Source organism: Saccharopolyspora ipomoeae, assembly GCF_029952525.1.
GTDB classification, from domain to species: Bacteria; Actinomycetota; Actinomycetes; order Mycobacteriales; family Pseudonocardiaceae; genus Saccharopolyspora; species Saccharopolyspora ipomoeae.
In genome coordinates this window covers 113,475-170,354 of record NZ_JASAOF010000004.1, presented here as the reverse complement: position 1 = coordinate 170,354, position 56,880 = coordinate 113,475, and the positions used below count along the sequence as shown (strand labels likewise).

Annotated in this window: 55 protein-coding genes (1 of these 55 cut by a window edge); 31 read left to right on the top strand and 24 right to left on the bottom strand. The window is 70.4% G+C overall.

Annotated elements, in window-relative coordinates; translation table 11 throughout:
* From alr to QFW96_RS10185, 4 genes are all read left to right on the top strand, one after another.
* Positions 1-216, top strand: partial view of an alanine racemase gene (gene alr / locus QFW96_RS10200; RefSeq protein WP_281455338.1) — the end only. The gene continues 936 nt to the left of window position 1, outside the view; 216 of the gene's 1,152 nt are visible here — the last part of the coding sequence; its start codon lies off the left edge, out of view; the stop codon is at positions 214-216.
* A gap of 127 nt (positions 217-343) precedes the next feature.
* Positions 344-1,438, top strand: a complete 1,095-nt coding sequence (locus QFW96_RS10195; RefSeq protein ID WP_281455337.1) for an alpha/beta fold hydrolase — start codon at positions 344-346, stop codon at positions 1,436-1,438.
* Entirely contained in the window at positions 1,435-1,908 is a 474-nt protein-coding gene (tsaE, locus tag QFW96_RS10190; protein WP_281455336.1) for a tRNA (adenosine(37)-N6)-threonylcarbamoyltransferase complex ATPase subunit type 1 TsaE, read from the top strand. Before QFW96_RS10195 ends, tsaE begins: the two co-directional genes overlap by 4 nt.
* The gene (locus QFW96_RS10185; protein ID WP_281455335.1) at positions 1,905-2,546 is read left to right on the top strand and encodes a DedA family protein; all 642 of its coding nucleotides are present in this window, start codon (positions 1,905-1,907) and stop codon (positions 2,544-2,546) included. The genes tsaE and QFW96_RS10185 overlap by 4 nt, the downstream gene beginning before the upstream one ends.
* A gap of 63 nt (positions 2,547-2,609) precedes the next feature.
* On the opposite strand, the gene QFW96_RS10180 is transcribed toward QFW96_RS10185, so the two are convergent.
* On the bottom strand, positions 2,610-3,383 hold the full coding sequence (locus QFW96_RS10180; protein WP_281455334.1) for an IclR family transcriptional regulator: 774 nt from the start codon (positions 3,381-3,383) through the stop codon (positions 2,610-2,612).
* A 227-nt stretch (positions 3,384-3,610) separates the two neighbouring features.
* On the opposite strand from QFW96_RS10180, the gene aceB reads away from it, so the two are divergent.
* From aceB to QFW96_RS10165, 3 genes are all read left to right on the top strand, one after another.
* On the top strand, positions 3,611-5,197 hold the full coding sequence (gene aceB / locus QFW96_RS10175; protein ID WP_281455333.1) for a malate synthase A: 1,587 nt from the start codon (positions 3,611-3,613) through the stop codon (positions 5,195-5,197).
* Positions 5,198-5,259: 62 nt separating this feature from the next.
* Positions 5,260-6,504, top strand: a complete 1,245-nt coding sequence (locus QFW96_RS10170; RefSeq protein WP_281455332.1) for a DUF6986 family protein — start codon at positions 5,260-5,262, stop codon at positions 6,502-6,504.
* Between the two features lie 291 nt (positions 6,505-6,795).
* A complete protein-coding gene (locus QFW96_RS10165; RefSeq protein ID WP_281455331.1) occupies positions 6,796-7,497 on the top strand; it encodes a protein phosphatase 2C domain-containing protein in 702 nt (233 codons plus the stop codon).
* A gap of 4 nt (positions 7,498-7,501) precedes the next feature.
* On the opposite strand, the gene QFW96_RS10160 is transcribed toward QFW96_RS10165, so the two are convergent.
* Positions 7,502-8,161: a DUF742 domain-containing protein gene (locus QFW96_RS10160; protein WP_281455330.1), complete on the bottom strand. Its 660-nt coding sequence runs from the start codon at positions 8,159-8,161 to the stop codon at positions 7,502-7,504.
* Between the two features lie 203 nt (positions 8,162-8,364).
* On the opposite strand from QFW96_RS10160, the gene QFW96_RS10155 reads away from it, so the two are divergent.
* Positions 8,365-8,679: a hypothetical protein gene (locus QFW96_RS10155; RefSeq protein WP_281455329.1), complete on the top strand. Its 315-nt coding sequence runs from the start codon at positions 8,365-8,367 to the stop codon at positions 8,677-8,679.
* Here QFW96_RS10155 and QFW96_RS10150 read toward each other — a convergent pair.
* The 9 genes from QFW96_RS10150 to QFW96_RS10110 all read right to left on the bottom strand — a co-directional run bounded on the left by QFW96_RS10150 (position 8,676) and on the right by QFW96_RS10110 (position 15,496).
* On the bottom strand, positions 8,676-9,590 hold the full coding sequence (locus QFW96_RS10150) for a serine/threonine-protein kinase (protein WP_281455328.1): 915 nt from the start codon (positions 9,588-9,590) through the stop codon (positions 8,676-8,678). The two genes, QFW96_RS10155 and QFW96_RS10150, sit on opposite strands and share 4 nt — an antisense overlap.
* An 8-nt stretch (positions 9,591-9,598) precedes the next feature.
* A complete protein-coding gene (locus QFW96_RS10145; protein ID WP_281455327.1) occupies positions 9,599-9,817 on the bottom strand; it encodes a hypothetical protein in 219 nt (72 codons plus the stop codon).
* A gap of 187 nt (positions 9,818-10,004) precedes the next feature.
* The gene (locus tag QFW96_RS10140; protein ID WP_281455326.1) at positions 10,005-11,060 is read right to left on the bottom strand and encodes a S8 family serine peptidase; all 1,056 of its coding nucleotides are present in this window, start codon (positions 11,058-11,060) and stop codon (positions 10,005-10,007) included.
* 181 nt (positions 11,061-11,241) lie between these two features.
* Positions 11,242-12,582, bottom strand: a complete 1,341-nt coding sequence (locus QFW96_RS10135) for a nucleobase:cation symporter-2 family protein (RefSeq protein WP_281455325.1) — start codon at positions 12,580-12,582, stop codon at positions 11,242-11,244.
* 384 nt (positions 12,583-12,966) lie between these two features.
* Positions 12,967-13,857 (bottom strand): factor-independent urate hydroxylase, encoded by an 891-nt coding sequence (gene pucL / locus QFW96_RS10130; RefSeq protein WP_281455324.1) that lies wholly within the window; start codon positions 13,855-13,857, stop codon positions 12,967-12,969.
* Positions 13,858-13,860: 3 nt separating this feature from the next.
* Complete coding sequence (gene uraH / locus QFW96_RS10125) at positions 13,861-14,205, bottom strand: hydroxyisourate hydrolase (protein WP_281455323.1); 345 nt, start codon at positions 14,203-14,205, stop codon at positions 13,861-13,863.
* On the bottom strand, positions 14,202-14,702 hold the full coding sequence (uraD, locus tag QFW96_RS10120) for a 2-oxo-4-hydroxy-4-carboxy-5-ureidoimidazoline decarboxylase (protein WP_281455322.1): 501 nt from the start codon (positions 14,700-14,702) through the stop codon (positions 14,202-14,204). The genes uraH and uraD overlap by 4 nt, the downstream gene beginning before the upstream one ends.
* A 172-nt stretch (positions 14,703-14,874) precedes the next feature.
* A complete protein-coding gene (locus QFW96_RS10115; RefSeq protein WP_281455321.1) occupies positions 14,875-15,237 on the bottom strand; it encodes a helix-turn-helix domain-containing protein in 363 nt (120 codons plus the stop codon).
* 10 nt (positions 15,238-15,247) lie between these two features.
* The gene (locus QFW96_RS10110) at positions 15,248-15,496 is read right to left on the bottom strand and encodes a hypothetical protein (RefSeq protein WP_281455320.1); all 249 of its coding nucleotides are present in this window, start codon (positions 15,494-15,496) and stop codon (positions 15,248-15,250) included.
* 61 nt (positions 15,497-15,557) lie between these two features.
* On the opposite strand from QFW96_RS10110, the gene QFW96_RS10105 reads away from it, so the two are divergent.
* Positions 15,558-16,358 carry a hydroxypyruvate isomerase family protein gene (locus tag QFW96_RS10105; protein ID WP_281455319.1) on the top strand — a complete coding sequence of 267 codons (801 nt, stop codon included), beginning with the start codon at positions 15,558-15,560 and terminating at the stop codon, positions 16,356-16,358.
* Positions 16,359-16,374: 16 nt separating this feature from the next.
* Complete coding sequence (locus QFW96_RS10100) at positions 16,375-17,496, top strand: glycerate kinase (RefSeq protein ID WP_281455318.1); 1,122 nt, start codon at positions 16,375-16,377, stop codon at positions 17,494-17,496.
* A gap of 55 nt (positions 17,497-17,551) precedes the next feature.
* Here the strand turns inward: QFW96_RS10100 and QFW96_RS10095 are convergent, their stop codons facing one another.
* The 4 genes from QFW96_RS10095 to QFW96_RS10080 all read right to left on the bottom strand — a co-directional run bounded on the left by QFW96_RS10095 (position 17,552) and on the right by QFW96_RS10080 (position 21,509).
* Positions 17,552-18,055, bottom strand: a complete 504-nt coding sequence (locus tag QFW96_RS10095) for a copper resistance CopC family protein (protein WP_281455317.1) — start codon at positions 18,053-18,055, stop codon at positions 17,552-17,554.
* A complete protein-coding gene (locus QFW96_RS10090; RefSeq protein WP_281455316.1) occupies positions 18,040-18,609 on the bottom strand; it encodes a superoxide dismutase family protein in 570 nt (189 codons plus the stop codon). The genes QFW96_RS10095 and QFW96_RS10090 overlap by 16 nt, the downstream gene beginning before the upstream one ends.
* Positions 18,610-18,792: 183 nt before the next feature.
* A complete protein-coding gene (locus tag QFW96_RS10085; protein WP_281453595.1) occupies positions 18,793-19,251 on the bottom strand; it encodes a (2Fe-2S)-binding protein in 459 nt (152 codons plus the stop codon).
* 35 nt (positions 19,252-19,286) lie between these two features.
* Positions 19,287-21,509 carry a xanthine dehydrogenase family protein molybdopterin-binding subunit gene (locus QFW96_RS10080; protein WP_281455315.1) on the bottom strand — a complete coding sequence of 741 codons (2,223 nt, stop codon included), beginning with the start codon at positions 21,507-21,509 and terminating at the stop codon, positions 19,287-19,289.
* A gap of 841 nt (positions 21,510-22,350) precedes the next feature.
* Here QFW96_RS10080 and QFW96_RS10075 point away from each other — a divergent pair.
* From QFW96_RS10075 to tsaD, 8 genes are all read left to right on the top strand, one after another.
* On the top strand, positions 22,351-25,059 hold the full coding sequence (locus QFW96_RS10075; RefSeq protein WP_281455314.1) for a sensor histidine kinase: 2,709 nt from the start codon (positions 22,351-22,353) through the stop codon (positions 25,057-25,059).
* Positions 25,056-25,472, top strand: coding sequence for a roadblock/LC7 domain-containing protein (locus QFW96_RS10070; RefSeq protein WP_281455313.1), 417 nt, complete (start codon positions 25,056-25,058; stop codon positions 25,470-25,472). Before QFW96_RS10075 ends, QFW96_RS10070 begins: the two co-directional genes overlap by 4 nt.
* Positions 25,473-25,477: 5 nt before the next feature.
* Complete coding sequence (locus QFW96_RS10065; RefSeq protein WP_281455470.1) at positions 25,478-25,849, top strand: DUF742 domain-containing protein; 372 nt, start codon at positions 25,478-25,480, stop codon at positions 25,847-25,849.
* The gene (locus QFW96_RS10060; RefSeq protein ID WP_281455312.1) at positions 25,830-26,429 is read left to right on the top strand and encodes a GTP-binding protein; all 600 of its coding nucleotides are present in this window, start codon (positions 25,830-25,832) and stop codon (positions 26,427-26,429) included. The genes QFW96_RS10065 and QFW96_RS10060 overlap by 20 nt, the downstream gene beginning before the upstream one ends.
* A 293-nt stretch (positions 26,430-26,722) precedes the next feature.
* Entirely contained in the window at positions 26,723-28,045 is a 1,323-nt protein-coding gene (allB, locus tag QFW96_RS10055) for an allantoinase AllB (RefSeq protein ID WP_425524743.1), read from the top strand.
* Positions 28,046-28,081: 36 nt separating this feature from the next.
* A complete protein-coding gene (gene tsaB / locus QFW96_RS10050) occupies positions 28,082-28,720 on the top strand; it encodes a tRNA (adenosine(37)-N6)-threonylcarbamoyltransferase complex dimerization subunit type 1 TsaB (protein ID WP_281455310.1) in 639 nt (212 codons plus the stop codon).
* Positions 28,717-29,184, top strand: a complete 468-nt coding sequence (gene rimI, locus QFW96_RS10045) for a ribosomal protein S18-alanine N-acetyltransferase (RefSeq protein WP_281455309.1) — start codon at positions 28,717-28,719, stop codon at positions 29,182-29,184. Before tsaB ends, rimI begins: the two co-directional genes overlap by 4 nt.
* Positions 29,181-30,233, top strand: a complete 1,053-nt coding sequence (tsaD, locus tag QFW96_RS10040; RefSeq protein WP_281455308.1) for a tRNA (adenosine(37)-N6)-threonylcarbamoyltransferase complex transferase subunit TsaD — start codon at positions 29,181-29,183, stop codon at positions 30,231-30,233. The genes rimI and tsaD overlap by 4 nt, the downstream gene beginning before the upstream one ends.
* A 1-nt stretch (position 30,234) precedes the next feature.
* Here tsaD and QFW96_RS10035 read toward each other — a convergent pair whose 3' ends face one another.
* Entirely contained in the window at positions 30,235-30,807 is a 573-nt protein-coding gene (locus tag QFW96_RS10035) for a SanA/YdcF family protein (protein ID WP_281455307.1), read from the bottom strand.
* A gap of 698 nt (positions 30,808-31,505) precedes the next feature.
* Between QFW96_RS10035 and groES the strand changes: the two genes are divergently transcribed.
* Together groES and groL are read left to right on the top strand one after the other, a co-directional pair.
* Positions 31,506-31,796 (top strand): co-chaperone GroES, encoded by a 291-nt coding sequence (groES, locus tag QFW96_RS10030; protein WP_093414065.1) that lies wholly within the window; start codon positions 31,506-31,508, stop codon positions 31,794-31,796.
* Between the two features lie 120 nt (positions 31,797-31,916).
* Positions 31,917-33,539, top strand: coding sequence for a chaperonin GroEL (gene groL, locus QFW96_RS10025; RefSeq protein WP_281455306.1), 1,623 nt, complete (start codon positions 31,917-31,919; stop codon positions 33,537-33,539).
* A 152-nt stretch (positions 33,540-33,691) separates the two neighbouring features.
* Here groL and QFW96_RS10020 read toward each other — a convergent pair whose 3' ends face one another.
* A complete protein-coding gene (locus QFW96_RS10020; RefSeq protein ID WP_281455305.1) occupies positions 33,692-33,997 on the bottom strand; it encodes a WhiB family transcriptional regulator in 306 nt (101 codons plus the stop codon).
* A gap of 208 nt (positions 33,998-34,205) precedes the next feature.
* Here QFW96_RS10020 and QFW96_RS10015 point away from each other — a divergent pair, with 208 nt between their 5' ends.
* From QFW96_RS10015 to QFW96_RS10000, 4 genes are all read left to right on the top strand, one after another.
* The gene (locus QFW96_RS10015; protein ID WP_343231368.1) at positions 34,206-35,318 is read left to right on the top strand and encodes a MerR family transcriptional regulator; all 1,113 of its coding nucleotides are present in this window, start codon (positions 34,206-34,208) and stop codon (positions 35,316-35,318) included.
* 297 nt (positions 35,319-35,615) lie between these two features.
* The gene (locus QFW96_RS10010) at positions 35,616-36,212 is read left to right on the top strand and encodes a response regulator transcription factor (RefSeq protein ID WP_029536209.1); all 597 of its coding nucleotides are present in this window, start codon (positions 35,616-35,618) and stop codon (positions 36,210-36,212) included.
* A gap of 500 nt (positions 36,213-36,712) precedes the next feature.
* Entirely contained in the window at positions 36,713-37,285 is a 573-nt protein-coding gene (locus QFW96_RS10005) for a sigma-70 family RNA polymerase sigma factor (RefSeq protein WP_093414059.1), read from the top strand.
* Positions 37,286-38,353 (top strand): anti-sigma-D factor RsdA, encoded by a 1,068-nt coding sequence (locus tag QFW96_RS10000; protein ID WP_281455303.1) that lies wholly within the window; start codon positions 37,286-37,288, stop codon positions 38,351-38,353. It abuts the gene before it with no gap.
* A 219-nt stretch (positions 38,354-38,572) separates the two neighbouring features.
* Here the strand turns inward: QFW96_RS10000 and QFW96_RS09995 are convergent, their stop codons facing one another.
* Positions 38,573-38,944, bottom strand: a complete 372-nt coding sequence (locus tag QFW96_RS09995) for a DUF5319 domain-containing protein (RefSeq protein WP_093414677.1) — start codon at positions 38,942-38,944, stop codon at positions 38,573-38,575.
* A gap of 287 nt (positions 38,945-39,231) precedes the next feature.
* On the opposite strand from QFW96_RS09995, the gene guaB reads away from it, so the two are divergent.
* The 4 genes from guaB (at position 39,232) to guaA (ending at position 45,782) form a co-directional block, all read left to right on the top strand.
* Positions 39,232-40,743 carry an IMP dehydrogenase gene (gene guaB / locus QFW96_RS09990; RefSeq protein ID WP_281455302.1) on the top strand — a complete coding sequence of 504 codons (1,512 nt, stop codon included), beginning with the start codon at positions 39,232-39,234 and terminating at the stop codon, positions 40,741-40,743.
* Between the two features lie 165 nt (positions 40,744-40,908).
* On the top strand, positions 40,909-42,039 hold the full coding sequence (locus QFW96_RS09985) for a GuaB3 family IMP dehydrogenase-related protein (protein ID WP_281455301.1): 1,131 nt from the start codon (positions 40,909-40,911) through the stop codon (positions 42,037-42,039).
* 258 nt (positions 42,040-42,297) lie between these two features.
* The gene (locus QFW96_RS09980; RefSeq protein WP_281455300.1) at positions 42,298-43,998 is read left to right on the top strand and encodes a GMC family oxidoreductase N-terminal domain-containing protein; all 1,701 of its coding nucleotides are present in this window, start codon (positions 42,298-42,300) and stop codon (positions 43,996-43,998) included.
* Positions 43,999-44,171: 173 nt separating this feature from the next.
* Complete coding sequence (gene guaA, locus QFW96_RS09975; protein WP_281455299.1) at positions 44,172-45,782, top strand: glutamine-hydrolyzing GMP synthase; 1,611 nt, start codon at positions 44,172-44,174, stop codon at positions 45,780-45,782.
* 250 nt (positions 45,783-46,032) lie between these two features.
* Here the strand turns inward: guaA and QFW96_RS09970 are convergent, their stop codons facing one another.
* From QFW96_RS09970 to QFW96_RS09960, 3 genes are all read right to left on the bottom strand, one after another.
* Entirely contained in the window at positions 46,033-46,953 is a 921-nt protein-coding gene (locus QFW96_RS09970) for a glycoside hydrolase family 16 protein (RefSeq protein ID WP_281455298.1), read from the bottom strand.
* 195 nt (positions 46,954-47,148) lie between these two features.
* Positions 47,149-47,337, bottom strand: a complete 189-nt coding sequence (locus QFW96_RS09965) for a hypothetical protein (protein WP_281455297.1) — start codon at positions 47,335-47,337, stop codon at positions 47,149-47,151.
* The gene (locus tag QFW96_RS09960) at positions 47,330-48,520 is read right to left on the bottom strand and encodes a PspC domain-containing protein (protein ID WP_281455296.1); all 1,191 of its coding nucleotides are present in this window, start codon (positions 48,518-48,520) and stop codon (positions 47,330-47,332) included. Before QFW96_RS09960 ends, QFW96_RS09965 begins: the two co-directional genes overlap by 8 nt.
* 458 nt (positions 48,521-48,978) lie before the next feature.
* Between QFW96_RS09960 and QFW96_RS09955 the strand changes: the two genes are divergently transcribed.
* A complete protein-coding gene (locus tag QFW96_RS09955) occupies positions 48,979-50,241 on the top strand; it encodes an ATP-binding protein (protein WP_425524742.1) in 1,263 nt (420 codons plus the stop codon).
* A gap of 41 nt (positions 50,242-50,282) precedes the next feature.
* Positions 50,283-50,969 carry a response regulator gene (locus QFW96_RS09950; RefSeq protein WP_281455294.1) on the top strand — a complete coding sequence of 229 codons (687 nt, stop codon included), beginning with the start codon at positions 50,283-50,285 and terminating at the stop codon, positions 50,967-50,969.
* 14 nt (positions 50,970-50,983) lie between these two features.
* On the opposite strand, the gene QFW96_RS09945 is transcribed toward QFW96_RS09950, so the two are convergent.
* A complete protein-coding gene (locus QFW96_RS09945; RefSeq protein WP_281455293.1) occupies positions 50,984-51,943 on the bottom strand; it encodes a DMT family transporter in 960 nt (319 codons plus the stop codon).
* Between the two features lie 125 nt (positions 51,944-52,068).
* Here QFW96_RS09945 and QFW96_RS09940 point away from each other — a divergent pair, with 125 nt between their 5' ends.
* On the top strand, positions 52,069-52,965 hold the full coding sequence (locus tag QFW96_RS09940) for a LysR family transcriptional regulator (RefSeq protein WP_281455292.1): 897 nt from the start codon (positions 52,069-52,071) through the stop codon (positions 52,963-52,965).
* 272 nt (positions 52,966-53,237) lie between these two features.
* Here the strand turns inward: QFW96_RS09940 and QFW96_RS09935 are convergent, their stop codons facing one another.
* Together QFW96_RS09935 and QFW96_RS09930 are read right to left on the bottom strand one after the other, a co-directional pair.
* Positions 53,238-54,797, bottom strand: a complete 1,560-nt coding sequence (locus QFW96_RS09935; RefSeq protein ID WP_281455291.1) for a serine/threonine-protein kinase — start codon at positions 54,795-54,797, stop codon at positions 53,238-53,240.
* A gap of 247 nt (positions 54,798-55,044) precedes the next feature.
* Positions 55,045-56,442 (bottom strand): serine/threonine-protein kinase, encoded by a 1,398-nt coding sequence (locus QFW96_RS09930; RefSeq protein ID WP_281455290.1) that lies wholly within the window; start codon positions 56,440-56,442, stop codon positions 55,045-55,047.
* Positions 56,443-56,880: the final 438 nt, after the last annotated feature.

Genomic DNA, 56,880 nt, shown 5'->3' with positions numbered 1-56,880 from the left:
GGCCGGGTGTGCATGGACCAGCTGGTCGTGGACTGCGGCGACGACGAGGTCCGCGAAGGCGACGAGGTGATCGTCTTCGGTCCCGGGGACCGGGGCGAGCCGACCGCCGCCGAGTGGGCCGACGAGCTCGGCACCATCCACTACGAGATCGTCACCGGCATGTTCCGGCCGCGCGTGACGCGGACGGTCGTGAACTCCGAAGCGGAGGGGACATGACCGGAAAGCGTCATTTCGCCCAGGATTCGGTGACGGTGGTGGGGCGCACCGCACACAGAGCTGGGCAATCGGCACCGCGCTCTGTAACGATCTTCACGTTCCGCCGCTGGAGCCGACTGGAGGCGACGTGAAACCGGTGTGGCAGGCGTTGGCCTGGACGAGCGGGGTGATCGGAGCCGCGGTCACCGGCGCCGCCGTCGGTGCGGCCGCGCACAGCACGCGCGCCGCCGTGCAGCGCAAGGGCGACGAGGCGTTCGTCGAGGAACCCCTCGGCAGGCTGCGCCCGGACCGGCAGTCCACCGTCGCCGCCGACGACGGCGTCCCGCTGTCGGTGCAGGAGATCGGCCCGGCCTCCGGTGGCGAGCCCGCGCTGACCGTCGTGCTCGTGCACGGTTTCGCGCTGGACTCCCGGTGCTGGCACTTCCAGCGCCGCGACCTGCCCGGACTGCTCGGCCCCAAGGTGCGGCTGGTGCAGTACGACCAGCGCAGCCACGGGCGCTCCGGCCACTCCAGCAAGAAGAACAGCACCATCGACCAGCTCGGCCGCGACCTCGACGCCGTCCTGCGCGCCGCCGCCCCGCGCGGCCCGATCGCGCTGGTCGGGCACTCGATGGGCGGCATGACGATCATGGCGCTGGCCGAGCAGAACCCGAAGCTGTTCGCCGACCGGGTCCGCGCGGTGGCCCTCATCGGCACCTCCGCCGGTCAGCTCGGCGAAGCCGGGCTGCCGCGCACCTGGCTGTCCCGCGCCAACCCCGTCCCGCGCGGCCTCGCGCTGCTGTCCGAGCTCAACCCGGGCCTGGTCGAGCGCACCCGCAAGATGGGCGACCGGCTGGCGTGGAGCATCATCCGCGCGCTGTCGTTCGGGGACCGCAAGGTGTCCCCGGCGGTGGTGGACCTGATGGCCGAGATGATCGGCGCCACCTCCGTCGAGGTCGTCACCGACTTCCTGGAGACGATCAGCCTGCACGATCGCAAGAAGGCCCTGGCCGCGCTCAACACCTGCGAGGTGCTGGTGCTCAGCGGCGACGTCGACAAGCTCACGCCGTTCTCCCCGCACGCCGAGGTGCTGGCCGGTGAGCTGCCGGACGCGACGCTGGTGAAGGTCGAGGGCGCCGGGCACCCGGTGATGCTGGAACGCCCCGAGCTGGTCACCAACGAGATCGTGGCTATGCTGCGGCGCGCCACCGGGATGAAGTTCAAGAAGGGGACCGGGAGTTGAGCGCCGCGCTGAAGACCGTGGAACTGCCGCAGGAAACCGACACCCTGGAGTTCGGCCGACGGCTGGGCGCCGCGCTGCGCGCCGGCGACCTGCTGCTGCTCGACGGACCGCTGGGTGCCGGGAAGACCGTGCTGACCCGCGGCATCGCGGCGGGCATGGGTGTGACCGGCCGGATCACCTCGCCTACGTTCGTGATCGCCCGGGTGCACCACCCGGAGACCGACGGGCCGTCGCTGGTGCACGTCGACGCCTACCGGCTCGGCGGGCTGGAGGAGATCGACGACCTCGACCTGGACACCGACCTCACCGACGCCGTCGTGGTGGTGGAGTGGGGCGAGGGCCTGGCCGACCAGCTCTCCGACACGCACCTGATGCTGCGGCTGCGCCGCAGGCAGGACGACGTCCGCGAGCTCACCCTGGAGCCGCACGGCGAGGGCTGGCCGGAACGGCTCGGCGAGCTCAGCGGGTGACGGAGTTCCTGGCCGGGTTCCCCGGTCTGCTCGCGCTGGCGGTCGCGGCGGCGGTGCTGTTCGCCGAGTCCGGGCTGCTCATCGGGGTCTTCCTGCCCGGGTCGGGCACGGTCCTGGCGCTGGGCTGGCTGGCCGGGCACGGCGCCCTGCCGGTGTGGGCGGCGGCGCTCGGCGCCTCGGCGGCCACGGTCCTCGGCTGCCAGCACGGCTTCTACCGGGGCTCCCACCCCGGCGCGCTGAACCGGCGCCTGGTCGAGCGGGTGGGCGAGGCCCGCGTGAAGCGCGTCGAATCCGCCCTGGACGGGCGGGCCGGGCGCACCGCCGCGATCTCCCAGTGCTTCGCCGTCGTGCGCACCCTCGTCCCGCGCCTGGCGGCCCGCTCGGGCATGTCCCACGTGCGCTTCACGGCCTGCAACACCCCGGTCGGCCTCCTCTGGGGAACGGGCCTGACCCTCCTCGGCGCCTACTCGGGCGACGCCTACGACCACGTCCGCACCACTGTCGGCCTCCTCGGCCTCCCGGTCCTGGCCCTGGCCGCGGTCGTCGTCGCGCTGCTCTGGTGGTCCCGCCGTCGCCGCGATTTCAACGGAAGTCGGGTCTCCGATCTCAATGGGAATCAGGAACCCGACTTCCATTGAAATCGGGAGCAACCCGTCGGCGAGGTGGCTTCGCGGTCGGCGGGTGCGGGAGGGGGCCGCTGGTCAGGCGGTGGCGCTGAGCTCCGTGGAGAGGGATCGGGCGAGGCGTTGCATGACGGGGATGATCTCGTCGGTGGCGATGCGGGTCATGCGGCCTTCCGGGCCCGAGATGGAGATGCCCGCGCCGGCCGGGGCGCCGGGGACCGCGACCGCGTAGCAGCGGACGCCGACCTCCTGCTCGCCGTCGTCGACGGCGTAGCCCTGCTCTCGGATGCGACCCAGCTCCTCGTGCATCGCCTCGACGTCGGTGATGGTCCGCTCGGTCTGCGGGTTCATCGCCGTGCGCGAGAGCAGCTGGGTGACTTCGTCGGCGGGCATGGTGGCCATGACGGCCTTGCCGACGGCGGTGGCGTGGGCGTCGACCCGGCGGCCGACCTCGGTGAACATCCGCATCGAGTGCGGTGAGGGGACCTGGGCGACGTAGACGATCTGCGTGCCGTCGAGGACGGCCATGTTCGCCGACTCGCCGGTGACCTCCGTCAGCTCCGCCAGGTACGGCCGCGCCCAGGAGCCCAGCGCGCGGCTGGCGGTCTCGCCGAGCCGGATCAGCCGCGGGCCCAGCGCGTACCGCCGCGAAGGCTGCTGACGGGCATACCCGCTGTTCACCAAGGTCCTGATGATGCGGTGGATGGTCGGCAGCGGCAGTCCGGACTTGTCGGCCAGCTCGGACAGGGCGACCTCGCCGCCGGCATCGGCCATCAGCTCCAGGAGCTCGAAGGTGCGCTCGACCGACTGCACCCCTCCGCCCTGGTTCGCCCGCCGTGGGCCAGTGGTCATCGCAGAACTCCCTCTTGTGGATCCAGCCGAAGTCTAGTTCGTGGCGCGTGCGCAAGCTCATGTTGCTTTTGACGCTATGTGGAAACTAACATCCACGATGCAGAATTTCATGTGGATGTTCTCCGCTTGTGACGGCCCTGCTCGCGGGTGCGCGCCGGCTCGTCACGCGGCAAGGTGAGCCCTCAGCCACCGTCTGAAATCCGGCAGCAGAAAGAGGTGGACGATTCATGTCCGAAACGGCAGGGGTGAAGGTCCTCGGCGGCGCCGTCGAGCGCGGCGACGAGATCCTCACCGCCGAGGCGCTGCAGTTCGTGGCCGGTCTGCAGCGCGCCTTCGGTGCTCGGCGCGATGAGCTGCTCGAACGCCGCAAGCAGCGTCGCGCGGAAGCCGCCGAGAAGGGTCGCCTCGACTTCCTCGAGGAGACCAAGCACATCCGCGAGGGTGACTGGCAGGTCGCCGCGCCGCCGGCCGACATCGCCGACCGCCGCGTGGAGATCACCGGCCCGACCGACCGCAAGATGGCCATCAACGCGCTGAACTCCGGCGCGAAGGTCTGGCTGGCCGACCTCGAAGACGCCAACACCCCGCACTGGGACAACGTCGTCTCCGGTCAGGTCAACCTCTTCGACCTGGTCCGCAAGCAGATCGAGCTGCACGTCCCGGGCGGCAAGTCCTACACCCTGCGCGACGACGTCACCCACGCCGTCCCGCTGGTGCGCCCGCGCGGCTGGCACTTCGACGAGAAGCACATCGAGGTCGACGGCAAGCCGGTCGTGGCCGCGCTGGTCGACTTCGGCCTGCACTTCTTCCACAACGCCCAGGAGCTCATCAACCGCGGCAGCGGCCCGTACTTCTACCTGCCGAAGATGGAGAGCCACCTCGAGGCGCGGCTGTGGAACGACGTGTTCACCCACGCGCAGAAGGAGCTGGGCATCCCGCACGGCTCGGTGCGCGCCACGGTGCTGATCGAGACCTACCCGGCCGCGTTCGAGATGGAGGAGATCCTCTACGAGCTGCGCGACCACTCCGCGGGCCTCAACGCCGGTCGCTGGGACTACCTGTTCAGCGTCATCAAGACCTTCCGCGACTCCGACAAGTACATCCTGCCGGACCGCAACGCGGTGACCATGACCGCGCCGTTCATGCGCGCCTACACCGAGCTGCTGGTGAGCACCTGCCACAAGCGCGGTGCGTTCGCCATCGGCGGCATGGCCGCGTTCATCCCGACCAAGGACGACTCCAACGCCGCGGCGATGGAGAAGGTCCACGCCGACAAGAAGCGCGAGGCCGGCGACGGCTTCGACGGTTCCTGGGTGGCGCACCCGGGCCTGGTGCCGATCTGCTTCGAGGAGTTCGACGCGGTCCTGGGCGACAAGCCGAACCAGATCGACCGCAAGCGCGACGACGTCACCGTCACCGCCGACCAGCTGCTCGCGGTGTCGGAGACCCCCGGTGAGAAGACCATCGAGGGCGTGCGCGGCGCGGTGGACGTCGGTGTCCGCTACATCGTGTCCTGGCTGGGCGGCAACGGCGCCGCGGCGATCCACAACCTGATGGAGGACGCCGCGACCGCCGAGATCTCGCGTTCGCAGCTCTGGCAGTGGCTGCACAACAGCGTGAAGCTGGCCGACGGTCAGACCGTGACGCTGGAGCTGGTCCGGCAGACGCTGGCGGACGCGGAGAAGGCGCTGCGCGCGGAGCCCGGGTTCCCGACGGAGAACCTCTCCCGCGCCGTGGAGCTGTTCGAGCAGGTGGCGGTGGCCGACGAGTTCGTCGACTTCCTGACGCTGCCCGCGTACGAGCAGATCGACTGAGTTGTCATCGCGGGGGTACCGGGCGCACCGGTGCCCCCGCTTTGTCTCTAGGGAGGGTGCAAGTGGCTGAAACCTCGTTGGATTCCGCGGAAGTCGCCCGGCGGCTCGCTCGTTTATCCACTGTGGACGAGCACATGGCGCGGACCTACCCGGGTGCTCGTTCCGACCGGCAACCCGTGCACACCTGCTACGTCCCCGCCGACAAGGTCGGGGCGACCGTGCTGCGGGACTGGGCCGATCAGGCGCTGGCGGTGCTCGACGAGCACGCCGCCACACCCTCGAGACTGGCCGAGATCCTCGGCCTGACCTCGGCGATCGCCGAAGCCGTGCACCCCAGGATCCGCGCGAAGCTGGCCGGTTCCCCGGTGCAGGACCTGCGGATCGACTTCGAGGACGGGTACCTCGCCGACGCCGAGGACGACGACGCCGTGCGCACCGCCGCGGTCGTGGCCGACTGGCTGCGAGACGGCGTGGCACCGGCGAACTTCGGGCTCCGCGTGAAGTCCTACGACACGCCCGAGCTGCGCGAGCGCTCGGTGCGGACGCTGGACCTGTTCCTGACCGCGCTGCTGGCGCGCACCGGCGGCGTGCCCGACGGGTTCGTGCTGACCTTCCCGAAGGTCGTCGACGTCGCGCAGGTCGAGGTGTTCGTGGAGATCCTCGGGTTGCTGGAGCAGCGGTTCGAGCTCGACGAGGGCGCGCTGCGCTTCGAGATCCAGGTCGAGACCACGCAGTCCATCGTGGACTCCGAGGGTCGCTTCGCGCTGCCGCGCTTCCTGCGCGCCGGGGCCGGGCGGGTGACCGGCCTGCACTTCGGGACCTACGACTACACCGCGTCCTGCGGGCTCACCGCCGCGCACCAGCACCTCGCGCACCGCGCCTGCGACTACGCGCGGCACGCCATGCAGGTGGCAGCGGCCGGCACCGGCGTGTTCCTGTCCGACGGCTCGACCAACGTGCTTCCCGTCGGCGACCGGGTCGTCCACGGCTGGCAGACCCACTACGGGCTGGTGCGGCGTTCCCTGGAGCACGGGTTCTACCAGGGCTGGGACCTGCACCCGGCCCAGCTCGTGACCCGCTACGCGGCGGTGTTCGCGGCGTTCCGCGACTCGGCTCCGGCCGAGGCGGCCCGCCTCGCGGCCTACACCGGCACCGGGTCCGCCGAGGTCCTCGACGAACCCGCCACGGCCCGCGCCCTGGCGGCCTCCTTCGTCCGCGCCCTCGACAACGGCGCCACCGACGCCGACGAGGTCAAGGCCCTCACCGGCCTCCCGGAACCGGACCTCCGCGCCCTCGGCCGCCTCTGACCCCACTCCCGACACCCCGGACCACCCCGGACCAGGTCGAGAACCATCGGATTCGTCGCGCGAAAACCGCTGTTTTCGCGCGACGAAAACCGGGGTTTTCGATCGGGTGAACGCCGGGTTTTTGTCTCGGGTTGGGTGCGGGGGCGTGTGGGGTTGGGATTTCGCGGGGGTGCGGGTCCATGCTCTTGGGCTGTACGAGCTGTTGGGCATCCGGGAGTGGTCGTGGCGGGCGTTGGTCTCGCGACGGTGCGGTGTTCCTGGGCCGCAGCACCGCCTAGGAAGGGATATGCCGTGACCAGCACAGTTCTGGCGGGGAGCAGCACGCGCGTCGGTGGCCGGGAGACGAACCAGGACTCCTCGCTCGTGGCCGAGGGGCTGTTCGCCGTGGCGGACGGGATCGGGGGCTACTCCCAGGGCGACGTCGCGAGCCGGCTCGCGCTGGACGCGCTGGAGCAGGCCTTCGCCGAGGACCGCACGACCTCCGGACTGCTGGAGGCGGTGCGGCGGGCCAACGAGGTGGTGTGGGAGCGCGCGAACAGAGACGGCACGTCGATGGGGACCACCGTCGTCGCGCTGGCCATGACCGAGGACGCCGGAGCGGTGGCGCTCAACGTCGGCGACTCCCGGCTCTACCGGCTGCGCGACGGGAACTTGGAGCAGCTCACCGATGACCACACGGTCCCGGCCGAGCTGCTGCGCGCGCACCGGGTCACCGACGACGAGGCCCGCAACCACCAGTACCGGCACGTGCTGACCAGGGCCATCGGCGTCGGGCCCGAGGTGGAGGTCGACCACGCCGAGGTGCCGGTCGAGCCCGGCGACCGCGTCCTGCTGTGCACCGACGGGCTCTACAACGCCCAAACCCCCGAGGAACTCGCCGCGCTGCTGGGCACCGACGCCGAACCGCAGCAGATCTGCGACGCGCTCGTCGAAGCCGCCCTCGACCACGACGCCGACGACAACGTCACCGCCGTGGTCGTCGACATCCGCTAGGTCGTCACAGCCGCCGCAGTCCTTCGAGGACGCGCTGCATCAGCGCGTGGTCCGGCACCGGGCCGCCGCCTCCGGCGGTGTCGTGGGCGGTGACCGCGTCCGAGTCGGCCATGTCGGAGATGAGCACGCGCGCGACGCCCACCGGGATCGACAGCGTCGCCGAGATCTCGGCCACCGACCGGGGCGCCGCGCACAACCCGGCGATCGTCCGCCACTCCGGCGGGCGGTCGTCGAGCGGGCAGCGGCCGGTCGCGGAGATCAGCGCCTCCAGCGGCAGCGACCGGCGCGCCCGGGTGCGACCGGCGGTGTGCGCGTACGGGCGGATCAGCGAGGCGGGCGGTTCGTCCCACTCGGTCTCCGGGAGGGGCCGGAGCGGGACGGGCCTGGCCTCGATCAGCTCGGTGGGTTCGGACCCCGGTTCCGGTGGTGGCGGAACCGGTTGCAGCGCTTCGGTTTCCACGGGCTCGCGGGCTCGCTCGGCCTCGCGCTTCCAGCGTCTGCGCAGCGACGGGGAGCCGAACCGGGCACCCGAGAGCTCGGTGATCGAGTCGTCCTCGTCGGGCGGGAGCAGGTCCTCCTCCGACTCGGCCCCCTCCCACGTCTCGCGCATCGCGGCCGAGCCGAACCGCGCGCCCGTCCGGCCGACCACGCGCTTCCTGCTCATCGCATGCTCCCCAGAACGCCCGAGCTCCCCAGAACGCGGAGGGTGTTCACGTCATTCCTCCTCGTGATCGCGAAATCCGACAGCCCTCGAAAATACGGACGTCGAGGCCGGGGGTCGTGACGCACGCGTTCCGGTCATGTGCACAGCGTGTTACGCGGCGAGCCGGGCACACTGCTCGCAGACGTCACGCGAAGGGATCGGACATGGAGAAGGACGTGCTCGACAGGCTCAAGGGCCACCTCGGCGACCACCAGATCTTCGGGGAGCCCGTGCGGCAGGGCGACACCACGCTCGTCCCCGTCGGCGAGGTGCAGCTCGCCGGGGGTTGGGGTGGCCGCGACGACGAGTCGGGAGGTGGCGGAGCGGTGCGCGGCCGGGCGCTGGGCGCGTTCTCCATCAGGGCCGACGGGACGGTCTCCTGGCACCCGGCCGTGAGCGTCAACAAGATCGTCTGGGGTGGCCAGCTCGCTCTCGCGACCGCCGTCGTGGCGAGCGCGATCGCCTTCCGCCGCCGCTAGGTCCCCACGGATCGGGGGTCCACGCCGGAGAACTCGACGAGCCGGGCGGAGACCTCGGCGATGCTCGGGCGCGACTTCGGGTCCGGCGTCAGGCAGGCGTCGACGGTGCGCGAGAGGATCGCGGGGAGCCTCCGGTGGGTGCGCAGCGGGGCCGCCTGCTCGTCGCGCTGCGGGTAGTGCCTGCTGCCGCCCGCGGTGCGTTCCCGGTGCGAGGCCGACGCCCACGGCGTGGTGCCCGACAACGCCTCGTAGAGCGTCACTCCCAGCCCCCACACGTCGGCGGCGGGTGACATCCGCTCGCCCCGGGCCTGCTCCGGGGAGAGGTAGTCGAAAGTGCCCGCCGAGCTCTTCTCGCCGATCCGGCACACCAGGCTCAGGTCCAGCAGCACCGCGCGGCCGCCGATCTCCACCACGTTCGACGGTTTCACGTCCAGGTGCGCCCAGCCGTGCCCGTGCAGGTAGCCGAGCACCGAGCACAGCTGGATGCCCAGCACCGCCGCGTCGGCGGGCCGGAGCTTGCCCAGCGCGCTGATCAGGTAGCTCAGCGTGTGCCCGGGCAACGTCTCGGTGATCACCACCGGACGCTCGGGTTCGTTGCTGCGCACGATCTCGTAGCCGCGCACCAGGTGCGGGTGGGTGAGCTGGGTGAGCAGCACGCCCTCGTTGCGCAGCCACGCGATCGCGCGCTCATCGCCGGCGCGCTCGGGGCGGATCGTCTTGGCGATGCAGCGGCAGGACCGCTGCTCGCTCCAGACGTCGTAGACGTCGAGGCGGCTGCCGCGCCGCAGGTGGTCGACGACGTGGTAGCCGGAGGCCAGGGAATCGCCGGGCGCCAGCGGCGCTCCGGGCGTTCCCCAGTCCTGCTCCGGTTCTCCGTAGTAGTAGGACGAGGTCACCGAATCGATCAGCACAGCGGAGATCAGCTGTGGCTGCGGTGGCGACGGCGGTGGTCGCTGCTGTCCCGGCGACGCCGGTGGTCGTCGCTGCTGTCCCGTCGGTAGCGGCGGTGGTCGCTGCTGTCGCGACGACGGCGGTGGTCGTCGCTGCTGTCGTGGCGCCGTCGGCGGTGGTCGCTGCTGCCGCGCGAATGATGCTGCTTCGCGGGGGACACCATGTTGAACAGCTTGGAAAGGTCCACTGCACGCTCCCGGGGGATTTCATGATCATTCGGGCCACTCGGGGGCAACCCATCGGACCATTCTTCCGTAGATCGAGTGGCTCATGCGACCGATTTCGAATGAAAAGCGCTTCGCGCAGCGAATGAAAAGCCGCGGCTGGTAATAGCGAGAGCTACTACCAGCCGCGGCTTCCGGGGGGAGCGGAGGTCAGCCCTGGTAGGCGACCGCGGCCGCGGCGTCGACGACGCCGTAGCCGTAGACGGGGTTGTAGACCCCGCGCAGACCGACGACCGGGGTCCGCGCCGTGTGGATCAGCGCGTCCTCGACGTCGGCGGCGTCCCGTCCCTGCGCACCGAGCAGCGCCGCGACACCGGCGACCTGCGGGGCGGCCATCGACGTGCCCGCGAGCGCGTCGTAGTCGGCCTGCCCGCACTCCGGCCTGCCCGCCCCGCGCGGGACGGTGGACCAGACGTCGGCGTCGCAGTCGCCGAGCGAGGACCCGCCCGGGGCCGAGACGGCCCGCAGGTTGAGCTTGACGCCGAGGTTGGAGTAGACGGCGTGCATCTCGTCGGCGTCGGTGGCCGCCACGCACAGCGCGCCCTGCTCCCAGGACGGGGTGTCGCACAGCGGCGAGGTCTCGTTGCCGGCCGAGGCCACCACGACCGCGCCCTTGTCGCGGGCGTAGGCGATGGCGTCCTTGGTGGCCGACTGCAGGCCGAGCAGGGTCAGCACCTGGATGCCCGGCTGGGCGCCCAGGCTCAGGTTGATCACGTTCGCCCCGTGGTCGGCGGCGTAGCGCACGCCCGCCCCGATCTCCTCGAACGTGCCCGTACCGTTCTCCAGCGCCTTGATCGGCATGATCTCGGCGTCCGGGGCGACACCCGCGCCGCCGACTCCGTTGCCCGCGGCCGCAGCCGCGATGCCCGCGACGTGCGTGCCGTGGACGTCGGTCTCCTGGCCGACGCCGTCGGTGCCGGTCCAGTCGCCGTTGCCGCAGGGTGCCGGGGCTCCGCCGCAGGAGAAGGTGGCGCCCGGGACGAGCTTCCCGGCGAACTCGGGGTGCCCGAGGTCCACGCCGGTGTCGACCACCGCGATGGTCTGGCCGGATCCCGTGCTCGTCGCCCATGCCTCGGGGGCGTGCAGCTGCTGCAGGCCCCACTGCTTGTCGATCATCGGGTCACCGGCGGCGGCGCCGGCGCTCGCTGGGGTGGCCACCAGTGATAAGCCGACCAGGCTCGTGGTGATCAGGCTCCGCATCCGCATACGAGTTCCTTGGGGTTGGCGCGGCATTTGGAGGATCAACGAGCCCGGTCGGCGATGGTTTCCCGCGCAACTGTGAATGGCTCCGTTCACGAGCCGATATTCATGCGCGTGGAGCAATGCGGACTGTGAACATCTCAGTTAAGTGACGGCAAAAACCGTGCGGCACCCGGCATTTCCGGCGCTAGGCCAACTCGGTCTTCTTCTGTCGTTGGGAGAACAGCAGGTTCAGCAGCAGGGCGGCGATGCAGCCGGTGCTGATGCCGGAGTCGAGGACGGTCTGCAGCGCTGCGGGGAAGTGCTCGTAGAAGGACGGCGCCACGACCGGGATCAGGCCGAGCCCGAGGGCTCCGGCGACGATGAGCCCGTTGCGCGGGTCGTCGAGACCGGCCGTGCTCAGGGTGCGGATGCCGCTGGTGGCGACCGATCCGAACAGCACCAGCGCGGCGCCGCCGAGCACCGGCTGCGGCACCAGCGAGACGACCGCGCCCGCCACCGGGAACAGCCCCAGCAGCACCAGCACGCCGCCGCCGGTGGCGACCACGAAGCGGCTGCGCACGCCGGTCAGCGCGACCAGGCCGATGTTCTGCGCGAAGGCGCTGCAGGTGAAACCGCCGAACAGGGCGGAGATCGCGCTGCCCGCGCCGTCGGCGCGCAGGCCCGCGGCGATGGTCTTCTCGTCGGCGGGCCGGTCCACGATCTCGCCGAGCGCGATCATGTCGGCGGTGCTCTCCATCATCGCCACGAGCATCACGATGCAGATGGACAGCGTCGCGGTGAGGCTGAAGGCGGGGGCGCCGAGCTCGAACGGCATCGGCAGGTTGAACAGCGGGGCGGATTCGAAGGTGCTGGTGTCGATCAGACCCATCGGCCAGGCGATCAGGGTGCCCGCGAGCAGGCCGATGAGCAGTGCGATCCGGTTGAGGAACCCGGTGAGGAAGCGGTTGAACAGCAGCACCAGCACGAACGTGATGGCGCCGAGCAGGATCTTCTGGGGTGCGGCGTAGTCGGGGGCGTCGCTGTCCTGACCGGCGATCCACTTGATCGCCACCGGCATCAGCGAGAGCCCGATGAGGGTGATCACGGTGCCGTTGACCACCGGCGGGAAGAACCGCACGAGCCGGGAGAAGAACGGTGCCGCCACGAAGGCGAGCACACCGGCGATGAGCACCGATCCGTAGACCACCGACAGCGGGTTGGCCGACCCGCTCTGCTGGGCGACGATCGCGAGGATCGGCGCCACGGACCCGAACGTCACACCGTTGACGAACGGCATCCGGGCGCCGATCTTCCACACGCCCAGGGCTTGCAGCGCCGTGGCGATGCCCGCGGTGAACAGGCTGGCGCCGATGAGCAACGTCATCTGCAACGGGGGGAGGCCGATGGCCTCGCCGACGATCAGCGGTGGTGCCACCACTCCCGCGTACATCGCCGCGACGTGCTGCACGCCGAAGGCGATGAGTCGTGTCGGTGGTAGTACCTCGTCGACCGGGTGCACTGCGCTTCCGGTGTCGGTTCTGGCCATGCTCTAGCTCCCAAGCCCGCCGGTTCTTGAATTCACGTCACTATCGGCACTAGCTGTTCTTTCCGGGTTTTCGTTGTGTTGCAACGCAATTACGATCCACAGTGGACTTTTGGGCACGGCGGACCGGGCGTCCCATTCGGAACGCCTTGGTTACCAAGGTGTTTCATGGCTCGTGAGCGTGGTGCGAGCGCAAGCGGCGGAGCCGCGAGGTGCAGATCCCACCCTCGCAACTTGCACCGCCGCGGGTTCTCAGACGTTGTCTGGCGAGTACGCCGCGACGCCGTGCATTGGCATGCATCAGGAGTGGCGCACGGAGTCCAGACGGCGTCTGAGGTTCCGCTACCTGCACCGCTGCGCAAGACGAGCCGGTCCAGTGGAGGAGTCTCAGAACTCCGCGAGGGAGTACCAGGCCATCGGGGCGTCTTCGACGTCGTCGCGGCGGACGGTGCCCTCGATGAGGCCGTAAGGGCGGTCCGCGGCGAAGAAGACCTCGTTGTCGTTCTCCAGGCCGAAGGGGGAGAGGTCGACGAGGAAGTGGTGCTTGTTGGGCAGCGAGAGCCGGACCTCGGCCAGCTCGGGGTGCTTCTCCAGCGCGGCCTTGCCCATCTCGTAGAGGCTCTGCTGCAGCGCGAGGCTGTGCGTGGTGGCGAAGGCCTCCAGCATCGTCGCGCGGATCGACTCGAAGCTCTTGCCCCAGTCGACGTCGGTGCTCAGGTAGCGCCAGCGAGCGGTGACAGCGGTGGCCAGGATGCGGTCGTTGGTCTCGGCCAGCGTCGTGTACTGGTCCTTCGGGTAGCCCCAGAACTCCGATCCGGTGGACTTGAGCACCACCAGGTCCTTCATGCCCGAGACCACGTGCGCCCGGTCGCCGTCGATGGTGACCGCGGTGGTGCGCTTCTCGTCGTTGGCGCGGGAGAAGGAGTGGTCGTGGCCGGTGCCCTCGACCGGGATCCGCTGCCAGTTGTACTCGTCGATGAGGATGCGGGCGCCGGTGATGCCGTCGGCGGTGGACACGAAGTGCTTGCCCAGCCGCAGCGCGAAGTCCTCGATCTCGCCGATCGGCTCCTGCTTGGCGAAGGCGTAGACGGTGTTCTTCTGGGTGTCGGTCGGCAGGCAGTTCCCGTTGTCGCCGGTCAGGTGCACCGCGTCGAGGTCACCGCGCAGCGCGCTGCTGACGTTGAGGTCCTTGATGGAGTGCCGCGGCGTCGAGCGGTCCACGGTGACGATGCGGACCTCGGCCTTGCCGTACTGGTTCGGGCCCATGGAGATGCCCATGATTCAGCTCCCTCGGTAGGTGGAGTAGGCGAACGGGCTCAGCAGCAGTGGAACGTGGTGGTGCTGCTCGGGATCGGTGATCCGGAAGGTGATCGCCACCTCCGGGTAGAAGGTCGCGGTACCCCGCTGGTCGAAGTACTCGCCGGTGTTGAAGGTCAGCCGGTAGTCGCCCGCGTCGAGGCGGTCGGGGCCGAGGTCGCGGCAGCGGCCGTCGGCGTCGGTCCGGCCGGTGGCCGCCGGAGTCCCGTCGGGCAGGGGTTTCCCGTCGGCGGTCTCCAGCCGGACGGCGACGCCGGTCGCCGGCTTGCCCTGGGCGGCGTCGAGGACGTGGGTGGTCACAGCGCTCATGCTTCGATCTCTTTCGCCAGCCGCAGCGCGGCGATCTTGCGGAGTTCGGAGTCGACGATGCGCAGCTCGTCGGCCGGGGTGTTGTCGAGTCTGGAGCGCAGGATCTCCAGGAGCTCCTCCCCGCTGCGGCCGCTGGCGCACACCAGGTAGACGTGGCCGAAGCGCTCCTCGTACTCCAGGTTGGCGGCCCGCAGCTCCTCGGCGAGGTCGTCGCCGACCGCGGCCTGCTCGCTGCGGGAGAACTCGGCGCTGCGGCCGGTGTCCTTCGGGCGCTCCCCGATCCGGGGGTGCGCGGCCAGGGCCTGGTGGATCTCGGAGTCGGTGAGTCCGGGGGCGGCGACGTCGGCGGCCTTGAGCACGGCTTCGGCGTCGGCGAAGGGGCGCGCGTCGGCGACGTCGGCCGCCCATCGGGTGATGTCCAGGCAGCTCAGCAGCCTGTCGATGAGATCGGCTCGGGACGAGTCGTTGAGCCGTTGCACACCGGTGGTCGTAGCCATGCGCTTCTCCGCTGAAGTGGTTCACATGCCGGCTGGATGGTCCCGGGCGAACCCGGTGACCGCAGTGCCGGTCCGGTGCGCAAAAAGCTACGACTGGCCTGACGGGGTGTCAACAGTTTGTTGAAAAACCCAGGTTAACGATGATGCGGAAGTGAACTCCAGGTGCGCGAGGTCAGCCCTCGGACTGCTCCCGGTTCAAGTAGTTGTAGACCGTGAAGCGGCTGACGCCGAGCGCCTTGGCGACCGATTCGACGGACTTGCGCATGTTGAACGCGCCGCGCTCCTCCAGCAGCCGGACCGCCTTCTGCTTCTCCGGGCGGGGCAGGTCCGGCAGCTTGGCGCCGAGCTCGGTCTCCACCGCGCGGATCATCCGGTCCAGGGCGCTGGTGAGCTCCTGCCCGGGCACCCGCACGGCCACGGCCGGGGAACCTTCCCAGTGGAGCACGATGTCGCCGGGTTCCCGCTGGTCGACGGGTACGGCGGTGCCGCCGATCTGTTCCAGCAGCGGGGCGATCGCGTGAGCCAGCGGATGCATCGCGACCAGCCTAGACCTGGTCGCCGTCGGCGGTGACCTGCAGGGTGATCCGGCTCGCCCCCGCCGCCAGCGCCTTGTCCAGCACCTCCGCCAGCGCGGGCAGCAACCGCTCGCGGTCCGCGGTGATCGCCGTGCCCAGCGGACCGAAGTCCGGATCCAGGCCCGCGGCGAGCAGGCAGTCGCGGGCGGCCAGCGCGTGCGCCGGCGGCTCGCCTTCCCCCTCGAACGGTTCCGTGGTGAACTCTGCGCGCAGCATCATGACCGACCTCCCTGTCGAGACGGTAGCGTCCGGTCGCCGACACGACCCACACGGGAAGCCGATGAGAACGGACCGATTCGACGTCAACCTGTCGATCCTGTTCACCGAGTTCGATCTGCTCGAACGCCCCGCCGCCGCCAAGGCCGCGGGGTTCGAGGAGGTCGAGTTCTGGTGGCCCTTCGACACGCCCGTGCCCGCCGAGTCCGAGGTCGAGGAGTTCATCCGCGCCATCGACGACGCGGGCGTGTCGCTGGTAGGACTGAACTTCTTCGGCGGCGACCTGGCCGCCGGTGAGCGCGGAGTGCTGTCCGATCCCGACCGGGCCGGGCAGTTCGCGGCCAACATCGACGTGCTCTGCGAGATCGGCGAGCGGCTCGGCTGCCGCGCCTTCAACGCGCTCTACGGGAACCGGATCGACGGGGTGGATCCGCGCGCCCAGGACGAGATCGCGACCGAGAGCCTGGTGCGCGCCGCGCGCAGCGTCGCCCGGATCGGCGGTACCGTGCTCATCGAGCCGGTCAGCGGGATCCCGGCGCATCCGCTGCGGACCGCCGCCGACGGGCTCGCCGTCGTCGACCGGGTGCGCGAGGCCGGCGGGGTGGACGACGTCCACCTGCTGTTCGACCTGTACCACCTGGTCACCAACGGGGACGATCCGGACGCGGTGCTCGACGAGCGCCCGGAGGCGATCGGGCACGTGCAGATCGCCGACTCGCCGGGACGCGGCGAACCCGGCACCGGATCGATCGATTTCGACCACTACTTCACCAGGCTCGACGAGGTCGGCTACACCGGCCACATCGGACTCGAGTACCGACCCAGCGGCGCCAGCACCGAATCCTTCGGCTGGATCTCGCGCTGAACCAAGGAGGACGCAGTTGCCCGGTCCCGTTCTCATCGCACCGGACAAGTTCAAGGGAACGCTCACCGCGCCGGAGGTCGCCGAGGCCGTCGCGGCCGGGCTGCGCGCCGAGCGCCCGGACGTGGAGGTCCGGCTCGCGCCCGTCGCCGACGGCGGCGACGGCACCGTGGAAGCCGCGCTGGCGGCCGGGTACTCCCGGATGACGGTGCCGGTGAGCGGCCCGACCGGGTACCCGGTCGACACCGAGATCGCCTACGACGGCGAGACGGCCGTGGTCGAGCTCGCCTCCGCTTCCGGCCTGGCGCTGCTGGACCCCGACGACCTCGACGCGCTCGGCGCCTCCAGCGACGGCACCGGGGAGGCGCTGCTGGCCGCGCTCAGCACCGGCGCCCGGCGCATCGTGCTCGGCGTCGGCGGCAGCGCCTGCACCGACGGCGGGGCCGGTCTGCTCACCGTGCTCGGCGCGAGAATCCTGGACACCAACGGGAACCCGGTCGCGCCCGGCGGCGGGCCGCTGGCCAACGTCGGCGAGATCGACCTGTCCGGGCTCGACCCGCGGCTGGGCGAGGTGGAGCTGATCCTCGCGTCCGATGTGAACAACCCGCTCACCGGCCCGAACGGCGCGGCCCACGTCTACGGCCCGCAGAAGGGCGCCAACCCCGAGCAGGTCGAGCTGCTGGACGCGGCGCTGGGCAAGTACGCGCAGGTCATGAAGGCCGCAGGCGGCCGGGACGTCGCCGATCAGCCGGGCGCGGGCGCCGCCGGGGGCGTGGGCTACGCCGCGCTGGCGGCGCTGGGCGCGACGATGCGGCCGGGCGTGGACGTGGTGCTGGACCTGGTGGACTTCGACCGCCACCTCGACGGGGCGGGACTGGTCATCACCGGTGAGGGCGCGCTCGACGAGCAGACCCTGCACGGCAAGGCCCCGGCCGGTGTCGCGGCCCGCGCGATCGCGGCCGGCATCCCGGTCGTGGCCATCGCGGGTCGCTGCGACCTCACCCCGGAACGCCTCGCGGAGGCGGGCATCGACGCCGCCCACGCCCTCCTCGACGTCGAACCGGACCCGCAGCGCTGCATGGCCGACCCGGCCCCCATCCTCACCACCCTCGCCGCGAAGCTCGCGAAGGCCCACCTGTAGAGACGACGAACGTCCCCCTTCCCGAATCTTTCGGGAAGGGGGACGTTCTCCGAGATCAGTCCTCGTCCTGGGCGCCCCGGGGTATCAGGGCTACCACGACGAGGAGCAGGATCACGATCACCGTGCCGCCGCCGACGGCCAGCCAGAAGGTGTAGCCGTTGCCGTCGGACTGGCCCGGCGGGGCCGGGGCCACGTTGAGGTAGTAGCCGCCCTCGGTGGTGTGCCCGTCGTCGAAGGTGGTCGTGTACTTCACCGTGTGCAGGCCCGGTTTCAACGCCTCCATGCGGACGGTCACGTGGTTGCCGTCCACCTCCGCCTCACCCGAGACGAGGTTCGACCCGGAGGGGTTCTTCACCTCGACATGAGGCGGCTTCGACGCGTCCAGCGCGCCCGCGAAGTCCATCTCGATCCGATCCACCCCGGCCTGGGCGGTCTCGCCCGGGCCGGGCTGGGCCGAGTTGAGCCCGCTGTGCGCGAGCGCGGTGCCCGCGCTCAGGTTCAGCAGGGCCAGCAGCGCGGTCAGGACCGCGCCGAGGGCGGGTCTCAGAAGTCGGCGCATGCGATGCGGTTGTCGGAGAACTCGGCCGGGTGCACCACGAGCGACTTCGCGGCGTCGGCCCGCTTGTCGTTCTCGGCGGTCATGAAGCCCTTGCCGCTCGCGTCGGCGGTGAAGGCCAGGTGGATCTCGTTCGGCGGCGTCTCGGGACCGGCGGGGTCGAACTTGAGGTGACCGCCGCCGTTCTCCTCCGCGCACGGCTTGGCGTGCACGTGGGCCATGTACTCGCCGTTGGGCTGCAGACCGGTCATCTCCAGCGTCACGGTCGTGCCGCCCTGGTGCAGCGCCAGCCACGCGGTGCCCTGGGCCTGGTCGAGCCCCGGCGGGCGGGTGGGCAGCAGCTGGAACGGGTTGCTGCGCAGCTGCGCTCCCGCCACGTCCTTGGCCGGGGTGGCGTTGGGGTCACCCATGTTCATCTGCATGCCGCCACCGGCCTGCTCTCCACCGGAGTGCTGCATGTGCGCGCTGTGGTCCTCGGCGGGAGCCCCGCCGCTGCACGCCGACAGCGCGGCGCAGGCGACGACCAGTCCGGCGGCGTAAGACTTGCGAAGTGTCAATGCCCTCATCAACTTCTCTGTGGACTCGTTCGGGAAGCCGTGACGGTGCCAACGATCGTTGGCAGTGGACGGTTTTAGCCATAATTGTCCGGACGAAACGGACATTGATCATGGGTGATTATGGCTAAAACCGTCCGCGGTCTCCCCGGTCCCACCGCGAGCCCGGGGAGACCCCGGCACGGCTCACATGTTCTCGGCAGCCTGCTTGATGGCCTGGCGGATCCGGCCGTAGGTGCCGCAGCGGCAGACGTTCTCGATCTTGTCGATGTCCGCGTCGGTGACGTCGTCGCCCTTCTCGTTGAGCAGCGCGACGGCGGTCATGATCTGACCCGGCTGGCAGAAGCCGCACTGGGCGACGTCGCGATCCAGCCACGCCTGCTGCACCGGGTGCAGCTCATCTCCGTCGGCCAGGCCCTCGATCGTGGTGATCTCGGTGCCGTCGGCGTCTTCGGCCTTGACCATGCAGGTCTGGACCTCTTCGTCGTCCTGCAGGCAGGTGCAGGCCCTGCAGACGCCGACGCCGCAGCCGTACTTGGGGCCGGTGATGCGCAGCTGATCGCGCAGCACCCACAGCAGGGGCATCTCCGCCGGGACGTCGACCTCGACGTCCTTGCCGTTGACGGTGAACTCGTACTTGGGCATGTCGCTCGGGAACTCCTCGAAGGATCAGGCCGGAATCAGAAGTTGATCGGGAAGCTGCGCGGCTGAGTGCCGGTCGCACGCGCGTAGGCGCAGGCGATCGCGCCACCGCACACCGGAACGCCCAGCTCGCCCACGCCGCCCGGTTCGTCGGTGGTGGCGGGCATGACGTGGATCTGCAGCTCCGGCGGGGTGTTGCCCTGGCGAGCCCAGTAGAAGTCGCCGTAGCTGCCCTCGCGCACCGCGCCGTTGTCGATGTGGATGCCGGCCTGCAGGATCGTCGAGATCGCGTCGGTCAGGCCGCCCATCATCTGGGCCTCGATGCCCTTCGGGTTCAGCGGCTGGCCGGCGTCGACGACGATCACGGCCTTGGTGACCCGCGGTTTCTTCGGGTCGGCGGCGTTGATCTCGACCAGGCAGGCCGCGACCGACTTGAACTCCTCGTGCATCGAGATGCCCTGGGCGTGGCCCTTGGGCATCCGGCGACCCCAGTTGCCCTCCTCCATGACCTTCTGGAGCACGGCCTTGGCGCGGTCGGTCTTGGCGTTGTCCAGCCGGAAGTTCGCCGGGTCGGAACCGGCCTTCTCCGCGATCTGGTCGACGACCAGGTCCTCGGCGACGCGGAAGGTGCCGGAGTGCACCGAGCGCCAGCTGCCGGTGTTGACGCCGTCGAGGTCGAGGTCGTGCAGCGAGATCGTGGTCGCGCCGAACTCGTAGGGCACCGACTGGGTCAGGTTGAAGTACAGCTGCGCGGCCGGGAGCTTGCCGATCCCGGACTCCACGGCGGTCGAGGTGATCAGGTCACCGAGGCCGTGGGTGAAGTCCGTTGCGACGCTGGCCATCTTGTGCGACCAGGAGCGGACCTTGCCCGCGCGGAAGGAGGCCTTCACGCGGTGGTGCGAGGCGGGACGCATCCGGCCGTGCCGGGTGTCGTCGTTGCGGGTCCACATCAGCTTGACGGGCTTGCCGATGGCCTTGGAGACCTCGGCGGCCTCGACCGCGGCGTCGTGGAACAGGTGGCGGCCGAAGGAACCTCCGGCTCGGGTGACGTGCACCTTCACGTCGAGGACGCCGATCTTCGCGGCGATGTCCTTCTGCGCGTCCTGCGGGGACTGGGCCGGGACCCAGACCTCGGCGCGGCCGTCCTTGACGTCGGCCACCGCGTAGTTGACCTCCATCGGCGCGTGGCTGACGAACGCGAAGTCGAAGCCCTCGTCGATCTCGTCGCCGTCGTCGTCGTTGACGGAGTCGTCGAGGCTGCCCGCCATGTCGGCGAGCTTGGCCTGGATGTCGGCCGAGGACATGTCGGTGATCGGGCCGGACTTCCAGGTGACCTGGAGCTTCTTGGCCAGCTCCATGGCCTGCCAGGTGTACTCGGCGCAGACCGCGACACCGCTGGAGATCTCGGCGGTGCCCTTGAAGCCGGAGACGTTGCGGATCGCCGAGTCGTCGAAGGACTCGACCTCGCCGCCCAGCGTCGGCGGGCGGACCACGACGGCCACCACCGAGTTCGGCAGCTTCATGTCGGAGACGTAGTGCGCCTTGCCGGTGACGATGGCCCGTCCGTCGGAACGGGTCATGCCCTTGCCGAGGACCTTGAACTCGGAGGCCTTCTTCGGCGTGGCCGGGACCGACGGGACGACGACCTTGGCCGCGTCCTTGGCCAGCTCGGCGAAGGTGGCCTTGCGGCCGCCCGGGCCGACGATGCCGCTGCCCTGGGCGGTCAGCGAGTTCGCCGACACGCTCCACTTCTTGGCGGCGGCGGTCATCAGCCGGGCGCGGGCCGTGGCGGCCATCTGGCGCAGCGGCTTCCAGAAGGTCCGCACCGACGACGAGGCCGCGGTGAACTGGTTGAACAGCAGCTCGGGGCGGGCGTCGGAGAGCTCGACGACGACGTCGGAGGTCCGGGCGCCGAGCTCCTCGGCCAGCAGCATCACGACGGCGGTGTTGAGGCCCTGGCCGACCTCGAGGCGCGGGAGTTCGAAGCGGACCTTGTTGTCCGCGGTGAACTCCAGCTTCATCAGCTCCATCGTCGGAGCGGTGGCGATCTCCATGATGTCGCCGAAGTCCATCAGCCCGGAGACCGGCGGGAGCGGGAGTTGCCCCGCGACCGGCCCGGCCGCGGCGGCGGCTTCGCCCTCGAGGACGAACTTGCCGGCGATCGTCAGCATCGGCGCCGCCGCGACGTAGGTGAGGAAGCGCCGGCGCCGCGTGCCGGAGGCCGGGGCGGCTTCCTCGTGATCGGTGGCGGGGTGAACCATCCAAACTCCTCTCGCGCGCCGGCACTCAATGGCCCGACCGGGGACCATTCACCGAGCGGAAAGGCGTGCCGACGTACTCAGAACAGACCAAGGCAGGACTTGTCCGACTGCAGGGCCGTCATAACCCCGCGCGATGCCGTGAGGGAGCATCGCGTTATCGAAAATTCATTTCCGGTAGCCAGGAGTAGTCACGTTGCGGCATTTGGCCGTGAATGTCACTTCCCGTGACCGGAACCTATTCGAAGATGACTTTCCGGGGTTGTGTTGACTTCCTCTGGGGTCGGGGGAAATGGTGCTTGAAAAGTCGGTGCGGCCGGCTTTTAGCCAGCCAACGTCGCGAGAGCCTACCTGACGGTAGAGAAGCCCCTGAATCGCCCTTTGGGCAGCGTTTCCGCTAGGCCGAATGGAGCAATTGCGCGTAGTTCCAGTCTATTTTGGTCGGGTGGCCAGCCAGCCGGAATCGGTGCAGAACGGGCGTCTGGTACCCGGGGAGTTCGGGATCAGTTCGGTCTCGATGGGATAAGTGGCAATGCAATTCAGCATTGCCGGGCGCGTCTGCTAATCTTCCCGCGCATCCTGCCCGACCAGCGTATATAACAATTGCGTCGATAGGTTCCACAAGCGCGTTGACCACGTATGACAGCGGTCCTAGGCTGCGTCGTCATCTGATGCGCCGATGGGTCCGAAATTTTTCGGCGCTCCCGCCGGGCCCGGCCGTTTCGAGGAGCCCGGGTCAGCGCGAGTTCTTCTTGCTGCGGCCAACCAACGGAGAAGGTTTGAGACGAGGTCCATGTCAACGCTGAAACGCCTCTTCGCCTCCGGCACGATCCAGGCGCGTCTGTTGGCCATCGCACTCGTTCCGAGTGTCGCGGCCCTGCTCGTCGGCGTCGGCTTGTCGGGGTACCTGATTTTCCAGGGCCTGAGCGTGCAGAACTACGTCGGCAGACTCGCCGACGCCAAGGACCCCTCAGCCCGTTTCGTCGCCAACCTGCAGGACGAGCGCCAGCTCAGCCTCGTCTACCTGAGCAACCACAACGAGCGGCGCAACCTCGACGACGTCCGCAAGAAGTTCGACGCCTCGGTGGCCGAGATGGACGGCGTGGCCCAGGAGTTCTCCCGTGGTGTGCCGAGCGAGGCGCGCGGCAACTTCGACGAGTTCCGCTCGCAGCTGGCCACCGTCAAGGAAGTGCGCAAGCAGATCGACGGCGGTCCGGCCGAGCTGGACGCGGTCTACAAGTTCTACAACGGGCTCTTCGACGCCTACAACATGAGCCTGCGGACCTACGTCCGGTACGCCCCGGACGCCCAGGTCTCCTACGAGACCTCGGTTTCCGCGGACCTCATGGACGCGGCCGACGCGATGGCCCGAGGTCACGCGCTGGCGCTGGGCCGCACCTCGGTCGGCATGACGCCGGCGCAGTACCACGAGTACGCGCACCAGATCGGCGCCTTCCACGACAACCTGAACTCGCTGACCCCCCGAATGACGCCGGTGGAGCAGCAGAACTACACCGGGCTGCAGAAGGGCTCGGCGTGGTTCCGCGTCGACGCCGTGCAGGACGCGATGGAGGTCGCCGGTGGCAAGGCGGCCGCGGGTGAGGTCATCCGCGTCCCGGTCAGCACCACCGACTGGATCAGCGCCTCGCACGACCTGGCGCAGGAGCTCAACGCGCTGTCCACCTCGCACTACCAGTACGCGCTGGACCTCGGTGGCGCGGTCGTCGACGAGACGCTGCTGACCTCGCTGATCACCGGCGCGATCATCGTGCTCATCGTCCTGATCGTGTTCCTGATCGCGCTGCGGCTGTCGAACCTGCTGGTGCGACGGCTCAACCGGCTGCGGAGCAAGACCCTGGCGCTGGCGCAGCAGGAGATGCCGTCGGTGGTGGCGCGGCTGCGGAACGGGAAGCAGGTCGACATCGAGCGCGAGGTGTCCTGGCTGCGCTTCGGTCACGACGAGATCGGTGAGGTCGCCGACGCCTTCAACGAGGCGCAGCGGACCGCGATCCGCGCGACCGTCGCCGAGGCCGAGACCCGGCAGGGCGTCCGCTCGGTGTTCCTCAACATCGCCCACCGCAGCCAGGTCATGGTCCACCGCCAGCTGCAGGTGCTGGACAAGGCCGAGCGCAAGCTGGAGGACCCGGACCAGCTGGAGCTGCTGTTCCAGCTCGACCACCTCGCCACCCAGTCCCGCCGGAACGCCGAGAACCTGATCATCCTCGGTGGTCAGCGGCCCGGCCGGCAGTGGCGCAACCCGGTTCTGCTGCACGACGTCGTGCAGGGCGCGGTCGCCGAGACCGAGCTCTACGCCCGGGTCGAGATCCAGCAGCTGCCGGAGATCTCGGTGCAGGGCCGCGCGGTCGCCGACCTCGTCCACCTGCTCGCCGAGCTGGTGGACAACGCGACCTCGTTCTCGCCGCCGGAATCGCACGTCGAGGTGCGCGGCAACGTGGTCGGCAAGGGCATCATCGTCGAGATCGAGGACCAGGGCATCGGCCTGGAGCCGGAGAAGCTCGACGAGCTGAACCAGATGCTGGCCAGCCCGCCGGACTTCGCGGTGATGGCGCTGTCCGAAGAGGCCCGGATGGGTCTGTTCGTGGTCGCCCAGCTCGCGGGCAGGCACGGCATCAAGGTCACCCTCCGCGACTCCGCCTACGGCGGCATCCGCGCGGTGGCGCTGATCCCGAACCACATCGTCGCCGAGCGCGGTCCGCAGACCGAGCGCCAGGACCGGGTCGAGACGAGCGGGCAGCAGCCCGTCGTCGCCGAACCCGAGTCCGAGCAGAGCGGGCAGCAGCCGCGCAAGCGCTGGATGGAGGGACGGCTCGACCCCGACGTCGCGCCGGACCCGATCGGGCCCGACAGCCCGATCACCCCGCACAACCCGGTCGGCCCCGACGCCGCCACCCAGCGCTGGACCCGCCCGGGCACCAACGGTTCCGGGCCGACCACCGGCGAGATCGGCGTGCCGCAGCAGAATCCGGCCGAGCACCGGAGGCCGGTGGCCCCTCAACAGCAGTCGTCGCAGCAGCAGTCGTCGCCGCAGCAGCGTCCGCCGGAACCGCCGCGCCAGCCCGAGTACCGGCCGCCGGAGATCCGTCCCGATCAGCAGCGACCGGCGACGGGACGGCGGATCACGCCCGAAGCTCCGGCGAACATGCCGGGGCTGTCGTCGAACATGCCCAACGCGTCTGGTGAAATCCTCCCGACGGAGGTAGTTGCGAATGGAACCAACGGCGCTGGTCCGCCGAAGAGCGGTACCACCGCCGGAGTTTCGGTGAACACGTCGGCGTCCAGCTCGGCCGACAAGCCGCCGCTCCCGCAGCGTCGGCGCGGTCAGAAGGCCAATCTCGCGGCGCCCCTGCGCGCCCAGATCGACCAGGGCCAGAAGACCGAATCCGCGCCGCAGCAACCTGCTCCGACCAGCGGTCCGCCGCGGACGCCGGACCGGTTCCGCAACAGCATGAACGCCTTCCAAACAGGCACCAAGCGAGCGCGCACCAACGATGCGAACAACGAGGCTGCGCGGCCAGGAGGAAACGAGGCATGACGCTGAAGGCTTACAGCAAGGAAGTTGACTGGCTGCTCAACGATCTCGTGCAGCGGTTGGCCGGCGCGGACAAGGCGGCGCTGCTGTCCTCCGACGGCCTGCTGCTGGGCAAGACCCCGCAGCTGGGCCAGGCCGACGCGGAGCACCTGGCCGCGGTCGCTTCCGGGTTCCAAAGCCTGTCGAAGGGGGCCGCGCTGCAGTTCAACGGCGGCGAGGTCTACCAGACCGTGGTGGAGATGGCGAACTGCTTCCTCATGGTCACCGCGGCCAGCGAGGGGGCGTGCCTGGCTCTGATCGCCGCGGCGGACGCCGACCTGGGCATGATCGCCTTCGAGGCCAACCGCATGGTGACCCGGGTGGGCAACTACCTCAGCTCCGCGCCCCGTGCCGCCGGTTCTCCGTTAGATGCGTGACCGCGATGTCCGGTGGGCGAGGATGGTTCGACGAGGACGCGGGACCGGTGGTGCGTCCGTACGCCATGACCAAGGGGCGTACGCGGGCCACGAGCTACGAGCTCGACCTGATCACGCTCGTCGTGGCGCGCCAACCGCTGCCGCCGAACGCGCGTGCGCTGTCACCGAACTACCAGCGGGTTCTGCAGGGGTGCGGATATCCGGTCTCGGTCGCCGAGGTCGCGGCCCGGGCAGATCTCCCGCTGGGCGTGGTGAAGATTCTGATCAGTGACTTGATCGAGCGTGACTACGTGGTCTTCGGGCCGGATTCGTCACCGACGACCGGGCCGAGTCTCGACATGATGCAGAAGGTGCTGGATGGGATCCGCAAACTCTGAACAAGCCAGCCTGAACGCGGTCGCGGCGAAGATCCTCATCGCCGGTGGCTTCGGTGTCGGCAAGACGACCCTCGTGGGGTCGGTCAGCGAGATCGTGCCGCTGCGAACCGAGGAGACGCTGACCGAGGCCAGTACCGGGGTCGACGACCTGACCGGTGTGGAGCGCAAGACGACCACCACGGTGGCGTTCGACTTCGGCCGCATCACCATCAGCTCGGACCTGATCCTGTACCTGTTCGGCACCCCGGGCCAGGAGCGCTTCTGGTTCATGTGGAACGAACTGGCCAACGGGGCGCTCGGGGCGATCGTGCTGGCGGACACCCGGCGACTGGACACCTGCTTCGCGGCGATCGACTACTTCGAGGGTCGCGGGCTGCCGTTCATCATCGGCGTGAACTGCTTCAACGGCACGCAGATCTACGACCCGGAGGAGGTCCGGCGCGCGCTCGACATCGACGACAACGTGCCGATCATGCTCTGCGACGCCCGTCAGCGGGAGTCCAACAAGCAGCTCCTGACGACCCTGATGGAGCACGTCATGGCCGTCACCCGGGCCAAGCAGCAGCACGCGATGCGCTGAACGTCCTCGGCGCTCACGCGTCCCAGGGCGCGAACTTCTCCACGCGCGGCGGCCCCCGGTTCCCCCGGGGGGCCGCCGCGCATCCACCACCCGGTCCCGAGACCGAGAGCGGTGGTCCCGTGGTGTGCGTCCGTCACCCGCGGACAGTTTTAGTGAAAACTGTCCGGGCAAAACGGACATTGATCATGGGTGATTCGAGGAAAAACCGTCCCCTCTTGACGCCCGGGCTCGAAAGTTCAACACTTTGTTGAAACTTCGGGGCTTCGGGAGGTGCTGTGGACGAGGGTCAGGTCGTGCTGCGGGCGCGACGGATCGTGCTGCCCGGCGGCGAGACCGCCGGTGAGTCCGGGGCGGACGTCGTCGTGCGCGACGGCGCCATCGCCGCGATCGAGCCGCACGGCTCGAACCGGACGGGCCGCGTCGTCGAGCTCGCCGATGACGAGGTGCTGCTGCCCGGGCTGGTCGACACGCACGTGCACGTCAACGACCCCGGCCGCACCGAGTGGGAGGGCTTCGAGACCGCCACCCGCGCGGCCGCGGCCGGCGGCGTGACCACCATCGTCGACATGCCGCTCAACAGCCTCCCGCCGACCGTCGACGTCGACGCGCTGGAGCTCAAGCGCAAGACCGCCGCGGCCAAGGCGCACGTCGACGTCGGGTTCTGGGGCGGCGCGATCCCCGGCAACGTCGGCGACCTGCGCGGACTCCACGAGGCCGGGGTGTTCGGCTTCAAGTGCTTCCTGCTGCACTCCGGCGTCGACGAGTTCCCGCCGCTGGACCCCGCCGGTCTGGAGGAGTCCCTGACCGAGCTCGCCGGGCTCGACGCGATGATGATCGTGCACGCCGAGGACTCGCACGTCATCGACACCGCCCCGACCCCGCACGGCGAGGACTACGGCGATTTCCTCGACTCCCGCCCCAAGGGGGCCGAGAACGTCGCGATCGCGCAGGTCGTCGAGCTGGCCCGGCGCATCGGCGCCCGCGTGCACATCCTGCACCTGTCCTCGGCGGACGCGCTGCCGCTGATCGCCTCGGCCCGCGCCGACGGCGTGCGGGTGACGGTGGAGACCTGCCCGCACTACCTGAGCTTCACCGCCGAGGAGATCCCCGACGGCGCCACCCAGTTCAAGTGCTGCCCGCCGATCCGCGAGGCGGGCAACCGCGAACTGCTCTGGAAGGCCCTGGCGGACGGCACGATCGACTGCGTGGTCAGCGACCACTCGCCGTGCGTCCCGGAGCTCAAGCGCCTCGACATCGGTGACTTCGGCGTCGCCTGGGGCGGGGTGTCGAGCCTGCAGCTGGGCCTGCCGGCGATCTGGACCCAGGCCCGCCTGCGCGGCCACTCCCTCGACGACGTGGTGCGCTGGATGGCCACCCGCCCCGCCGAGTTCGCCGGGGTGCGCGGCAAGGGCTCCATCGCGGTCGGCAACGACGCGGACTTCTGCGTCTTCGCCCCCGACGACGCCTTCGTCGTCGACGTCGAGAAGCTCCAGCACCGCAACCCGATCTCGCCGTACCACGGCCGCCCGCTGGCCGGGGTGGTCCGGCAGACCTGGCTGCGCGGTGAAGAGCTCGACATCAGCGCCGCTCCGCAGGGTCGCCTGCTGACCCGATGAGGGCCCGTGACCAGCGCTGACGTAGGCTGAACAGCTGTGCTCGTCATAGCGCTGGACACTTCGACGCCCGCGGTCACGGCGGGGCTGGTCGCCCTCGACGGAGGACTCCCGCGGGTTCTCGCCGAGCGCGTCACGATCAACCCCCGCGCGCACGGCGAACTGCTCATGCCGCAACTGGTCGACGTCCTGGAGGAGGCCGGTCGCGGCCTCGCCGACGTCGACGCGATCGTCGCCGGGATCGGGCCCGGTCCGTTCACCGGCCTGCGGGTCGGCCTGGCCACGGCCGCCGCGCTCGGCCAGGCCTGCGACGTCCCGGTGCACCCGGTGTGCGGTCTCGACGCGATCGCGGCCGCCGCCGCGGTGACCGGCCCGCTGCTGGTCGCCACCGACGCGCGCCGCAAGGAGGTCTACTGGGCCGCCTACGACGGCGCGACCCGCGTCGACGGCCCGCACGTGGCCAAGCCCGCCGACGTGCCGACCGAGGGCTACCCGGTCGCCGCCGGTGAGCTCGCCGAAGCCGTCGGGCTGCCCGCCGTCGCGCCGAAGTACCCCACGCCCGCCGGGCTGGTGGCCGCCGCGACCCTCGACGCCGATCCCGAGCCGCTGGTCCCGCTGTACCTGCGGAGGCCCGACGCCGAGGAACCCGGCAAGCGGAAGTCGGTGCTCACCCGGTGAGCGAGGTCGAGGTGCTCAAGCTGCGGCGGTCCGACCTGCGTCGCTGCGCCGAGCTGGAGCAGGTGCTCTTCGACGGGGACGACCCGTGGTCGCGGGCGGCCTTCTCCGCCGAGCTGGACCAGGGCCACCACTACGTCGGTGCCTACCTCGGCGAGCGACTGATCGGTTACGCGGGCCTGGCCGTCAACGGCCGCCCGCCGCACGCCGAGGCCGAGGTGCACACGATCGGCGTCGACCCCGAGCACCAGGGCGAGGGCGTCGGCAAGGCGCTGCTGCGCGCGCTGCTGTCGCGCGCCGACGAGCACCGCGCGACGACGTTCCTGGAGGTGCGCACCGACAACGAGGCCGCGATCACGATGTACCGCGACCACGGCTTCGAGATCGTCGGGCTGCGCCCGCGCTACTACCAGCCCTCCGGGGCCGACGCGCACACCATGCGACGCGAAGCCGTGGAGGTGTCATGAGCGAGCGGATCGTTCTCGGGATCGAGAGCTCCTGCGATGAAACGGGAGTCGGCCTGGTCCGGCTCTCCGACGACGGCCGGGTTGAGCTGCTGGCCGACGCGGTGGCCTCCAGCGTGGACGAGCACGCGCGGTTCGGCGGGGTCGTGCCGGAGATCGCCAGCCGCGCGCACCTGGCCGCGATGGGCCCGACGATGCGCCGCGCGCTGGACGAGTCGGGCCTCGCCCTGTCCGATGTGGACGCTATCGCGGTCACAGCGGGTCCCGGTCTGGCCGGGGCGCTGATGGTCGGCGTCGCTTCCGCGAAGGCCTACGCGACCGCGCTGAGCGTGCCGCTGTACGGGGTGAACCACCTCGGCGGGCACGTCGCCGTCGACACGCTGGAGCACGGCCCGCTGCCCGAGCGCTGCCTGGCGCTGCTGGTGTCCGGAGGTCACAGCCAGCTGCTCCTGGTGGAGGGCGTCGGCGAGAAGATCACCGAGGTCGGCACGACCATCGACGACGCGGCGGGGGAGGCCTACGACAAGGTCGCACGCATCCTCGACCTGCCCTACCCGGGCGGTCCGCCGATCGACCAGCAGGCCAAGCTCGGGAACCCGAAGGCCATCGCGTTCCCGCGCGGTCTCACCGGCCCGCGCGACGCCCGCCACGACTTCTCCTTCTCGGGCCTGAAGACGGCCGTGGCGCGCTGGGTGGAGACCGAGCGGCGCGAGGGCCGCGAGATCCCGGTCCCGGACGTGTGCGCCTCGTTCCAGGAGGCCGTCGCCGACGTGCTCACGATGAAGGCGGTGCGCGCCGCGCAGGACCACGACGTCGACACGCTGGTGATCTCCGGTGGGGTGGCGGCGAACTCGCGGCTCTCGGAACTGGCGCGCGAGCGCTGCGCCGCGGCCGGGATCACGCTGCGGGTGCCGAGGCCCCGGCTGTGCACCGACAACGGCGCGATGATCGCCGCGCTCGGCGCGCACGTGCTGCACTCGGGCGCGAAGCCGTCCCCGCTGGACATGCCGGCGAACCCGGGTCTGCCGGTGGACGAGATCGTCGTCCAGTAGATCAGCGGGGGAACCAGAAGGCCTTGACCGTCGCGAGCAGTTCGCGGCGGGTCGCCCGCGCGTTGACCCGGCGCAGGCCGTCGGCCGCCGCGTCGTGCCCGACGCCGCAGGCGTCGATGCCCTGCCGCCGCGCGAGCGCGATCGAGCGCCGCAGGTGGAAGCGCGTGGTGACCACGATCAGCGAGCGGTACCGCTTCGCGGCCGTGCGGCACGAGGAGTAGGTGTCGACGCCGGTCTCGTCCGGCACCACGGCGTCCTCGGGGATGCCGCGCGAGAGCAGGTACCGCCGCATCACGACCGGTTCGCTGTAGCCCCGGGACCGCGGTGATCCGCTGACCACGATCGTGCGGACCTTCCCGGCCCGGAACAGCGCCACGGCCACGTCGAGCCTGCCCTGCAGGATGCGGCTGGGAACGCCGTCCCACCGGACCCCGGCGCCGAGCACCAGCGCGGCCTCGGTCGCGGGCGCGTCGGCCGCGGTCCGGACCCGTCCGGCGCTGCGACCCCACGCCCAGGCGAACGGGAGGACCAAGCCCCCGAACGCGACCCCCACGATCACCCACAGCGCACGCACCGCCCCAGTTTCCCATCCCGGGTTCGGGAGGGGCGGACGTGATCACGGCCGCGGCCCCGGGGAGTCCGGGATCGCGGCCGTGTCATCGCGGCGGCCGGGTTTCCGGCGCGCCAGGGGGTCTCGGGGGCGTCCTTATTTCGGACGCCAGCTTCCGCGGGTCGGGGGGCCGGACGGACCAGGCGGGCGAGCGGGTCGGGGACGTCGTTCCCACGGCCGGTTCGCGGGCTTGGAGAGGGCTGGCATGCCGAGCAACCTAGGGCACCGGACGCCTCAGGTGTGAACCACCGGCGACATTGGTGAGATTCCCCGCATGCCGATCTACCTGCGATGATCACTCTGCGCGCAGTGGAGGTGACGACGTCGCAGGTGGGGCCGGGCGGGGTGATCGACACCAGGTGCCACCACCACGAGTGATGCCGTCGCCCCGTTGGGTGAACGCGGGTGGACGCGACACGCCGGGGCGTGTCGCGCGGGTTGAATGAACCCCGCCGGTCGGGGGTGCTGAGCGGTGCCGTTGAATGCCCTCCAGTCGCGTTCCGGCGTTCGGGTGAGCGGGTGGTTGTTGAGCGCTGGCACTCTCCTGGGTAGAGTGCTAGCAGCACGGCGACACCGCGACCCGGCACCCGCGACGACGGGGAGCAACGGAGCCGTCATTCCCAGCCAACGCTTCGAAGGCCCCAGAAGGTGGAGGTCACACCGTGGCGAGCATCAAGCCGCTTGAGGACAAGATCGTCGTCCAGGCGAGCGAGGCCGAGACGACGACTGCGTCCGGCATCGTGATCCCGGACACCGCCAAGGAGAAGCCCCAGGAGGGCAAGGTCCTGGCTGTCGGCCCGGGTCGCATCGACGACAAGGGCAACCGCATCCCCGTGGATGTCAAGGAAGGCGACGTCGTCATCTACTCGAAGTACGGCGGCACCGAGGTCAAGTACAACGGCGAGGAGTACCTGATCCTCTCCGCCCGCGACGTGCTGGCCGTCGTCAACTGACGCCAGATCATCGTGCGCCCACCGAGCGTGGGCTCAGCCGCCCCGGCGGTCCCGACCGCGGGACCGCCGGGGCGGCTGTATGTCGGGGATCAGGCACACATCTGAAGGGCTGTAGCAACAATGGCTAAGCAGATCACCTTCGACGAGCCGGCGCGCCGTGCACTGGAAAGCGGCGTCAACCAGCTCGCCGACGCGGTGAAGGTCACGCTCGGGCCGCGCGGCCGGCACGTCGTGCTGGACAAGCAGTTCGGCGGACCGCAGATCACCAACGACGGCGTCACCATCGCTCGCGAGATCGAGCTCGACGACCCGTTCGAGAACTTGGGCGCCCAGCTCGCCAAGAACGTCGCCACCAAGACCAACGACGTCGCCGGTGACGGCACCACCACCGCCACCGTGCTCGCCCAGTCGCTGGTCAAGGAAGGCCTGCGCAACCTGGCCGCGGGCGCGAACCCGGCGGCGCTGAACAAGGGCGTCACGCTGGCGGCCGAGGCAGTCGTCGAGGCGCTCAAGGCCAAGGCCACCCCGGTCAAGGGCCGCGACAACATCGCCCAGATCGCCACCGTGTCCTCGCGCGACGAGGCCATCGGCGACCTGATCGGCGAGGCGATGGAGAAGGTCGGCGAGGACGGCGTGATCAGCATCGAGGAGTCCTCGACGCTGGCCACCGAGCTCGACCTGACCGAGGGCGTGCAGTTCGACAAGGGCTTCGTCTCGCCGCACTTCGTCACCGACGCCGAGCGCCAGGAGGCCGTCCTCGAAGACGCGCAGATCCTGCTGCACCGGGAGAAGATCTCCAACATCCAGGAGCTGCTGCCGCTGCTGGAGAAGGTCGTCGAGGCCGGCAAGCCGCTGCTGATCGTGGCGGAGGACGTCGAGGGCGAGGCGCTGTCCACCCTGGCCGTCAACGCCGTGCGCAAGACCCTGAAGGTCGTCGCGGTCAAGGCGCCGTTCTTCGGCGACCGCCGCAAGGCGTTCATGGACGACCTGGCGATCGTCACCGGCGCCCAGGTCATCGCTCCCGAGCTGGGCCTGAAGCTGTCCGAGGTCGGCCCCGAGGTGCTGGGTTCGGCCCGCCGGGTCACCGTCACCAAGGACGAGACGACCCTGGTCGACGGCCACGGCGCCGCCGACGACGTCAAGGACCGCGCCGCCCAGCTCCGCAAGGAGATCGAGGCGACCGACTCCGACTGGGACCGCGAGAAGCTGCAGGAGCGGCTGGCCAAGCTGGCCGGCGGCGTCGCGGTGATCAAGGTCGGTGCGGCCACCGAGACCGAGCTCAAGGAGCGCAAGTCCCGCATCGAGGACGCCGTCGCGGCCGCCAAGGCCGCCGCGGAGGAGGGCAGCGTGCCCGGCGGCGGGTCCGCGCTGATCCACGCCGCCAAGTCCCTCGAGGGCGACCTCGGCCTGACCGGTGACGAGGCGACCGGTGTGCAGCTGGTCCGCCGCGCGCTGGACGCGCCGCTGTTCTGGATCGCGGCCAACGCGGGCCAGGAAGGCGCGGTCGTGGTCTCCAAGGTCCGCGACCTCGACTGGGGCGCCGGATACAACGCCGCCACCGGCGAGTACGGCGATCTGGTGCAGTCCGGCATCGTCGACCCGCTGAAGGTGACCCGCTCGGCGGTCGCCAACGCGGCCTCCATCGCCCGCATGGTGCTCACCACCGAGAGCGCCGTCGTGGACAAGCCGGAGGAGACCGAGGAGGAGGCCGGGCACGGCCACGGACACGGTCACGGTCACTGATCTGCTGAACGCAAAGAATCGGGGCGGTACCCACCTGGGTACCGCCCCGATTCTTTGCCTCCGCCGGGGGCGAATGACGCCCCTCGTGCCATTCGATCCCGGCTTCACCTGACCCGCGGCGCTTTCCCCCACCGCCGATCGAGGGCTCTGGGTCAGCCGGCTGCGACCGCCAGCTGCTGGCGCTTGCGCGCCTTGATGATCACTTCGCGTTCAGACTCGGACAGCCCTCCCCAGATGCCGTACGGCTCCTGAACCGCCAGTGCGTGCGTCCGGCACTGGGCGAGAACAGGGCAGTGGTGGCATACCTCCTTCGCCTTCGCCTCGCGCCTGGCTCGTGCCGGACCTCGCTCTCCGTCCGGATGGAAGAAGTACGCGCTGTCCATCCCCCTGCACGAGCCCCGTATCTGCCAATCCCAGATATCGGCGTTCGGTCCTGGAAGACGTCGAGTGTCTGCCATTGCGACAACCACCTCCTACCGGTGGATCCCCTCCCTCGCTACGGCGGGACCGCCGCAGCCTCGCATGATCTGACCGTAGAACCGAGCCAAAACTTGTTCAACCCCTTTCGCGCCAAAAGCTGTTCATCGTTGGTGTGATCCTTGGAAATGGGGTGATCGAAGTCCGGCCGGCTTGCTCTTGAGAGGCCAGAACCGGAATATGTCCCGCGTGACGACGCGGCCTGAACCAGTTGTGGGGGTGGAGACCCCCGAACCGCTCGGCGATCCGCCCGCGTGCGAGCCGGCGGTCGCGTCGGAGGCAGCAGCACAGGCACCGGAGGGGATCGCACTGGACGACGAGCCGAGGCTCACCGTCGCCGCGGTCGCTCGCAGGCTCGGCGTCGCGCCCGCCACGCTGCGCACCTGGGACCGCCGCTACGGCCTCGGGCCCAGCGATCACACCAGCGGCAGGCACCGCCGCTACGGGCCGGACGACATCGCGCGCCTGGAGCAGATGCAGCGCGCCCTGCTGCGCGGCGCTTCACCGATGGAGGCGGCCCGCTACGCGCGCACGGTCGCCGCGCCGCCGCCTCAGCGGCGCGTGGAGGACCCGTCGCGTGCCGAGTCGCCCGATGAGGGCCCCCTGCTGCTGTCCGGCGTTCTCGATGGCGACGAGGGGCTCGCCCTGGCCGGTGCCAACACCGGCGGCCGGGGTCTCAAGCTCTCCGGGGCGAGCCCGCGCGCCCGCGGTCTCGGCCGGGCGGCGCTGGCGCTGGACTCCTGGTCGGTGCAGCGGCTGCTGATCGAGGCGATGGACGCCGACGGCGTGGTCCGCACCTGGCAGGAGATGCTGCAGCCGGTGCTGCGCGCGGTCAGCGAGCGCAGGCAGCGCTCCGGCACCGGCGTCGAGGTGCTGCAGCTGCTGCACGACTGCGCCTCGACCGCGCTGCGCTCGGTCATCGCGGGCGCGCCGAAGCCGCAGAACCCGCGTCCCGCGGTGCTCGCGCCGGTTCCCGGCGAGGGGCAGGAGCTGGAGCTGGTGGCGCTGGCGGCGGCGCTGGCCGCGCAGGGCGTCGGGCACCGCCTGTTCGGCGCCGCGCTGCCGCGCGAGGGCCTGGCCGCGGCGGTGAAGCGCTCCGCGCCCGCTGCGGTCGTGCTGTGGGCGGATCAGCCCTACTACGCCGCGCCGCGCGTCCTGGACGACATCCCGATCACCCGGCAGCGGGCCCGCGCGTTCGTCGCGGGGGCGGGGTGGTCGCCCGAGGCGCTGCCGGGTCACGTCGAGCTGCTGGGGTCGCTGGAGGCCGCGGCGACGCGCGTGTCCGACGCCGTTCTGGGCTGAGTTGAGTATGATGTGACCTAAATCACAGAACCGTGTGCGGGGTCGTTTTCGATGTTCGTTCGGACGGGCGAAGTGATCGTCACATTCGCAGCGATCGGGTGAACACCGCAGGTATGGCGGGCGAGCCGCTCCATTCAAGGGGTAACGATCTGACCCTGCTCCGTTATGGTGAATGTCCCTCACGTGTGTCAGCCGCCCGAATTCTGGACGGATTAAGCACCGGATCGTGTCAAGGTTTCGCCCACTGCGTCCGATAGGGCTTGTGGAACGTCACTCGCCTGCAGGAAAGGAGTTCCCGTGACGACGGTCCTGATCTGCGATGACCGACGTAGCGTCCGGGAAGGGCTCACTCGTGTGATGTCGGCTGTCCCCGGAGTGAGCCGGATCGATTGCGTTGCGCACGGCGACGAGCTGCTGGCCCGCTTCTCGCGGCAGGCCGTGGACGTCGTGCTGGTGGGAACGCAGCGCGCCGTGCCCAACGGCGTCGAGGCCACCCGGCGGCTCGTGTCCGCGCACCCCCAAGCCAACGTGATCGTCTTCGGTGCCCCCGACGACGCGGCGAGCATCGCCGCGGCCATCGCCGGTGGTGCCCGCGGCTACCTCCGCTGGGACGCGTCCCGGCCGGAGCTCGTCGCCGCGCTCGCGCACACGCTCGCGAGCACCTCGGTGCCCGCACCCCGTCAACCGTCCGACCCCGGCGTGCAGCTCACGGAGCGCGAGCTCCAGGTGCTGCGCGGCATGAGCCAGGGCAAGAGCAACGGCCAGATCGGCCGCGAGCTCTACCTCTCCGAGGACACGGTCAAGACCCACGCTCGTCGGCTGTTCCGCAAGCTCGGCGTTCGCGACCGCGCTCAAGCGGTGGCGCACGGGTTCCGCCGCGGCCTCGTCGCCTGAACCGATGATCAGGCGGCACCGGCCGGTTTCGGGGGAGGCCGGTGCCCGTCCGATGAAACCGACTTCGGGTGAGCTGACGCTTCGGTAGCGGCTGTGGCTCGCCTCGCGCACGGTCCCGCCGCCGCGTTTCGCGGCGACGCAAGGGATTTCGTGACGTGAGCCACAGCCGCCTCCGGTCGGCAGATGTTGCGGGTGCCGGCGGCGAGAACCTTCTCCGCTTCGGCCGTCGCCGCCGCCGGGCGCCCGCGGGAGACGATGTGAAGATCGTCTCCGATTTCTCCCACGCGCACCACCAAGATGTCGGTGGCCAGCTCAAACGCCACCGGCCCCGGCTTCTGGTAGATGTGGATGTGTGACGACGACGGCCCCCGATCCCCGGTCCCTGTTCTGCGGACGCCTCCTGCCCGGTACGGTGGCCACGGCGCGGCGTGCGGTGCACGCGAAACTCGCCGGGCAAATCCGAATCGCTTGAACGCGTAACACCAGGGCTGCTGTCTGCGATGACCAATGTGGGGGACGGGCTGGACGCTCTTGTAAGCGCCGCCGTCGACGGCGATCGTCAGTCGATTGAGCGCTTGCTGGCCGAAATCCGTCCTTTGGTGGTGCGGTACTGCCGCGCCAGGGTCGGACGAAACGAGAGGTCGTTCGCTTCGGCGGACGACGTGGCCCAGGAAGTGTGCCTGGCGGTACTGACCGCGCTGCCCACTTACAAGGACCAGGGTCGTCCCTTCTTGGCGTTCGTGTACGGCATCGCCGCGCACAAGGTGGCTGATGCGCACCGTGCGTCAGCTCGCAACCGTTCCGAACCGGTCGCGGACATGCCGGACACCCCGGAGTCCGAGGCCGGTCCAGAGCAGCGGGCGATGCAGGGTGAGCTCTCGGGCAGGATGGCGCAGTTGCTCCAAATCCTCCCGGCCAAGCAGCGGGAAATCCTGCTGCTCCGGGTGGTAGTCGGGCTGTCGGCGGAGGAAACCGCCGAAGCGGTCGGCTCGACACCGGGTGCTGTGCGCGTGGCACAACATCGCGCACTGGCCCGGTTGCGGAAGACGCTGTCCGCGGAGGAGGTGGTCTGAATGGCTGAGCGGAAAGGGCCCGACGGGGAGCTGGGAGGCATCCCGCACGAGGAGTCCGCCCCGGAGCAGGACCGTTCGACCCATGCAGACGAGCGGGACTCGGCTCCCGCTGAGGGATCCGCAGACGAGGGAACGGAACTGAGCGACAACCACCGGGACTCCGGCTCGCACGAGCCCGAGACCTCCCGCGAAGAGGCCGGTGCCGAGGTGCTGACCTTCCGTCCGCGCGGTGACGCGGACGAGGAGCTCACCGACCTCGACGACTTCAGCGACGAACCGATCGACCTGGCCGCGCTGCAGGAGGACGACCTCCTGCTGGACGCGCTGGGCGGGACCAACCCCGACGTTCCCGCGTCGGCCGACGGCGCTCCCAGCCTGGAAGAGCTGCTCGTGGCCTGGCGCCAGGACGTCGACTCCGCGCCGATCGGTGACCTGGTGGACACCGACACCGCCGTCGCGGCGATCGCCGAGGCCGGCCGGCCGCGCAGCTTCCTGCGCCGCAGGCACCTCGTCCCGGTGGCCACCGCGGCAGCGGTTCTGATGATCACCTTCACCGGTGTCGGCGTGGCCGCTCGCGACGCGCAGCCCGGCGACATGCTGTGGGGCGTGGCCCAGGTGCTCTACACCGACCACACCCGCGCGGTGCAGGCCGCGGCGTCGGCGCGCACCGACCTGGACACGGCGGAGAGCGAAGTGGACCGGGGCAACCGGTTGGCCGCCGAGGAGGCGCTGCGCTCCGCCAAGGAGCACATGGCCAAGGTCGACGCCGAGAACGGGCTGTCCGAGCTCAAGGCCGCGCACGAGTCGCTGACCAAGCGCATCGATCGCGGTACCGGCAGCTCCTCGCAGACCTCGACGCCGACGACGACGCTGCCGCCCACGACGCAGCCGTCCCCGTCGCAGCCGTTGCCGCCGAACCCGGGCGTTCCGCCGACCGGCAGCAGCACGCCGCCGTCGAGCACCAGCGACCCGACCTCGCCGACCACGTCGCCGAGCGAGACCAGCAGCTCGGAGAGCTCGTCCGGCGGCTGGTTCTGGCCGAACCAACCCCAGACGTCAACTCCCTGACAGAAGGGGCTTCTCTTTCAGAGAGGAGCCCCTTCTTTTGCTTGGCGGTGCGGGTAGCGGAACCTCAGACGCCTTCTGGCTCCGGGATCCGAGACTTATGTATGCGCCAATACACGACACGTCGGCTGTCCTCACCAGAAGACGTCTGAGAACCCGCGGCGGTGCAAGCGTCTTAGGTGGGGTAAGGAGAAAGCGGCTTCGCCGCTTGCCTGACGGAAGCTAGAGCGTCGTTTCGCTTTCTGTCATTCCGTCTGCGTAGCCGCGGCAGTACTCCCACGTCACGTACTGGCCCGGGTCGGGGTCGAAGGCCGGTTCGTGGGGGCGCATGCGGCCGTCGTGCAGCAGCTGGGACAGGCTGGAGCGCAGCAGCTCCCAGTCGTGGTAGTGGCACTCGCCGCAGTCCGCGCAGTCGACGACGATGCCGCGGACGCCCCGCGGCTCCAGCAGCGCCTGGTAGACGGCGAGATCGGTCAGGTCGGCGAGCAGCTCGGCGCGCTCCTCGTCGCCGAGCGGCGGGCCGTCCTCGGCGTCGTGGTCACCGAGTGCCATGCTCGGATCGTCCGGATCACCCGCGAAGGGGTCTGGTGGCATCGGATCGTGCGGCACGGCCCGCACGGTACCGGGCGCGTCGCGTGCGCGGGGCTGTCGGGGCGGGTTTCACACGCCTGCGACCACGGTCCGTGGTGTGGCGCACCCCTGGTGGGGCGGGGGATCCACGCCCTGACCTGTGGTCTCTATCATCTGAGGAATCCCGTATCCGGACTCCGCGTTGCTACTCAGCACAGCTGAACGCTTCGACGCGATCGCCGTGGTAATCCCAGCAAGCCGCACCTCGAAGGTTTGTGGGCCATATCGTGAAGGAAGGCACATCCCTCGCCATGACCAGCGAACTCTCCGCTCCCGGCCTCCCCGATAAGTTCGCGACGCTGGGTCTGACCTTCGATGACGTGCTGCTGCTGCCCGACGAGTCGGACGTCATCCCGAGCGCGGTCGACACCTCGACCCAGCTCTCCCGCAACGTCCGCCTGCGCGTCCCGCTGCTGTCGGCGGCGATGGACACGGTGACCGAGGCGCGGATGGCGATCGCGATGGCCCGCCAGGGCGGCGTCGGCATCCTGCAGCGCAACCTGTCCGTGGAGGAGCAGGCCGCGCAGGTCGAGGTCGTCAAGCGCTCCGAGGCGGGCATGGTGACCCAGCCGGTCACCTGTTCGCCTGAGGACACCCTCGCCGAGGTCGACGCGATGTGCGCCCGCTTCCGGATCTCCGGGCTGCCGGTGACCGACCCGGACGGCACGTTGGTCGGCATCATCACCAACCGCGACATGCGCTTCGAGGTCGACTTCACCCGCAAGGTGCGCGAGGTGATGACCACGACGCCGCTGATCACCGCGCAGGTCGGCGTCACCGCGGACGCGGCGCTGGGCCTGCTGCGCCGCAACAAGATCGAGAAGCTGCCGATCGTCGACGGCGCGGGCAAGCTGCGCGGCCTGATCACCGTCAAGGACTTCGTCAAGACCGAGCAGTACCCGAGCGCCACCAAGGACCCCGACGGCCGGCTGCTGTGCGGCGCCGCCGTGGGCGTGGGCGCCGACTCGCACGAGCGCGCGATGGCCCTGGTCGACGCGGGCGTGGACGTGCTGATCGTCGACACCGCCCACGGTCACTCCCGCGCGGTGCTGGACACGGTCGCGACGCTGAAGAAGGAGCTGGGCAACTCCGTCGACGTCATCGGCGGCAACGTGGCCTCGCGCGCGGGCGCGCAGGCGCTGGTGGACGCGGGCGCGGACGCGGTCAAGGTCGGCGTCGGCCCGGGCTCGATCTGCACCACCCGCGTGGTCGCCGGGGTGGGCGTGCCGCAGATCAGCGCGATCTACGAGGCCAGCATGGCCTGCAAGCCCGCCGGTGTGCCGATCATCGGTGACGGCGGCATCCAGTACTCCGGCGACATCGGCAAGGCCATCGCCGCCGGTGCGAGCTCGGTGATGCTGGGCAGCCTGCTCGCCGGCACCGCCGAGTCGCCCGGCGACCTGGTGCTGGTCAACGGCAAGCAGTTCAAGGTCTACCGGGGCATGGGTTCGCTGGGTGCGATGCAGTCGCGCGGCCAGGCCAAGTCCTACTCCAAGGACCGCTACTTCCAGGACGACGTCCTGTCCGAGGACAAGCTGGTGCCGGAGGGCATCGAGGGCCGGGTCCCGTTCCGCGGCCCGCTGTCCCAGGTCGTGGACCAGCTCGTCGGCGGTCTGCGCTCCGGCATGGGCTACACCGGCTCCACCACGATCCCGGAGCTGCAGGAGGCCAAGCTGGTCCGGATCACCGCGGCCGGGCTCAAGGAGTCCCACCCGCACGACATCACGATGACCGTCGAGGCCCCGAACTACACGACCCGCTGAGTTCGGACCTCTTCCGAGAGCCCGGTGCCCGCGCGGCGCCGGGCTCTCGGTCGCTCTGGGTGATCTCGCGGGTTCGGGTGGTGATCGGGGGACCCCGCGCGGCGGAGACGGGGTCCTTGCGGAGAGAATGTTTCGCTGGACATCCGCCGCTAGGAGGGACACACGGTGCGGGATCAGGTTGAGATCGGGATGGGCCGGACCGCCATGCGCGGCTACGACTTGGACGACGTCGAGATCGTGCCCTCGCGGCGCACCCGCTCGTCCAAGGACGTGTCGCTGGCCTGGCAGATCGACGCCTACCGCTTCGACATCCCGGCGATCGCGCACCCGACCGACGCGGTCGTCTCGCCCGCGACGGCGGTGCGGATGGGCGAGCTCGGCGGTCTGGGCGTGCTCAACGCCGAGGGCCTGTGGGCTCGGCACACCGACGTCGAGGACAAGATCGCCGACGTCGTCCGCATCGCGGAGGAGAGCAGCGACCCCGAGGCGCCGATCCGGCGGCTGCAGGAGCTGCACGCCGCGCCGCTGCGGCTGGACCTGCTCGCCGAGGCCCTCAAGCAGGTCAAGGACTCCGGCGTCACGGTCGCGGCCCGGGTGAGCCCGCAGCACGCCGAGGAGCTGACCCCCGACCTGCTGGCCGCGGGCGTGGAGATGCTGTTCGTGCAGGGCACGATCATCTCCGCCGAGCACGTGGCCCGCGACGGCGAGCCGCTGAACCTCAAGCGCTTCATCAACGAGCTGGACGTGCCCGTGGTCGCCGGTGGTGTCGGTGACTACCGGACGGCGATGCACCTGATGCGCACCGGCGCGGCCGGCGTGATCGTCGGCTTCGGCCAGTCCCGCTCCGCGACGACCACGCAGGTGCTGGGCATCGGGGTGCCGATGGCCACGGCCATCGCCGACGCCGCCGCCGCGCGCCGCGATTACCTGGACGAGACCGGCGGCCGCTACGTGCACGTCATCGCCGACGGCGCGCTGTCGTACTCGGGTGAGATCGCCAAGGCGATCGCCTGCGGCGCCGACGCGGTGATGCTCGGCGAGTCGCTCGCCGAGTCCACCGAGTCGCCCGGCCAGGGCTACTACTGGACGTCGGCGGCCGCGCACCCGAACCTGCCGCGCAGCGAGATCGTCGGCTTCACCGGCACGGACGCGGACCTGGAGAAGATGCTCTTCGGTCCGTCCAGCGACCCGTACGGCACGCTGAACCTCATGGGCGGCCTCCGCCGCGCGATGGCCAAGACCGGCTACCGCGACCTCAAGGAGTTCCAGAAGGTCGGCCTCATGCTCCGAGGCTGACTCAACCCCGGAATTCTCCCGGTGCCCCTCCTGGCCCGAGGTCGCCCCACTGGGGTGCTTGGTCCGGGAGGGGACAGTTTTAGCCACAATTGTCCGGACATTTCGGACATTGATCATGGGTGATTATGGCTAAAACTGTCCGCTGCCGAGCGCTCCACCACCGGAGGGCGCCACCGGAGGGTGCCGCGGGAGGAGCCTCGGGCCGAGTCCCGAGCGGGGTCTAGCTACTCGCGAGTAGTTTCGCTTACGCTGTCGCGCATGGCACAACGTGGTGATGGCGGTACCGATTTCGACGTGGTGGTCATCGGCTCGGGCTTCGGCGGCAGCGTGGCCGCGCTGCGCCTGACCGAGAAGGGCTACCGGGTCGCGGTGCTCGAAGCGGGTCGGCGGTTCTCCGACGAGGAGCTGCCCAAGACCTCCTGGGACCTGCGCAAGTTCCTCTGGGCCCCGCAGCTGGGCTGCTTCGGCGTGCAGCGGATCCACATGCTCCGCGACGTGCTCATCCTCGCCGGCGCCGGTGTCGGCGGCGGTTCCCTGAACTACGCCAACACGCTCTACCGGCCGCTCAAGCCCTTCTACCAGGACTCGCAGTGGGCGCACATCACCGACTGGGAGTCGGAGCTGGCGCCCTACTACGACCAGGCCACCAAGATGCTCGGCGTCATCGAGCAGCCCTCGGAGACCCCGCACGACGTGGTGATGAGGCAGGTCGCGGCGGACATGGGCGTGGCCGACACCTTCCACCGCACGCCCGTCGGCGTGTACTTCAACGAGCCCGGCCGCACCGACGCCGACCCGTTCTTCGGCGGCGCGGGACCGGCCCGCACCGGCTGCACCGAGTGCGGCGCCTGCATGACCGGCTGCCGGGTCGGGGCGAAGAACACGCTGGTCAAGAACTACCTCTACCTCGCCGAGAAGCAGGGCGCGGAGATCTTCCCGCTCACCACGGTCAACCGGCTCGGCAAGGGCCGCGACGGGCGCTGGCGGATCGCGACCTCGCGCACCGGCGCCAAGCTCAACCGCAAGCCGAAGATCTTCAGCGCCGACCAGGTCGTGGTCGCCGCCGGGACGTGGGGCACGCAGAACCTGCTGCACCGCTGCGTCGACAACGGTGACCTGCCGAAGCTGTCGAAGAAGCTGGGGACGCTGACCCGCACCAACTCCGAGGCGATCATCGGCTCGCAGGTCGCGAAGATCGACCCGGAGCGGGATTTCTCCACCGGCGTGGCCATCACGTCGTCGTTCCACCCGGACGAGGACACCCACATCGAGCCGGTCCGCTACACCAAGGGCGCCAACGCGATGGGTCTGCTGCAGATCCCGGCGACCCGCGGCGGGCGGGGCTCGCGCTGGAAGCAGCTGGGCAAGTTCCTGCGGGAGAACCCGAAGCTGTCGCTGCGGATGCTGTCGGTGCGCGGCTGGAGCGAGCGCACGGTGATCCTGCTGGTCATGCAGAGCCTCGACAACTCGCTGACGACCAGCGTGAAGCGGTTCCTCGGCAAGCGGCTGCTGACCTCGAAGCAGGGGCACGGTGCGCCGAACCCGAGCTACATCGAGGCCGGCGAGCAGGCCAACGAGCTGGTCGCCGAGAAGATCGGCGGGATCTCCGGCGGCACCTGGGGCGAGATGTTCGACATCCCGATGACCGCGCACTTCCTCGGCGGCTGCGCGATCGGCGACAGCCCGGACGCGGGCGTCATCGACCCGTACCACCGCGCCTGGTCCTACCCGGACCTCTCGATCGTCGACGGCTCGGCGGTCAGCGCCAACCTCGGCGTCAACCCGTCCCTGACGATCACCGCCCAGGCCGAGCGAGCCTTCGCCCTCTGGCCCAACAAGGGCGAGGCCGACACCCGCCCGGACCAGTCCGAGTCCTACCGCAAGGTCACCCCGGTCGAGCCCAAGTCCCCGGCGGTCCCGCCAACGGCCCCCGCGGCCCTCCAGCTCCCGCTCGTCTGACGTCGTCGCCGAGGTGACGCGATTTCAATGGAAGTCGGGAACCCGATTTCAATGGAAATCGGGTTCCCGACTTCCATTGAAATCGCGTCCTCCGGGGTGGGCCGCGGGTGGTGGAAGTCCGGGGCGATGCGGTTGTGGCCTTCGTTACCTGCGACAATGTGCGGACCAGTGCGATGGCCAAGGAGGTCGGCGACCACGTGTCCGGTTCCGCAAGCAACAGCGCCACAGGGCCTGTTCTCGTTGTCGACTACGGCGCCCAGTACGCCCAGCTGATCGCTCGGCGGGTGCGCGAGGCGCAGGTGTACTCCGAGGTCGTCCCGCACGACACCCCGGTGTCGGAGATGGTCGCCCGCGATCCCGCGGCGATCGTGCTGTCCGGTGGTCCTTCCAGCGTGTACGCCGAGGGCGCGCCGCAGGTGGACCCGGAGCTGTTCAACGCGGGCGTCCCCGTCTTCGGCATCTGCTACGGCTTCCAGGCGATGACCTCCGCGCTCGGCGGCACCGTCGAGCACACCGGCACCCGCGAGTACGGCCGCACCGAGGTCGAGATCAGCGGTGACGGCGGGCGGTTGCACAACGACCTGCCCGGCCACCACCCGGTGTGGATGAGCCACGGCGACTCGGTCAGCAAGGCCCCCGAGGGCTTCCAGGTCACCGCCGGTACCAAGGACACCCCGGTCGCGGCCTACGAGAACGTCGAGCGCCGCCTCGCGGGCGTCCAGTACCACCCCGAGGTGGTGCACTCCCCGCACGGTCAGGAGGTGCTGCGCCGCTTCCTGCACGAGATCGCCGGTGTCCGCCCGCAGTGGACGACCTCGTCGATCGTGGACGACACCGTCGCCGCGATCCGCGAGCAGATCGGTGACCGCCGGGCCATCTGCGGCCTCTCCGGCGGCGTGGACTCCGCCGTCGCCGCCGCGCTCGTGCAGCGCGCCATCGGTGACCAGCTGACCTGCGTGTTCGTCGACCACGGTCTGCTGCGGGCCGGTGAGCGGGCGCAGGTCGAGCGCGACTTCGTCGCCGCGACCGGCGTCAAGCTGGTCACCATCGACGCCGTCGACCGGTTCCTGGGCGCGCTGGCGGGGGTCACCGACCCCGAGGAGAAGCGCAAGATCATCGGCCGCGAGTTCATCCGCGTCTTCGAGCAGGCCGCCCGCGACCTGCAAGCCGAGGCCGGTGCGGCAGGCGAGCAGATCGACTTCCTGGTGCAGGGCACCCTCTACCCGGACGTGGTGGAGTCCGGCGGCGGCTCGGGCGCGGCCAACATCAAGAGCCACCACAACGTGGGCGGACTGCCCGACGACCTGCAGTTCGCGCTGGTCGAGCCGCTGCGCGCGCTGTTCAAGGACGAGGTCCGCCGGGTCGGCCTGGAACTGGGCCTGCCCGAGACGATCGTGCACCGGCAGCCGTTCCCCGGCCCCGGCCTGGGCATCCGCATCATCGGCGAGGTCACCGCGGACCGGCTGGAGACGCTGCGCGCCGCCGACGCGATCGCCCGCGAGGAGCTCACCGCCGCCGGCCTGGACCGCGACATCTGGCAGTGCCCGGTGGTGCTGCTGGCCGACGTCCGCTCCGTCGGCGTGCAGGGCGACGGCCGCACCTACGGCCACCCCGTCGTGCTGCGCCCGGTCTCCAGCGAGGACGCGATGACCGCCGACTGGACGCGGCTGCCCTACGACGTGCTGGAGCAGATCTCCACCCGCATCACCAACGAGGTCCCCGACGTCAACCGCGTGACCCTGGACGTCACGTCCAAGCCGCCGGGCACCATCGAGTGGGAGTGACGGTTTTACCCCTCTGTGGTCGTTCTGCTTGGCGGTGCGGGTAGCGGAACCTCAGACGCCTTCTGGCTCCGGGATCCGAGGCTTGTGTATGCCAATACACGACACGTCGGCTGTCCTCCCCGGAAGACGTCTGAGAACCCGCGGCGGTGCAAGCGTCTTAGGTGGGGTGCTGAGAAAGCCGCTTCGCCGCTTGCCTGACGTGAAGAAGGGCCCCTCTGACCTGGTCAGAGGGGCCCTTTTCAGGTTCGGCTCACTGCTCGACCTTGACCCAGTCGATCAGGTAGCGGGCCGTTCCGGCCTTGATCTTGTCGACGCTCTCCTGCGGCAGGCCCGGGTAGGGCTCCGTGACGCCGTTGACGTTCTGCGGGTACTGACCGCCGGTGGCGAAGTTCAGGATCATGTACTGCGGGTCGTCGAAGACCCAGGTCCAGCCGTTGGCGTCGAACTCGGCCTTGGTCACCTGGTAGGTCTGGGTGTCGTCGACGAAGAAGGTGAAGCCCTCCGGCGTCCAGTCCACCCGGTAGGTGTGCCAGTCGGCCGGGTCCTTGCCCTCGAAGTTCTGCTGGTGGGTGATCGGGGTGTCGCCGTTGTACTCGGGGCCGTGCATCGCCGAGCTGGTCCACGGCTCGCCGACGTGCTCCATCACGTCGACCTCGCCGCACTCCGGCCACGGCTTGCCCTCGTTGATGCTGGTGCCCAGCGACCACCACGCCGGCCACAGGCCCGAGCCGGTGGCGTTCTCCGGCAGCTTGATGCGAGCCGAGTAGCTGCCGTAGGTGAACTCGAACTTGTCCTCGGTCTTCACCCGCCCGGACACGAAGTCGTAGGTGCCGCCGTCGGGCGCCTGGAAGCCCTGCTGGTAGCGCGGGTGCAGCGCGAGCGCGCCGTTCTGGGCGCCGGTGCCGCTGTCGTCGTGGTCGATGTAGATCGTCTCGGGCGAGTCGACGTAGGCCTGCTGCTCGTTGTTGACGGTCCCGAAGTTCTCACCGGTCACCTCGACCTGCCACTTCGAGCGGTCGAGCTCGCTGCCGGAGAAGTCGTCGAAGAAGACCTCCGCGCGCGGCTTCGCGTCCTTCGGCGCCTCAGCCGGGTTCGCGCCCGCCGCCGCGGACGGCAGCGAGACGAACAGGGCGAGCACGGCGCCGCCTGCGAGCAAGCGGTTCCTGGTCATGGCCAGCTCCTTGCGGGGATGTTGGGAGCAACGCTGTTCGGATCGATCAAGACCGCAGTATCAGCAGACCGGAGCCGCGCTCGGTGGAGGTTGTCGTGTTTTGGAAAGGGTGCAGGAGATGCGATCGGTGAGGAACGGGAAAAATTCCCGGAAATCCTCAACGCGATCGCGAAAGTGCTGGTGGAACTGGCAAATTCACTCCGCTCGACGACGCAGCGACGCCACCAGCAGCACGACGCCGACGATCACCGCGACCCCGGCGAGGATCCACTGCAGGAAGCTCGACAGGTCGAGCGCGACGGTGGCCGTGATGATCAGCGCGATGGCGCCTGCGACAAGCAGGATCGGGTCGGGGCCCTCGTAGGGCGTGGTCTCGTCAGTCACGGACGACCTCCACGTTTCCGGTGCCCACCGCTGCGTTGAGCACGAGTTTGCCGCCACCGAGCCCGTCCGGGCCCTCGTCGGTGACGGACCGCTGCAGGTCCTGGCCGTTGGCGTGCCGGCCCAGGCAGGTGAGTTCGCCGACCTCGGCGTCGCAGTGCGCCGTCACGTCCACAGTGGAGGGAACGCGGATCAGGACCTTGCCCGCGCCGACGTTCGCGGTGGTCTCCACGACCTGGCCGGTGCTGATCCGCAGATCCGACAGGTCCAGCTCGACGGTCCCGGCGGTGCGGTCGTAGCTCGACAGCACGTCGGTGGTCTCGATCGGCGCGACCCGCAGGTCGCCCACGCTCAGATCGCCGTTGAACCGGTACTCGTCGGCGAACGAGGCGATCAGGGCGAACATCGCCAGCGGCACCGCGAACAGGATCGGCCAGCGCCCCACGTGCAGGAACGCGCCGATCACCATCGCCGCGCCGAGCACGCCCAGGCCCGCGGCCGCCGCCGGAGCGCCCCCGGCGCCCGAGCCCGCGACCACGACCGCGGCCAGGAACGCCGCGAGCAGCGCGACCGGGTTGAACCACCGGTACCGCCGCGACCTCGGCTCCGGCGGTTCGGGCTCGGAGGGCTCCGGCAGGTCCCACGCGAACGGTGCCGCGCCAAGCGGGTCCCACGCGGGCGGGGTCTGCGGCTCCGCCGCGGCACCGGGGTAGACCCAGGTGTTCTCGCCGGTCGGAGTCGCTTGCGGCGGCGGGTTCGACGTCCCGGTCACCTGGCGGTCGCCCTGGTTGCGGTGCAGGAGGTACAGCGCGACCGGACCGGCCGCCAGCCCCAGCACCGCCATCGAGCTGATCATCCACATCAGGCTCGGGAACAGCAGGAGCACCAGCACCACCACGATCCACGTCGCGGTGGGTTCGCGGCTCGGCGTCGTCTGGCCGGGCAGCGGTGGCGCCTCCTTCGGGAACAGCAGCCAGCCCAGCATGTAGAGGACGATCCCGGCTCCGCCGTAGCAGGCGAGCACCACGAAGGCGACCCGCACGAGGATCGGGTCGACGCCGTAGCGGCGCGCGATCGCCGCCGACACACCCGCCGCCTTCGACCCGCTGCGCGGCCGGACCGGGCGGGTGGCCCAGAAGTCGCGCAGGGTGGCGTCGACGCCACCGGATTGCTGCGTGCTGTTCATGCCGACCACTATCCGACCCGGCGCACCTCCCGGGAATCCGGGAGTCCCCTGAGACCACCCCCGGTCCCGGGCTCCGCCGCCTCCCGGGGGGTGGGAAGTTTTCATGAAAACTTCGATCTCCCACCGCACGTCGGGAACGGCCCTCCGAGAGTTCTTCGAACAGGTCAACCGGGTGGTGGTCCGTTCGGGGACGGGGAAGTTCTCATGAAAACTTCCCCACCCCACGTCGACCGGAACGGGCGTCGAGAGGCCACCAAGTCGATCGTCGTCCGGGAGCTCGGTGGGGAGCTCGTCAGGAAGACGATCCCACCCCCGGGTAGGTCAGGGGACGTCCCTGATGCCCCGGGGGTCTCGACCGTGTGACCATCGAAAACGTGACGGCCCCCGACGACCAGAACCCCTCGCAGCCCCCGCAGCACGCGCCGCGCAAGGTGAATCCGATGCGGACCGACCCGCGGATGCGCCGAGGCGGTGAGCCCACCGAGCGGATGCTGCCCGTGCTCCCGCAGCTGCACCGGACCCGCGACGGGCGGTTGCTGGCCGGGGTGTGCGCGGGCGTGGCCGAGCACCTGGGCGTCCGGGTGCTGTGGGTGCGGATGACCTTCGCGGTGCTGTCGGCTCTCGGTGGCGCAGGGATCCTCGGGTACGCGCTGCTGTGGGCGTTCGTGCCGCAGGGCGGCGGATCGCGCCCGGCGACGAAACGGGAGTGGCAGCAGGGCTTCGGGATCGTGCTGCTCGGCGTCGGCGCGCTGGCCGCCTTCGGCGCCGTGCTGTCGATGCCGACGTGGCTGACGGTCCCGCTGGTGGTGGCCCTGGTGGGGGCGGCGGTGGTGTGGCGGGAGGCCGACGACTCACAGCGCCGCCGCTGGCGGCAGGGCGCCCGCTCCGGGGTCGCGGGCGCCCTGCTCGGCTCGGGCGCGCGCAGCGCCTGGATCCGGGTGATGTCCGGTGCCGCGCTGGTGGTCGTCGGCATGGCGCTGCTCGTCGGCAGCACCACCTCGCTGGACGCGCTGCCGACCGGGCTGCTGGCCTCCGGCGCCACGCTCGTCGGCGTCGCCGTGCTCACCGTGCCCTGGTGGGTGCGGATGATGCGCGACCTCAACGTCGAGCGCTCCAGCCGAATCCGGTCCCAGGAGCGCGCCGAGATCGCCGCGCACCTGCACGACTCGGTGCTGCAGACGCTGGCCCTGATCCAGAAGCAGGCCGGTTCCGAGCGCGAGGTCCGCAGGCTCGCCCGGGGTCAGGAGCGCGAGCTGCGCGGTTGGCTCTACGGCCCCGACGGCTACGGCGCGGCCGGGGACAGCGCGGGAACATCCGAGGAGGCGGAGAAGGCGACCTTCGCCGCCGAGGTGGCCCGCATCTGCGGCGAGGTGGAGGACCACTTCGCGATCACCGTGCAGCAGGTCGTCGTCGGCGACTGCGAGGTCGACGACCGGCTCACCGCGCAGCTCAACGCGGCCCGCGAGGCGCTGGTCAACGCGGCCAAGCACGCCGGGGTCCGCGAGGTCAGCGTCTACGCGGAGGTCGAACCCGAGCTGGTGTCGGTGTTCGTGCGCGACCGGGGCGCCGGGTTCGACCCGGACCAGGTCCCCGAGGACCGGCACGGGCTCGCCGACTCCGTGCGCGGCCGCGTGCAGCGGCACGGCGGCAAGGTCAAGGTGCGCACCTCGCCCGGTCAGGGCACCGAGGTCGCGATGGAAATGCCCAGGTCGGCGGCGTGAGGCGTAGCCTGCCTGGGGAAACGACGTTTTCGGAGGATGTTGTGACCGGTGAAGCCACCGAGGATCCGGGCTCGGTCCGGGTGTTCCTCGTCGACGACCACGCGCTGTTCCGCGCCGGTGTCCGCGCCGAGCTCGCCGCCGCCGACGGCGTCGAGATCGTGGGTGAGGCGGGCTCGGTCGCCGAGGCGGTGGCCGGCATCGGCCACTACCGGCCCGAGGTGGTGCTGCTCGACGTCCACATGCCCGACGGCGGCGGCGCCGAGGTGCTGCGGCAGGTCCGCGCCCGCTCCGGCGACGACAAGGGCGAGATCGTGTTCCTGGCCCTGTCGGTCTCCGACGCGGCCGAGGACGTGATAGCGGTGATCCGCGGCGGCGCCCGCGGCTACGTCACCAAGACGATCTCCGGGCGCGAGCTGGTCGACGCCATCACCCGGGTCAAGGCCGGCGACGCCGTGTTCTCGCCCCGGCTGGCGGGATTCGTCCTCGACGCCTTCTCCGAGGGGCCCAACGCCGCGCCGGTCGGCGATCCCGAGCTGGACCTGCTCACCCGCCGCGAGCGCGAGGTGCTGCGCCTGCTCGCCCGGGGCTACGCCTACAAGGAGATCGCCTCCGAGCTGTTCATCTCGGTCAAGACCGTGGAGACCCACGTCTCCAGCGTCCTGCGCAAGACGCAGCTCTCCAACCGCTACGAGCTCTCCCGCTGGGCCTCCGACCGCCGCCTGGTGTGACGGTCGGGGGCGCGTCACTTCATCGGGTGGTTCCGGGCGAGGTCGGCGTAGAGCTCCGACGCTCGCGCGAAGCTGCGGCCCGCGCGGGTGAGCAGCGCCGGCGCGCCCGGGGTCTTGCGGTGCGTGAGGGCGACGCCGAGCAGCACCACGACCATGCCGAGGATGACTCGGAGCGGGAGCTGCTCGCCCAGCAGGAGCCAGCCGAGCAGGACCGAGAAGATGGGCATCACGTAGGTGACCGTGGAGGCCGTGGTGGCGCCTTCGTCGCCGATGAGCCGGTAGTTCAGGGCGAAACCGATGCCGGTGCCGACCACGCCCAGGGTGAGGACGGCCAGCAGCGCCACCGGCTCCCAGTGCACCATCCGCAGCCCGTCGAGGGGCAGCGCGAGCACGGAGAACCCGATCGCGGCGGTGAGCTGCATGCTCGCCAGCGCCAGCGGCGGTGTGCCGCGCCCGGTGATGAACCGTCCTGTGTAGACGAATCCGATGCCGTAGCTGGCGGACGCCGCGACGCACGCGAGCACGCCCCAGCCCAGCATCCCGCCGCCCTGCCACGGCGCGAAGATGACCAGCACGCCGAGGAATCCGAGCAGCAGGCCCGCGGCGCGGCGCGGTGGCAGCGCCTCCCGGCCGGCGAGCAGGCCGAACAGCACCGTCCACAGCGGTGTCGTCGCGTTGAGCACTCCGGCCAGCCCGGACTCGACGGTCTGCTCGCCGACGGCCAGCAGCACCCACGGCAGGGCGTTGGCGAACACCGCGGCGACGGCGACGTGCCGCCACAGGACGCGGTCGCCGGGGATGCGCAGGCCGCGCACCGCGCAGATCGCCAGCAGCGTGAGCGCGCCCAGCACGATGCGGGCCAGCGCGATCTGCGTCGGTGACAGGGCTTCCAGACCGAGCTTGATCAGCAGGAAGCTCGCTCCCCAGAACAGCGCGAGCGCGCCCAGCCGCAGGTAGCTGGTCGGGTTGTTCATGATCACTCCCCAGAGTCGTCGAAGCCGGTTCACCGAAGTGGTACGACCAGCTTGCGGAACCCGAGGTGTAAGGAAAAGCGAATTAATCTCAACGAACGTGTAAGCAATCCTGTATCGTTGGTGGCGTGCTCGACGTCAGGCGGATGCAGGTCCTGCGCGCGGTGGTCACCAGCGGTTCGGTGAGCGCTGCCGCGTCCAACCTCGGCTTCACCCCCTCGGCCATCAGCCAGCAGCTCTCCACGCTGGAGAAGGAGGCCGGGACGCCGCTGCTGGAGAAGGTCGGGCGCGGGCTGCGCCCGACCCCGGCGGGCACGCTGCTGGCCGAGCGCGCCGGGCGGATCGCCGAGCTGCTGGGCGAGACCGAGGCCGAGCTCGCCGACATCCGGGCCGGTCGCACCGGCCTGCTGCGGCTGCGGTTCTTCACCACCGCCGCCGTCGGCCTGATCCCGCAGGCCGTGGCCAAGTTCCGCGCCGAGCACCCGGAGGTGCAGCTGGACCTGCAGCTGCAGGAGGCGGGGCTGCTCGACGACGTCGAGGCCGGGGAGGCGGACCTGGCGGTCATCGTGCTCGGCGAGTCGGTGCCGGAGCGGCGCGGGGTGCGGCTGGTGCACCTGGCCGACGACCCGTACCGGGTGGTGCTGCCCGGCTCGCACCCGCAGGTCGACCAGGGGAGCGTCGACATGGCCAAGCTGGCCCACGACTCGTGGATCAACAGCTCGGTCACCGACGGCGGGATCTGCTCCCGGCTGCTCGAAGACGCCTATGCCAGCGCCGGTTTCACGCCGCGCGTCGTGGTCGAGACCGACAGCACCTACTCCGCGCAGAGCTTCGTCGCCGCGGGGATGGGGATCGCATTGGTGCCGCGGCTCGGGCTCGACGTCGTGCACCCGGGCGTGGAGGTCCGCGCGGTCACCAACCCGGAGCCGACCCGCCACCTCCACCTCGCCGTCCGCGAAGCCGTCGCCGACCTCCCCGCCGCCCGCTCCCTCCAGCACTGCCTCCACGAAGTGGCCCAGAAGTGACCTGACGCAGAAGCGCCCCGCTGTAGAAGCGCCCCGCCGTGGAAGTGGGCTGAAGCGGAAGCGGGCTGGCGCGGAAGTGGGCTGACGCGAAGGTGGGGTTGTCGTGCTCTGGAGTGGGGCAGTTTTAGTGAGAACTGTCCGGGCATAACGGACATCGATCATGGACGGTTTTAATTAAAACTGTCCCCTGCCCACCATCGTCGACACCGCGCTGGACCACCGCAGCGAGGAGGGGCTTCCCCGGGGGTTCGGAGGAGCCCCTCCTCGGGTGGTCAGCGCCTGTTGTCGGTGTTGATCAGGGCGTCGCCGTCGGTGTTGGCGACCATGCCCAGGACGTGCATCTCGACGCTCTTGTTGCCGTCCTTGGTGAACTGGAGCGTGACCACGACGTTGGCGCCGGACTGCATCGGCTCGCCGATGATCTTGACGTCGTCGATCTGCTTCCAGAACGCCTCGTAGCGCTCCTTGCCCTGGGACTGCAGGCTCGGCCCGAGCAGCTCCCAAGCCTCGTCGAGGTCGTCGGGCACCAGGTTGTAGTACTTCTTGACCGCGGCGACCAGCTTCTCCTTGGTCACCTGCTTCTTGGTGCTCGTCGCGCTCGACGTCGGAGCCCGGCTGCTGGTCGTCGGGGCCGCCGAGGACGTCGGGGTAGCCGAGGTCGTCGGGGCCGGCGCGGCCGTCGGGACCGGTTTCGGAGCGGGGGCCGGAGCCGCGCCCTTGTCCTGCGAACCGGAGCCGAACGCGTTCGCGGCCAGCACGCCCACCAGGACCGCCACCACGATCGCCACGATCCACAGCGCCACCTGCTTGCCGCCGCGGCGCGGCGCGGCGGCCGCCACCGGGGCAGCGCCGCCGACGCGGGTGGGCGGGCTCGCCCCGCCCATGCCTGCGCCGGCCATCCCGCCGCCCTGGTAGGCCATCGTGGGCGAGCCGGTGGGCGGAGGCGGTGCGGGCGCCTGCTGCTGGCGCTGCCAGCCCGCACCGGCGCCCGGGGACGCGCTGGGCACCGGACGGCCGTCGAGCACGGCCTGCAGCAGGTCGCGGGTGTGCGCCATCGTCGGCCGGTCCACCGGATCCGGGCACAGCATCTGCATCAGCACCGGCGTCATCGGCCCGGCCTGGCGCGGCGGCTCGAACTGACCGCGCGCGACCCGGTGCAGCAGGCTGATCGCGTTCTCGTCGGTGCCGAACGGCGGACCGCCCTCGATCGCCGCGTACAGCGTCGAGCCCAGCGAGAACACGTCCGAGGCCGGTGCCGGGTCGCGGCCCAGCGCGACCTCCGGGGCCAGGTAGGCGGGGGTTCCCGCGAGGATGCCGCTCTTGGTGACCGCGACGTCGCCGATCGCCCGGGAGATGCCGAAGTCGGTGATCTTGGCGAGGTCGTTCTCGCCGAGCAGGATGTTCCCGGGCTTGAGGTCGCGGTGGACGATGCCGGCCATGTGCGCGGCGGCCAGCGCACCGGCCACCTGCACGCCGATCCGGGCCACCCGCATCGGCGGCTGCACGCCCTGCTCGTCGATGACGGCGGCGAGGCTGGTCGAGGGCAGGTACTCCATGACCAGCACGGGCTGGCCCTCGTCCTCGGCCACGTCGAACACGACGATGGCGTTCTGGTGCTGGAGGCGGGCGGCGATGCGGCCTTCGCGCATCGACCTCTGCCGCGCTTCCTCGGTCTCCTCGGGGGTGTAACCGGGCTGCAGCAGCAGTTGCTTGACGGCGATCGTGCGGTGGAGGCGCTCGTCGACGGCCTTCCACACCACGCCCATGGCGCCGCTGCCGATCTTTTGCTGCAAGCGGTACCGGCCCGCGATCAAACGACCTTCGGCGCTCACCGGTGTCTCCTGGTACTGGTTCGCCCCACGGGGCTCGCCTGTCTGAGGACTGCCTGTTTTCTCGTTAGCGATGAGGACGGACCGGACTCCCCGCTGCCGGCTTCACCCGACGGTGTCACGCCCGCAGCCACGTTACTGGGCGGCCCACTCCGGGCGGCACCCCGGGGCCGGAATGCGCCTGCGGCCGGGACGCTCACCTGGTGATGAGCATCCCGGCCGCAGGGCGTCGAGACGATCGCCGACTACCTCACTGGGTGGTGATGCTGCCGGACTGGCTCGTCGTGGTGCTCGTCGGCTTGCTGGAGGTCTGCTCGGCGCTCGACGTCGGCTGCTCGGTCGACGTGGGCTCCTCGCTCGACGTCGTCGGCTCCTCCGCCGAGGTCGTCGGTTCCTCCGTGGAGGTCCTCGTCGGCTTCTTGCTCGTCGTCGTCTCCTCCGACGTCGTCTCCGGCGGCGGCGCGGGGGCCTGCGGAGCCTCGGACTGCTGGTTGGCCGGCTGCGGCGGCGGTGCCTGCGGCCGCAGCGCGGAGGTGACCAGCACCGCGATCACCGCGACGGCGACCAGCGCGATCGCCGAGATGATCACCGGCCGCTTGCTGCTGCGCCGCGGCTCCTCGTAGACCGCCGAGTCGGCGCGCGGATCGGCACCCATGTACGACGTGGCGTCCTCGTAGGGGCGCTCCGTGTACGGGTCGTCCTCGTAGTAGGCGACGGTGGTGCCCGCGGCGGCGCCCGCGCCCATCACGCTCGTCGCCTCTTCCGGGGTCTCCGGGGCCAGCGCGGGCGGGATCGGGGCGGCCATCGTCGGGATGGAGTTCACCGAGCCGCCGTCGGCCACGGCCTGCAGCATCTCGCGGGACTGCGCCATGTCCGGCCGGTCCTGCACGCGGGCGGCCATCATCGCCATCAGCGGCTGGGCCATCGGGCCCGCCTGCTGCGGCGGCTCGATCTTGCCCGCGGCCACCGCGTGCAGCAGCGCCAGGGTGTTCTCGTTGAGACCGAACGGCGGGTGCCCCTCGATGGCCGCGTAGAGCGTCGCGCCCAGCGAGAACACGTCGGAAGCCGGCGTCGGCTCCTGACCCATCGCCACGTCCGGCGACAGGTAGGCGGGCGTGCCCGCGAGCATGCCGGTCTTGGTGACCTGCACGTCGCCCTGCGCCCGGGAGATGCCGAAGTCGGTGATCTTCACCTGGCCGTTGTCGCCGAGCAGGATGTTGCCCGGCTTGATGTCGCGGTGCACGACACCGGCCGCGTGCGCGGCGCCGAGCGCCGACGCGACCTCCGCGCCGATCCGCGCCACCTCGCGCGGCGGCAGCGGCCCGTGATCGGACATCATCGCGGCCAGGCTCGTCGACGGCAGGTACTCCATGACGAGGACCGGCTGGCCCTCGTCCTCGGCCACGTCGTACACCGAGATCGCGTTCGAGTGCTGGAGCCGGGCCGCGATCCGGCCCTCTCTCATTGCCCGTTGCCGCGCTTCCTCGGCTTCACCCGGATCCAGACCGGGCTGCAACAGCAACTGCTTGACCGCAACGGTGCGGTGCAGGCGCTCGTCAACACACTCCCACACCACGCCCATCGCGCCACTGCCGATGCGTCGCTGCACCCGGTAGCGTCCGGCGACCAGGCGACCTTCGTCGCTCACCGACGTCTCCCCGTACTGCTATCGATGCCCAGCGGTGCCACCGCCCGGAGTTCCGGACGCCGTCCCACCGAACACCGGCGGATTAGGGCGGACCGGCATCGGCCCCCCACAAGTACACGTTTCCAGCACGACCCGGGTTGCCACCGAACCGCGATACGGCAGCCTAGCCGACGCCGTGCGGGCGTAGGTCCGAAGTCGAAAAGATCGGTACGACCTGTTTCGACCCGGTGCCGTCCGATCCGGACGCCCGGGTGACCCGGGCAGTTCGCCCAGCTGTTTGCGCTGGTGATCCGGATCTGCGCCGTCCGGTGCCGTTGAGCTCATGACCCTCGGCACCGACCGGCTCACGCCACGGTACCGGCGGCGGCGTTCCTGGTGGGCGGGGGTGGCGGTGGTGACGGGTCGTTGCCGCATTGTTGTGCACCCCCCGCGGCCGGT

Bases quoted from the DNA above. Each gene is read 5' to 3' on its own strand.
- pucL (WP_281455324.1), bottom strand. From the start codon at position 13,857: ATGGGCATCTCCATGGGCCCGAACCAGTACGGCAAGGCCGAGGTCCGC.
- QFW96_RS10005 (WP_093414059.1), top strand. From the start codon at position 36,713: ATGACCAATGTGGGGGACGGGCTGGACGCTCTTGTAAGCGCCGCCGTC.
- QFW96_RS10020 (WP_281455305.1), bottom strand. From the start codon at position 33,997: ATGGCAGACACTCGACGTCTTCCAGGACCGAACGCCGATATCTGGGAT.
- QFW96_RS09995 (WP_093414677.1), bottom strand. From the start codon at position 38,944: ATGCCACCAGACCCCTTCGCGGGTGATCCGGACGATCCGAGCATGGCA.
- QFW96_RS10105 (WP_281455319.1), top strand. From the start codon at position 15,558: ATGAGAACGGACCGATTCGACGTCAACCTGTCGATCCTGTTCACCGAG.
- QFW96_RS10155 (WP_281455329.1), top strand. From the start codon at position 8,365: ATGGAGAAGGACGTGCTCGACAGGCTCAAGGGCCACCTCGGCGACCAC.
- uraH (WP_281455323.1), bottom strand. From the start codon at position 14,205: ATGAGCGCTGTGACCACCCACGTCCTCGACGCCGCCCAGGGCAAGCCG.
- guaA (WP_281455299.1), top strand. From the start codon at position 44,172: ATGGCCAAGGAGGTCGGCGACCACGTGTCCGGTTCCGCAAGCAACAGC.
- groL (WP_281455306.1), top strand. From the start codon at position 31,917: ATGGCTAAGCAGATCACCTTCGACGAGCCGGCGCGCCGTGCACTGGAA.
- QFW96_RS09955 (WP_425524742.1), top strand. From the start codon at position 48,979: ATGCGCCGAGGCGGTGAGCCCACCGAGCGGATGCTGCCCGTGCTCCCG.
- QFW96_RS10095 (WP_281455317.1), bottom strand. From the start codon at position 18,055: ATGCGCCGACTTCTGAGACCCGCCCTCGGCGCGGTCCTGACCGCGCTG.
- QFW96_RS10085 (WP_281453595.1), bottom strand. From the start codon at position 19,251: ATGCCCAAGTACGAGTTCACCGTCAACGGCAAGGACGTCGAGGTCGAC.
- QFW96_RS10180 (WP_281455334.1), bottom strand. From the start codon at position 3,383: ATGACCACTGGCCCACGGCGGGCGAACCAGGGCGGAGGGGTGCAGTCG.
- guaB (WP_281455302.1), top strand. From the start codon at position 39,232: ATGACCAGCGAACTCTCCGCTCCCGGCCTCCCCGATAAGTTCGCGACG.
- QFW96_RS10160 (WP_281455330.1), bottom strand. From the start codon at position 8,161: ATGAGCAGGAAGCGCGTGGTCGGCCGGACGGGCGCGCGGTTCGGCTCG.
- QFW96_RS09980 (WP_281455300.1), top strand. From the start codon at position 42,298: ATGGCACAACGTGGTGATGGCGGTACCGATTTCGACGTGGTGGTCATC.
- QFW96_RS10140 (WP_281455326.1), bottom strand. From the start codon at position 11,060: ATGCGGATGCGGAGCCTGATCACCACGAGCCTGGTCGGCTTATCACTG.
- QFW96_RS10115 (WP_281455321.1), bottom strand. From the start codon at position 15,237: ATGCATCCGCTGGCTCACGCGATCGCCCCGCTGCTGGAACAGATCGGC.
- QFW96_RS09945 (WP_281455293.1), bottom strand. From the start codon at position 51,943: ATGAACAACCCGACCAGCTACCTGCGGCTGGGCGCGCTCGCGCTGTTC.
- tsaD (WP_281455308.1), top strand. From the start codon at position 29,181: ATGAGCGAGCGGATCGTTCTCGGGATCGAGAGCTCCTGCGATGAAACG.
- QFW96_RS09970 (WP_281455298.1), bottom strand. From the start codon at position 46,953: ATGACCAGGAACCGCTTGCTCGCAGGCGGCGCCGTGCTCGCCCTGTTC.
- QFW96_RS10060 (WP_281455312.1), top strand. From the start codon at position 25,830: ATGGGATCCGCAAACTCTGAACAAGCCAGCCTGAACGCGGTCGCGGCG.
- aceB (WP_281455333.1), top strand. From the start codon at position 3,611: ATGTCCGAAACGGCAGGGGTGAAGGTCCTCGGCGGCGCCGTCGAGCGC.
- QFW96_RS09960 (WP_281455296.1), bottom strand. From the start codon at position 48,520: ATGAACAGCACGCAGCAATCCGGTGGCGTCGACGCCACCCTGCGCGAC.
- uraD (WP_281455322.1), bottom strand. From the start codon at position 14,702: ATGGCTACGACCACCGGTGTGCAACGGCTCAACGACTCGTCCCGAGCC.
- QFW96_RS10080 (WP_281455315.1), bottom strand. From the start codon at position 21,509: ATGGTTCACCCCGCCACCGATCACGAGGAAGCCGCCCCGGCCTCCGGC.
- QFW96_RS10000 (WP_281455303.1), top strand. From the start codon at position 37,286: ATGGCTGAGCGGAAAGGGCCCGACGGGGAGCTGGGAGGCATCCCGCAC.
- QFW96_RS10065 (WP_281455470.1), top strand. From the start codon at position 25,478: ATGTCCGGTGGGCGAGGATGGTTCGACGAGGACGCGGGACCGGTGGTG.
- QFW96_RS10135 (WP_281455325.1), bottom strand. From the start codon at position 12,582: ATGGCCAGAACCGACACCGGAAGCGCAGTGCACCCGGTCGACGAGGTA.
- QFW96_RS10070 (WP_281455313.1), top strand. From the start codon at position 25,056: ATGACGCTGAAGGCTTACAGCAAGGAAGTTGACTGGCTGCTCAACGAT.
- QFW96_RS10110 (WP_281455320.1), bottom strand. From the start codon at position 15,496: ATGATGCTGCGCGCAGAGTTCACCACGGAACCGTTCGAGGGGGAAGGC.